This window comes from Pseudomonas brassicacearum, assembly GCF_003732225.1.
Taxonomy (GTDB): Bacteria; Pseudomonadota; Gammaproteobacteria; order Pseudomonadales; family Pseudomonadaceae; genus Aquipseudomonas; species Aquipseudomonas brassicacearum_E.
In genome coordinates this window covers 112,596-164,584 of sequence record NZ_MOBJ01000015.1, presented here as the reverse complement: position 1 = coordinate 164,584, position 51,989 = coordinate 112,596, and the positions used below count along the sequence as shown (strand labels likewise).

Below are 51,989 nucleotides of genomic sequence, written 5' to 3'. Positions count from 1 at the left end.
GATTTTCTAGGAAGCCCGGCGTGGACTCAAATGCTTAAGTGAACAGCATTACAGCCTCGGCTGGGGTTTTCTATTTCGCGGTTGCATCTATAGCAAGCTACTGTATAAACCGCCCCAACTAAACCGCGCCATCAAGCAAGAGGATCCCGGACGTGGAAGAAATCATCGAACAACTGCGTGAAGCCAACGAACCGGTACCGGTCCCCTTGGAACTGCCTGACGAAGACCTGCTCGTGGAAATCGAAGAACAACTGTTCATCGATATCCCGTTTGTCTTCAGAGAATTCCTGCTGACCGTCAGCGACGTCGTGTATGGCAGCCTGGAGCCGGTGACCGTCACCGACCCGCAATCACACACCTACCTGCCGGACGTTGCCGCCAACGCCTGGGACGCTGGCGTTGATCGCAGCATGATTCCGATCTGCCAGGACGGTGACAATTACTACCTGGTCGAAGAAGACGGCACCGTGGTGCTGTGGCTGGCCGAGGAAGAGCTGCTGGCCGAAGAAACCTGGGAGTCGGTGTGGCACTGGGCGCGGGACGTCTGGCTGGAAAGCTGATCTGCCTTTGGTCTGTAGCAGCTGGCGTAGTCTGCGTCCGGCTGCGTAGCAGTCGTAAAATCAGGCAAAGAGGTATTTCAGGTTAACCGAGTGGCAGGATTTACGGTCGCTGCGCAACCGAACGCAGGCTACGCCAGCTGCTACGGCTCGTTAACCAGCCCTCAATGCCCGGACGAATCCTTATGGTTGTCCAGGGTTTCCAGCAGGGCCACCTGCATCCGTGTGTGCACGCGGATGAACCAGCGCCAGAGCAGAGCCGCTACCGCGGCGGTTACAACGGCGATCAGCACCAGCAACTTGTTGGTCGGCAAGATACTGGCCGACAAGGCTGCCAGCAGCAGGAAAATCACCAGCAGCGAGAGGATCGGGATCACTTCGGCGATCACCCGACGCACTCGCTGCGTGTGGCGGCCGGCCATCTCCGGTTTCACGCCCATTTCCGCCAGCAACATCGAGAGCGCCTTCAGCTTGCGATAAGCGGCAATCAGGAACGGCAGCGACAGCAGCAATGCCCCACCCCAGATCAACGCCTTCTGCCAGCTCGGATCATCGATCCAGGCGTGCAGGTAGCTGGAAATCCGCTCGGCAAAAAAGCTGCCTGAGAAGAAAATCGCCACCACCAGCGCCAGATTGACCCCGACCTGCAGCAAGATCCGCCGAATCATCGACGCCAGCAGCGCACCCTCGCCCTGCGGTTGAATGCTGCGCAGCCATTCTCCATACATCCCTAGCACACGGCCCAGGCGCTGTGGGATTACAGCAGCCAGCTTCAGCGATAGCGGATCGGCGGCACGGATCAGGTACGGCGTCAGTAAGGTGGTGATGGCCGAAACAGCGACCGCCACCGGATAGAGGAAATCGCTGGTGACCTGCAAGGTCATGCCCAGCGCCGCGATGATGAAAGAAAATTCGCCAATCTGCGACAGGCCCATGCCGACTCGCAGTGAGGTGCGTCCGTCATTGCCGGCGATAAACGCCCCAAGGCCGCAGGAGAGCATTTTGCCGAGCACCACGGCGACAGTAATCACCACAATCGGCCAGGCGTACTGAAGAAGAATCTGCGGGTCGATCATCAGGCCGATTGCTACAAAAAAGATGGCGCTGAACATGTCGCGAACCGGCTCGATCAGGCGTTCAATTTTCACTAGTTGCCGGGATTCCGCCATGATCGCACCAATCAGAAACGCCCCGAGCACCATGCTGTATTCAAGCTTGACCACCAGCAGGCAAAAGCCAAAACACAGGCCAAGCACGGTGATCAGCAGCATTTCGTTACTGTCGAACTTGGCCACATAGGCCAGTAAACGCGGCACCAGCAGGATGCCGACCACCAGCGCAACGATCATGAACAGCGAGAGTTTGCCGACGGTGGAAAACACCTCGCCGGAGCTCACGGTGCCGCTGACGGCGATACTCGAAAGCAAGGCAATGATGCCGATCCCGAGGATGTCTTCGACGATCAACACGCCAAAGATCAGCTGGGCAAAGCGTTGGTTCTTCATCTTCAGATCGTTGAGGGCCTTGACGATGATGGTGGTCGAGGAAATCGCCAGGATCGCGCCGAGGAACAGCGAATCCATGGTGCTCCAGTCAAACCAGCGACCGATTTCGTAGCCGATCCAGATCATCAGCACGATTTCCAGGAACGCCGCAATGAACGCCGTGGCACCGACCTTGAAGAGTTTGCGCAGGCTGAACTCCAGGCCCAGGCAGAACATCAGGAAAATCACCCCCAGCTCGGCGAGGGTCTTGATGGTTTGTTCGTCGTGGATCAGCCCGAACGGCGGGGTGTGCGGGCCGATGATGAAACCGGCAACGATATAGCCCAGGACCACCGGCTGTTTGAGTCGATGAAAAACAATGGTCACCACACCCGCAACCAGCATGATCACTGCCAGATCCTGAATAAAACTGATGGCATGCATGGCAAGGGCTCCTCGATGGATGTGCTGACGTCGTTGGCGATTACCAGATCGGATGAAAGGGCCCTTGAAGTGGGCTTTTGAAGGGTAACACCGCGACTTCAGGCGCAAAGGCGGCGCAATATATGGAAACAGATCGATTCGGGCGTGACGGCCATCATCGGCGTGGCGTCCCGTTAACGGTGGTTTTGAAAAACCAGCCAGGCACCCACAGAGGTGCTCCCGCAATCCCAGCCTTGAACTGTGAGTAGTGTGCTATGGAACCCGGAAACGCCCAGCTGTCGATGACGGTACTGATGACCCCCGACATGGCCAACTTCTCTGGCAATGTCCACGGTGGCACCCTGCTCAAATACCTCGACGAAGTCGCCTATGCCTGCGCCAGCCGTTATGCCGGCCGCTACGTGGTGACCCTGTCGGTGGATCAGGTGATCTTTCGCGAACCGATCCATGTCGGTGAGCTGGTGACCTTTCTGGCTTCGGTCAACTACACCGGCAACACCTCGATGGAGGTGGGCATCAAGGTGGTAACCGAGAACATTCGCGAGCGCTCCGTGCGTCACACCAATAGCTGTTTCTTCACGATGGTTGCGGTCGACGATCAGCGTAAGCCGGCGGCTGTCCCACCGTTGCAACCGCAGAATAGCGAAGATAGACGCCGGTTCATCCAGGCCCAGCAGCGCCGGCAGATTCGCCAGGAGCTGGACCAGCGTTATCGCGAAATAAAGGCTGACGTTTAAAGCACAAGATCGCAGCCTATGTAGGAGCTGCCGCAGGCTGCGATCTTTTGTGCCGCGACGCCGTTACAAACTGATCGCCGTCGCCTCGAACTTCACTCGAGGATGGGTAATACGATCCTGGGCGCGCACCAGCTCCAACTCGTAGCTGGCGCAAGCCTGGGTTTCCAGCAGTACTTCATGCACCGCCGACGCCGTGAATTCAAAGGCCGCGACCAAGCTGTCCCCCAACAGCACCCGAGCCAGGAACAGACCCGACGTCAGGTCGCCCACGCCCACCGGCTGACGCGGAAACGCCAGCAATGGCCGGCGCAGGTGCCAACTGCCTTCGGCTGTCACCAGCAGCATCTCGAAGCTGTCCGGCAATTTGCCGGGGTAATCCAGATGCTTGACCAACACCGCCTTCGGGCCACGTGCCAGCAGCGCGCGGGCCATCGCCAGGCAATCGAACAGCGACAGCGGCTTGCGCCCGGAGAAGCTGTCCAGTTCCAGTTGGTTGGGGCACATGAAGTCCGCCACCGCGGCGGCTTCATCCAGCAGGAAGTCGCTGACTTCGGCCGGCACGATGCAGCCCTTCTCCGCATGCCCCATCACCGGGTCGCACAGGTACAGGGCGTTGGGGTTGATCGCCTTGATCCGCGCCACGCCGCTGAGGATCGCCCGACCTTGAGCGGCGCTGCCCAGGTAGCCTGACAGCACCGCGTCGCAGTTACCCAGTTCGCCAATGGCCGCGATGCCTTCCACCAGCTCGGGAATCTGCTGCGGCGCCAATACTTCGCCAGCCCACTGGCCGTATTGAGTGTGGTTGGAGAACTGCACGGTATTGAGCGGCCAGACATTCACCCCGACCCGCTGCATCGGGAAAACCGCGGCGCTGTTGCCGGCGTGACCGAAAACCACGTGGGACTGGATGGCGAGCAGATGGGGAGTACGTTTCATGCGGGATTTCCGTAAAACGATTGAAATTCGAGCCGCGCAGTATGCGACTAAACGGAGCCTGTACGACAGACCGGAGAGACAGTTAAGCTGACACTAATTTGTTGGAGCACTGTTCATGCTGACCCTTGGAAATATCTTCGTGCTGATGCTGCTGGCGACCGGTGCCGCCTGGCTGTGGCACAACCATGGCCTGCGTGAGCGGGCCCTGGAACGGGTCAAGCGGCATTGCGCCAAACTCGACATCGAATTGCTCGACGGCAATGTGGCGTTGAAAAAAATCGGCTTCGTGAAGGACGCCAACGGGCGGCGACGTCTGGCCCGTGTGTATAACTTTGAGTTCACCGTGACCGGCGAAACACGTCACACCGGCACCATCACCCAGTTCGGCGCCCACAGCGCGCAGATCGAATTGGCACCCTACCCGATTCCGCTTGAGGAAAAACCTGTGCTGCCCAGCGCCGAAGTGATCGAGCTGAGCCAATGGCGCCAGGACCATAACAAGTGGCGTCATTGAACCTGAGCCGCGTTAAATCAGGCTCACACGGCAGTTCACGAGTTTCCTCTGTAGTGATTCGGCATCCTGCGGCTTATCGAAAATAAGCTCGATGCGCGAATCCTGACGCCATTCACTGGGTTGCCAGTGCAGCGCGGCGTTATCCAGCGAGTTGGCCGACACCCAACCCCCGGTGCCGTGGATAACCAGCTTGGCCCGGCGCCAGTCCAACGCCGCCAGGCAAGCCTGGACCCGAGAAAGTTCGAACGACTGACTCGGGTGCCAACGCCAACCAATACTCCAGCCACCTTCCTGCTGCTGGCTCAGGCAAATCGGCTGTGTCGGATCAGTCCAGAGCGCCGGCATCTGCGCCAGACTTTTGGGTACATTGAAGTTATCCACACCCTCGACCGCTCGGCGGCTGACACCTGGCAAGTCACTCAGTGCCAGAGCGCCCTGCTGCGTCCAGTACAGCGGGCATTCCGGCAGCTGCGCGGTGATGCGCTGACGATCCTCATCGCTCAATTGCTCAGCCTTGTTCATCAACAACAGACCGGCGCTCGACAGGGCTTCCTGTTGCGCGGCAGGGAGTGGTTTTCCGGCGGCCAGTGCTTGAGCGTCGAGCACCAGAACGCTCGGTTGAACCGCCAGCACGCCTTGCCATGGCGCTTCGCTTAATTGCTTGAGCAGTTGCGCCGGGTGTCCAAGCCCGGAGGGCTCGATAAACAAGCGATCCGGCCGTGATTTACGCAGCAACCGCCCAAGGCCGATCTGAAACGGCGCACCATTGACGCAACACAAACAGCCGCCAGCCACTTCACCCAGTGCGATACCATCGGCGCCGGTGGTCAACAGCGCGGCGTCGAGACCGATCTGGCCGAACTCGTTGATCAGCACCGCCCAGCGCTCGTTCGCCGGCCGCTGCGTCAGCAGATGCTTGATCAGGCTGGTCTTGCCGGCACCTAACGGTCCGGCGATGACGTGAGTAGGAATGTTTTGCAGCATGTTTGGCAGTTTCCTGGGAGGGAAAGGATGCGACTGATCGGCTTGCCATTGCTGTTGGCCTTCGCTTCGGGCGAGGCGCTGGCCCAGGCCTGTGTGGTTCATAGCCAAGCGGAGCGGCTCGACGTCAAAGTCTGCCAGCAGAACCGCAACATCCCGGAAAAGCTGTTCCATGACGGCTTCTGTCAGCCAAACCTCGCGGGGCAGAAGGTCGACGTCGCATTTCTCGACCAATGCCCCAGCGGCGCCTTCGGAGTGTGCAGCAACGCTCAAGTCGCCAATATGCCTTACCGGCAGGATATTCACTATTACGGTGTAGCTACAGACGCGGCGTACCTGAAACCATTTTGCGAAAGCCAGAGTCAGGGCGCGTGGCTCACGCCTTGAGTCACGCGAGCCAGTCGAGGGTCAGGATCAGCCGACGCTCACCCGGTGCCGGTTGCGGCGAACGATGAATCAACCCGAAGCCCTCGTTGCCGTGCCACTTCTCGCCCTTGAGCAACGCCACTTCACCACAGAGCATTTGCTCACAGTCCTGCGGCTCGGTCTCCGCCCTGGCCAGGTTCTTACGATCCATGGCGCCTTCTCTGAGCCACTGACTGCCGATACCGGCGTAGGTGGTAATCAGCCGCACCGGCACATGATCGACGTGAAAACGCGGGCACATGGCTTTATCCAGCACTCGTAAACGCAAGCCGATACGCGTCGCCCCCAGCAAGCAGGCAAACGCGCTGACCAGCCATGAAACGTCAGCGATAAACCCTTCGTAGCCTTCCAGATCACTGAAGCTTTCGGCCAGCCCCCGCAGATCGGGTTCAACGTCGTCTGTCGCCAACTCCACAACCAACGACTCCGCTAGCGGCTCGTTCAATGACAGCAACAATCTGCCGAAATCGGCGATATGTGCCGGCAAACGGCGCTGCCAGACAGCCAGGTTGGTGCCGTCTTCAAGTATCTGCGTGAAGACTTCAGGGGTTTGGCCCTGTACCTGACGAACCACCGGGCGCACTTTCAGAATCGGCGCCAACATCAGGCCGCTTCCTCTTCGTGCCATGGACCAAACGGGTCAGCCATCAGGCACCAACCTTCGACCCCCAAGGCCATTTCGTCATCGTCGAGCAGGCAATTGTCGAGGTGCGCAGTGAGTTGGCCGAAGTCGATGTTCTGGCCGATGAACACCAGTTCCTGACGGCAATCACCCGTGGCGGATGTCCAGTTTTTCATGATCGCTGCAGTAGTTTCCTGATCCTGCGGCCACTCTGATTTCGGCACAAAGCGCCACCAGCGACCGGCGAACCCGTGACGCATCAAACCGCCGGCCTGGGACCAACTACCGGCTTCCTGGTGCTTACTGGCCAACCAGAAAAAGCCCTTGGAACGCAGCAGCTTTCCATTCACCCACGGCCGATTGATGAAACTGAAAAAACGCTGCGGATGAAACGGTCGACGTGCCCGATAAGCCATTGACGCGATGCCGTATTCGGCGGTTTCCGGCACATGCTCGCCGCGCAACTCTTGCAGCCAACCCGGCGCCTGAGAGGCTTTGTCAAAGTCGAAGCGGCCAGTGTTGAGGATTTGTTTCAGCGGTACTTCGCCCATGACCATCGGGATGATCTGCGCCTGAGCGTTGAGCCGCTTGAGGATCGCGATCAACTCTTCGCGCTCCGAGCTGCTGATCAGATCGATCTTGCTGATCAGCAGCACGTCGGCGAATTCGATCTGCTCGATCAACAAGTCAGTGATCGAGCGTTCGTCTTCCTCGCCAAGGGTTTCACCGCGTGACGCGAGGCTTTCTGCGGCCTGGTAATCGAGCAGAAAATTCATCCCATCGACCACCGTGACCATGGTGTCGAGCCGCGCGATATCGGCCAGGCTTTGGCCTTCCTCGTCGCGAAAGGTGAAGGTCTCCGCCACTGGGAGCGGTTCGGAAATACCGGTGGACTCGATCAGCAGGTAATCGAAGCGACCGTCTCTGGCCAGTTTGCTGACCTCCTCCAGCAAGTCTTCGCGCAGGGTGCAGCAGATGCAGCCGTTGCTCATTTCGACGAGTTTTTCTTCAGCGCGGTTCAAGGTAACGTCGCGCTGGACTTCACTGCCGTCGATGTTGATTTCGCTCATGTCGTTGACGATCACCGCGACCCGAAGGTTCTCGCGGTTACGCAGTACGTAGTTGAGCAGCGTGCTTTTGCCCGCGCCGAGAAAGCCGGACAGCACGGTAACGGGGAGACGATTGGGCATCAGGTATTCCTCATCAGGGGTGGCCGGTCAGGTGATTTTTCAATGTTATAGTATAACAACACAAAGACGCCAATCCCCCTCTTGCGTCCAACGACAAAGGACGCAATGCTTGATCCCGCTCACCCCACGAGAAAGCCCATGCACAAGGCCTTGAAATGCACACTGTTGAGCCTTTCGCTGTTGGTCGCAGCAAACGCTTGCGCGCAGATGCCGAGCCTGGCGAAGTGCACGCGCAGCGCCAATTTGCTGGCCTGCGTGGACCCCGACGGCAATGCTTACAGTGTCGCCACGGCGGGCAGTACGACCTACATGCGCGGGTTTGAAGTGACCGGCAAACGCTATTGGGCGCAGACCAGCAGCCGTTACGGCCAACTGACGTTCTTCACCGGTTTGGCGTCCGACGGCGAAGCCTGGGTCGGCTACAGCCGCCGCGTTGGCTGGACCACCCTCAATCGGTTTTCCAGCTCCGGCGGTTCCAGCGGCAAGTTCACCTGTAGCCGGCTGACTGGCTGCTAGACCTGCGATTTTTGCTGTAACTGCTGCCAGGCCATGTAACTGTTCACCGGCGGATTCTTCTGAAAATAGCGCTGCAAACCTTCAAAAAGACCGTCGGCTACCGCCTTTTGATGCCGCGCCGTCACCAGCCGCTGGCTGTCGCGGGCGTTGGAAATGAAGCCGGTTTCTACCAGGATTGATGGCACATCCGGTGATTTCAGCACTGCAAAACCGGCCTGTTCCACGCGCTTCTGATGCAGTGTGGTAATGCCCGCCAGGCTACCAAGCACCGTATTGCCGAGCTGCAAACTGGCGGCGATGGTGGCGTTCATCGACATGTCGAGGATCACTCCGGCGAGCATCGGATCCTTGTCCTTCAAGTTGAGCAGACTGGTCGCACCGAGCAAATCGGCACCGTTTTCCCGTTGCGCCATGAAGCGCGCCGTGGCCGAGGTCGCGCCACCTTCGGACAATGCGTAAACCGAAGCGCCAGAGGCCGTGAGCCGTGGTGCCGCGTCAGCGTGCACCGAGATGAACATGTCGGCCTTATGCGTACGGGCGATCTCCACACGTTTGCGCAGCGGCACGAAGAAGTCGTCGTTGCGCACCAATTTCACATCGAAACCTTTCTCGCGCTTCAAACGCTTGGCCAGCAATTGTGCGATGGACAGCACCACGTCTTTCTCGCGCTCGCCTTTGGCGCCAATCGCGCCGGGGTCCTTGCCGCCATGTCCAGGGTCGACCACGACGATGATGTCGCGCTTGGGATGAGCCTTGTCGATCGGCGTTTCACGCTGAACCAACGGTGCAGCCGCGGCGATCTGCACGGGTGCGGCGCTCAGTAGATCAAGTACCAGACGATGGCCCTGCCCGTCCTGTGGCGGCAGTAGAAAACTATTGAGCCGCACCGGACCAGTAAGGTCGAGGACGATCCGCGTATCGCCTTGCCCGAAGTGCCCTGAACGGATCGAACGAATCACCGTGTTGGTGAGCGCTAATTGGCTGAAGTCACCGCTGAGCTGCGCACCGCTCAAGTCGATGATCAGTCGCTCGGGCGCACTCAACGAGAAGGTTTTGTACTGCACCGGTCCGCTCAGATCGAGTACCAGGCGAAGCTTGTCATCCGAACGCCAGAGCCGTGCATTACGGATCTGCGTCGCCGACACGCCGAAAGGTAAGACCAGCGCAGCGCTGGCCAACAGCAGATTGAGCAATTGTCGCCTGTGCATAGTGAAAGACCGCTCGAGAAAAAGGCATCGTCGATTTGATTGTTATAATATAACATGGCAAAACATTTCCAACGATGGACCTGCTCATGAATGCGCTGACTCTGCCGGATATCGCCGCGCAGGCCTCACGCCAAGCCTTGCCTCTCGAATGGGTGGGCATGTGCGGTATTGCTCTTCCTGTTGTGTTCGACGGCCAGCGATTGAGCGCGAAAGCTGACGCAGGCGTCAGCCTCGATGATGGCGAGGCGCGTGGCATTCATATGTCACGGCTGTATCTGGCACTGGAGATGCTCGAGCAGGAAAGCCTCACACCCTCGTTGCTACGGCGAGTTCTGCAACGCTTTCTCGACAGCCACGAAGGTCTGTCCAGCGCGGCTTACCTGCGTATTCACGCCGATTTACTGCTCAAACGCCCAGCCTTGATCAGCCCTTTGGCCGGCTGGAAAAGCTATCCGATCAGCATCGAAGCGCGTTTGGAAAACGCAGTGTTCCACGTGGAACTTAAAATTGAAGCTTCTTACTCGTCCACCTGTCCCTGCTCAGCTGCACTTTCGAGGCAGCTTATTCAGCAGCAATTCATCGACGACTTTGCCAACACGCCATTGCAGCACGCCGACGTTCTGGCTTGGCTCGGTTCCTCTAAAGGCATCATCGCGACGCCCCACAGCCAACGCAGCAGCGCGCAATTACGGTTACGACTGGATGACTTTCTGGACGACCTGCCTCTGATCGCCGCAATCAACGACACCGAAGCCGCGCTAGGTACCGCTGTGCAAACCGCAGTAAAACGCGCTGACGAACAAGCGTTCGCCTTGGCCAACGGTCAGAACCTGATGTTCTGCGAAGACGCCGCACGGCGTTTGAATCTGGCGTTGAAACGCTCTCCCGGCATCAAGGCTTTTCAGTTACGCGTGGTTCACGCCGAAAGTCTGCACGCCCACGATGCAGTGGCCGAAAGCCGCTGGAACTGGGAGGCCGCATGATTCGTTGCCAAGGCTTGCGTTGGGGTGCACCGGGCCAACCTCTGACACCTCCCATCCATTTCGATTTGCCTCGTGGCAGCCTGACAGCGGTCATCGGCGCCAACGGCTCGGGTAAAAGCAGCTTGCTGAAAGTCATTGCCGGCCTGCAAAAACCGCTAGCGGGCAAGGTTGCCCTCGATGTTTCACCGCGGGGCGGTTTGTCCTTTTTGCCACAACAACAGCACCTCGACCGACAGTTCCCCATCAGCCTGCAAGAGCTGGTGGGCGCTGGATTCTGGGGCAGCAAACAAACGCCGGACGTTCGCCGCCAACGCCTCGACAACGTGCTGAATGACTGGTGCCTGAACGGTTTGGAGCAACGCCCATTGATGGCGTTGTCGGGCGGCGAATTGCAACGCGCCCTGCTTGCTCGTCTGAGTCTCGCCGAAGCGCCACTGTTGCTGCTCGACGAACCTCACGCCGCGCTGGACGAACTCGGCCAGGCGCTGCTGTGGAAACACATCCACACCTGGCACAACGAGGGCCGAACGCTGGTCGTGGTGTGTCATGACCTGGTTGCGGTTCGCCAACACATTCCTCAAGCATTGCTGATAAAAAACACGGGCTGCGTCCTGGCGCCGAGCAGTGAGCTGATTCATCAACCCACACACACGCAGGTGGCGTAATGCTCGTCGCTGCGCAACTTTGGCAACCGTTCCACGAGTTCGTGTTCATGCGCCGGGCACTTATCGGTGGTCTGGTATTGGCTTGCAGCACTGCACCGCTTGGGGTGTTTCTGATCCTGCGGCGCATGAGTCTGATTGGCGACGCCGTGGCTCACGGCATCTTGCCCGGTGCCGCGTTAGGGTTTTGGTTTGCTGGATTGAGCTTGCCTGCGCTGACCATCGGCGGCCTCGGTGCCGGCCTGAGTATGGCCGGATTAGCGGCATGGATCACCCGCCGCACCGGCCTTCGCGAAGATGCGAGCCTGGCAGCGATCTACCCCATCTCGTTGGCCAGCGGCGTGCTGATTCTGGGGATCGCCGGCAAACGCCTCGATTTGCTCCACCTGCTTTTCGGCTCGGCGTTGGCCGTCGACGGCCCGACATTAAACGGCATGCTCTGGGTCTCCGCCATCAGCCTCATCGCCATGGCGCTGATCTATCGGCCACTACTGTTGGACACCCTCGACCCATTGTTTCTGCAAACCGTCAGCCGTCTTGGCCCGTTGGCACATGGCGTGTTTTTGACCCTGGTAGTGCTGAATCTGGTGATCGGTTTCCAGGCCATCGGTGCGCTGATGGTGGTCGGTTTGATGATGTTGCCAGCCGCCGCTTCACGCTTCTGGAGCCGTCACTTGCCGATGCTGATGGTCATCGCCGGGCTGCTCGGCTGCCTCTCGGTGTGGATCGGTCTGTTGCTGTCGTTCTACTACTCGGTGCCCAGCGGCCCGGCCATCGTGCTGGTAGCCGGCGCGTTGTACCTGCTGTCCGTGGTGTTCGGTCCGGTGCACGGTTTGCTGCGCCGCCCGCCTTTGCTCACATCCCAATGAGGTGTTTCCCGATGCGCGCTTTACTCGTGCTGTTCAGTGTGTGGCTGTCGATGTCGTTATCAACGGTATCGGCCGCAGAAAAGCTTCCGGTGGTCACCAGTTTCAGCATCCTCGCCGACATGGTTCATCAGGTCGGCGGTGAGCATGTCCAAATCACCAACATGGTCGGCCCGGACGCTGATGCCCACACCTACGAACCCACTCCGGATGACGCCAAGGCGTTGCTCAAGGCTAAACTGATCTTCAAGAACGGCATCGGTTTCGAGCCTTGGCTGGATCGTCTGGTCGCCAGCACCGCGACCAAAACCCCTGTGATCACCGCAAGTCACGGCGTCATCCCACGTACCATGGACGAGGATGGCGAGACCATTCCCGACCCGCACGCCTGGCACAATCTGGCGAACACCGAACTCTATGTGAACAACATCACCAAGGCGTTGATCGCCGCAGACCCGGCTAACAAAGCCGACTACGAACACAACAGCCAGGTTTACCTGAAACAGATCTACCGTCTGTTGGCCGAAGCCAAAACCAAGTTCGGCTCCCTGCCACCGGGCAACCGCAAGATCGTCACCTCCCACGACGCCTTCGGCTATCTGGGTCAGGCGTACGGCATCGACTTCATGGCGCCTCAAGGTTTGTCCACCGAGCGCGAACCGTCTGCCGCCGAAGTGGCCGCATTAATCACCCAGATCCGTCAGGCCAAGGTCAAAGCGGTGTTCATGGAAAACATCAAGGACGCCCGTCTACTCAAGCAAATTGCTGACGAAAGCGGCGCGCACATTGGCGGCACCCTGTACTCGGATGCACTCGCCGCCGAAGGTCCGGCCAGCACCTTTGCCGGGCTGTTCGAATACAACCTCAACACGCTTTACGACGCCTTGAGCAAGCCATGATCCGCAAGAACCCGTCCGGCGATTTGCCGCGGATTGCCGAGTCCGCCTACGTCGATAAAACCGCGATCATCTGCGGCAAGGTAGTGATTGGCGAGAACGTTTTCGTCGGTCCCTACGCGGTGATCCGCGCCGATGAAGTCGACGATTCGGGCGAGATGGAACCGATCACCATTGGCGCCAATTCGAACATTCAGGACGGCGTGGTAATCCACTCCAAATCGGGTGCGGCGGTGACCATCGGTGAGTTCAGCTCCATCGCCCACCGCTCCATCGTCCATGGCCCGTGCACGGTCGGTAACCGGGTGTTCATCGGCTTCAACAGCGTGCTGTTCAACTGCGTGGTCGGCGACGGCTGCGTGGTGCGGCACAACTCGGTGGTCGACGGCCGAGACTTGCCGGCCGATTTTTACGTGCCGTCCACCACCCGCATCGGCCCCATAACCGACCTGTCCCAATTCCCGCCAGTCAGCATCAGCGCCTCGGAGTTTTCCGAGGATGTGGCGCGTACCAACGTCGATCTGGTGCGCGGCTACAAAGCCCTGCAGAACGAGTTTTGAATATGAGCAGCGGGATTTTGGGCGGATGAGTGTTGAAGCAGGATTAACGAGGAGGTTATCGCTGGCAAGGCCAAGGCCCTGCCAGCGATAGAGATCAGGCGCGAGGTTTGACAGTCCCGCAATCCTGCCCCAGCCACACCGCGCGAGTATCCATACTGCCCTTTTGCTGAATGCCGGTGGCGTTGAACGTGCCGTTGACCGTGGTGTTGAACTCACGGTCGCTTAGGAACGTAGCAACACCGGCGCCCTGGGCTTTCGGGCAGCTGAAGCGGAACTTCCACTGATTACCGGAGCGATCGGTGACCTGCTGCGTACAACCCGATTGTGGGTCCTGCAGCGGAATGGTGTCGGATTGGACCTGTGCCGGAGTCAGGCACACACGAATCCCTTTACCGCCCATGGTGATGCCCTGTTTCTCCAGTGCAGCCTTTTGCGCCGGCGTCATCTGGCTGCCCAACTGGTTAAGGATCAACTGCAGATCCGGCAGGTTCTGGTCATCGACCTTCATGTTGCTTGAGGTCAGTTCCCACAAACCCGGTTGCAGCATCTGTGCCTGAGCGACCACAGGAAGAGACAAGCCAACAGCCATGGCCAAACCCAGCAGACGTACGTTCATCGAGTAACTCCTAGACAATAGTGGCCGTTAGACGTCGCCAATCTACTTCGGTTGCATGTCTAATTAAATAGCGACATTCACCGTGGAACATGGTCTGTTAAGCATTGAATTGTCAGGAGCACGGTTGCCCCATGGATTTTTTTGGACCCCACCTTTTCGCTTATCTGATTGCGCTCATCCACTCTCTGGGCACGATCGCCGCCATTCATGCCGTATTGACCGTCAGGACCGCTCAAGGCTCGATTGCCTGGGCCTTATCGCTGGTGTTCGTGCCCTACCTGACGCTCATCCCTTATCTGGTCTTCGGTCGCAGCACCTTCGACGCTTATATCAAGGCTCGTCGACAGGCCAACGAAGAAATGCGCAAGGCGATTGCCGTACTGGACTGGCGCCCATGGGTCGAGGAAGCGCTGACCGCACGTGCCTCTAATGCCTACGCGTCGTTGCGGGCGATGCCGAAGCTAGGTCGCATGCCGTGCCTGGCGAACAATTCGGTGCGCCTGTTGATCAATGGTCAGGCGACCTTTGATGCGATTTTCGAAGCGATACGCACTGCCCGCGAGGCCGTGCTGATTCAGTTTTTCATCATCCATGACGACCAGCTAGGTCAGCGCCTGCAACAGCTGCTGATGGAAAAATCCGCGGAAGGTGTCGCCATTTACCTGCTCTACGATCGGATCGGCAGCCACTCCCTGCCTCACACCTACGTTCAACCCCTGCGCGATGCCGGGGTGCAGGTCGAAGCATTCGCCACACGCAGTGGCTGGCTCAATCGGTTCCAGGTGAACTTCCGTAACCACCGCAAGATTGTGGTGGTCGACGGTGTGCAGGGGTTTGTCGGCGGGCACAACGTCGGCGACGAATACATGGGCAAGAAACCACCGCTGGCACCCTGGCGCGATACGCACATTGCCGTCAGCGGCCCCGTGGTGGCGTGCATGCAGGAGTCATTCGCGGAAGACTGGTTCTGGGCCTCCCGCAAACTGCCACCGCTGATACTGCCGCAGAGCTACCCCGATGACGGCGTGCTCTGCCAACTACTGGCCAGCGGCCCGGCGGACCCTTACGAAACCTGCTCACTGTTTTTCGTTGAAGCCATCCATTCCGCGACCGAGCGCGTGTGGATCACCAGCCCGTATTTCATCCCTGATGAGGCGGTGTTCGCCGCACTGCGCCTGGCCGTGTTGCGCGGTGTCGACGTGCGGCTTCTGCTGCCATCGCGACCGGATCACCGGATCGTCTACGCCGCCTCCAGCCTGTACGCCTTCGAAGCGGTACGCGCCGGGGTCCGGGTATTCCGTTACCAGCCGGGCTTCTTGCATCAGAAAGTCGTGCTGGTCGACAGCGAAATCACGGCCATCGGCAGTGCGAATCTGGACAACCGTTCGTTCAGGCTCAACTTCGAAGTGATGCTACTGACCGTCGACAGCGAATTCGCCAATGAGGTGGAACACATGCTCAACGACGACTTCGCTCAGGCCCGCGAAATCGCCAAAGGCGAAAGCCGGAAGACCCACCGCCTGCAACAGCTTGGCATGCGGGTCGCCCGGCTTATCTCGCCGATCCTTTAGTTGTAGATATCGTCACGCGTCCACGGTAGCTCATGGCTGCCGTCGGCGTGGGCCTTGACTGCGAGGATCTGGTGCAAGTTGATCCAGCCCCGCGCGAACGCGTAGGCGCAGCCTGCCAGATACAATCGCCAGATCCGCAACGCCTGCTCCGGAACCTCTTTGGAGGCGGCCTCGAGGTTATCCTCGAGTCGCTCGCTCCAATGGTCCAACGTGCGCGCGTAATGCAGGCGCAGGCTTTCGACGTCGACGATCTCCAGCCCCGCTTCACTGATCTCGGCCGAAATCATCGCCAGGTGCGGCAATTCACCGTTAGGGAATACGTAGCGCTCGATGAAATCGCCAGCTCCGCGTCCGACCGGCCGGCCATCCGTGTGCTTGGCGGTAATGCCATGGTTCATCACCAGGCCGCCTTCGCGCACGGCACCAAACAATGTCTTGCAGTACTCCGCCAGGTTGGCGTGGCCAACGTGTTCGAACATGCCGACACTCACCACCTTATCGAAGCGCCCATCCTGGGGCAGATCGCGGTAGTCGAGCAGTTGTAGCTCAACCTGATCCTCCAGACCTTCGGCGATCACTCGTTCCCGGGCCAACGCCAACTGCTCCTTGCTCAGGGTGATGCCAAATACTTTCACCCCAAACTCCCGTGCCGCATAACGCGCCAACCCTCCCCAGCCGCAGCCAACATCCAGCAGATACTCGCCGGGTTGCAGCCGCAGTTTGCGACACAGGTGGCGAAATTTTGCTTGCTGGGCCTGCTCCAGGGTTTCGCTGCCGGTTTCGAAGTAGGCGCAGGAATACGCCATGTCGCTGTCGAGCCAGAGCTGATAGAAGGCATTCGAGAGGTCGTAGTGATAGGAAATCGCCGCCGCATCTGTGGCTTTGTCATGGACAGAGCGCACCGGTTGATTGTCGTCAGCATCATCCAGCAATGCCTGGCTCCACTCATCACACACCCGGATCACATCGCTGATCGAACCTTCAAGTTCGAGCTTGCCCTCAACGAAGGCGGCGCCCAACAGGTCGAGGCTTGGACGGGTGAATTGAGGCACCAATTGTGGGTCCTTGACCACAATCGTGACGCTGGGCGCAGGGCCCAGATTAATTTCATGACCATCCCAGAGTCGCAAGCGAAGCGGTAATTGCAGATTCTGTAAGGCCGGTGGCAGTTGCGCGAGCATGAACAGTCCCCCTTGTTTCAGACGTCTGTCTTGAGGGTAGACCATCGTGGAAAATTAGCTGGCTATCGATTTAATAGCGTTTTCCTATAAGTCACGACAGAACAACAAACTGTCGTAAACCCATTTCTTCAGCCAGGTGCCAGCCTGAAGAGGTGCGCCCTCTTCACAGTTGACTGTCAATTGTGCGCACAGTTCGGCAAAGCTCCAGCCGTTCAGTGCCTGTGCCTCATCAGGCGGCAGGCCGGCTTCAACCTTCCTCTTTCAAACCCGTAGCAGCTGGCGAAGCCTGCGTTCGGCTGCGCAGCAGTCGTAAAATCAGGGTGCGCGGTACCTCAGGTAGACCGTGTAAGTAGAACATACGGCCGCTTCGCAGCCGAACGCAGGCTTCGCCAGCTGCTACGGGTCGCGTTACGGCTTAAGCCTCAACCCTCTTCTTTCAGCTTGAGCAGCGGCTCCTGGAACCGTAGCAAACGCCCGGCATTACCCAGTACCAGCAAAGTACTGAGATTGTGCAGGACCGCAGCAATCATCGCCCCTGCCGCGCCAAGCCAGCCAAACGCGGCGAACGTAACAATCGCCAGCGTCCAACCCAGACCGATGATCACATTGACCTGCAAGGTCTGCCGGCACTGGCGACTCAGGCGTACGCAGGTGCCGAGCCGACGCAGATCGCTGCCGATCAGCACGATGTCTGCCGAGGCCAGAGCAATGTCCGCCCCGCCCGCGCCCATGGCCACACCGACCACACCGGCCTTGAGCGCCAACGAATCGTTGATGCCATCGCCAACCACCATCGGCCGGAAGCCATTGTCGATTTCGGTCAGGACGCGGTTGAGTTTGTCTTCCGGCAAGGCCTGAGCCTCGACGTCACTGATACCGACTTCATGGGCCAGGCTGTGGGCGACGCTCTGCCGATCACCGGTCAACAACAACTGCCGGCCAAGGCCCAGCTCACGCAACTCGCTCAAGGCAAAACGTGCTTCCGGCTTGACGCTGTCAGCCAGCAACAACCAGGCGAGGAAACGCCCATTCAATGCCAGACCGGCAATCGGCCCATCGTGCTCCGGTACCGTCGAGGTGGCGATGCCCAACTGCGCAAACAACTCGGGTCGGCCGAGCGCCGCTTCACCCTGTTCGGTCATCGCCACCACACCCATGCCCTGACGTTCACGGATGTCCGACAGCAAGAGGAAATGCTCCTGAGCGACCAACCCGGCCAACGCCCGACTGACCGGATGACTGCTGGCCGAACCGAGGCTGGCGGCCAGTTTCAGCAAAGTGCTGCGGTCCTCGACCGGGCTGTCGATCGACTGCAAGCGCAACGTACCGAACGTCAGAGTGCCGGTCTTGTCGACTACCAGCGATGTCAGGTCCGCCAACTCTTCGAGGAACGCCGAGCTGCGAATCAGAATGCCGTGGCGCGCCGCCACCGCGATCCCGGCAATCGCCGTGGCCGGGGCCGACAGCACCAACGCGCACGGGCACGCGGCAACCAACACCGCGAGCATCGCTTGCGCATCATTGGTGACAAACCAGGTCACAGCGGCCAACAGCAGCACCAGCACCATATAGCTGCCGGCGTAGCGCTCGAGCAAACGGGTGATTGGTGGCTTGGAACGCTCGGCGCTTTGCATCAGCGCAATGACTTTACCGAGGGTCGACTCGTTGCCGGTGCGGGTCACTTCCAGCCGCAACAAGCCATCCAGATTGATCGCCCCGCCGAACACCTGCGTGCCGACGGTGGCCTCGAGCGGCACCGACTCACCGGTAATCGGCGCGGTGTCCAGGCTCGCCTGGCCAGACAGCACCAGCCCATCGGCCGGCACTCGATCGCCTGCGCGCACTTCCACAATGTCTCCGGCTTTCAGCGCGCCGTTGTCGATTTCGATAATCGAGCCATCGGCCTGAACCTTGCGCGCATGGCTGCGCGTCAGACGGCCAAGCGCGTGGATCGCTTCCTGAGAGCCAATCACGCTGCGCTCTTCCAGAACGTGGCCGAAGATCATGATGATCGGCAACAACGCCGCGGTCAGCAGATCGCCAGTAGCCCAGGCGCCCATCATCGCCAGGGCGATCAATTGATCGGTGATCCCGTGCAGGCTCGGGTAACGCAGGCTGTACCAGGCCGAACGCATGACCGGCACGGCCACCAGCAACGACGCCAGCCCGAGCAACAACTGGCTAACACCGGTTTGCTCCGGCGATAACCAGCGCCAGACCAGCCCCAGGCCGAGCAAGCCCAAAGCGAGCATCGCCAGGGTCAATTGGCGCGCGGCACTGCGTTGTTCAGCCGTGCTCAACATGCTTGGCGCGGCGGCGGTTTGAGCTGTCATTGTTCGGCTCCCTGAATGATCAGGCGGGAATCGTCTTTAGGGTTGACCGTGGTAACCGAACCGGCCTGACCGAGAATTTTCGGCAGGCGCTCGCGGTAGATTCGCAGGAGCATTTCCGGATCGGTACCCTGCTGTTGCGCCTGCGCCAGGCTGAGCACCGTGGCGGTGTCTGCCGACGCTTTGGCCAGCCGTTCGCTGGCTTGAGCGTGAGCGACTTGCAGCGTTCGGTCAGCTTGTTGATTAGCCGTCTGGGTGAGTTTTTCAGCTTCAGTGCGAGCGTTGGCTACGGCTTTATCCGCCTGCTGACTGGCCGTCAGTACCGCGTTGAAAGCGTTTACCGCAGGTCCCGGCAAACTCGATTGCACATCGACCCGTGCGACCTCGATACCCAGGCCCTGCCCCGTCGTAGCCAGCTCGGCCAAGCGTTGATTGATGCCTTGCACCAGATCACCACGCAGCCGTTCGCGACGTTCGGCGGCCTGATTGTCGGCACCGATCAATTCCGGCCGAGCGACCAGAATGGTGTCCAGGTCTCGCGCAGCCGTCAGCGCCACCGCACTGCGGGTCACCAACCGATCAAGCGCCGGCAGCACATGTTCACCCTGGAGGACGAACGCGTAAGGTTCGGTCACTTTGTAAAACACCCGAACGTCCAACTGCACCACACCCGAATCGCCGGTGAGCAAATACCCGGAGCCGGCCAGCGCATCGCTCAGCGGCGTGGCGAAACTCGCCACGCGCTCACCTTGCAGCGCAGCATCAGAACGCAGCAGATTTTCCACCCGCCGTTCGATCACCCGATCCGCCGCCGGCAACAAAATCACCTGCTCAAATGGACGCGGCCACGCCAACAGCAAACCGGCGTTCTGAATGCGATCCAGCGCGCCAAAGTGCAACACCACGGCGCGATTCTGCGGATCAATCTGCCGCACATTGGAGAAAGCCCAAGCCAACGCTGCCAACACGGTTACTGCATAAAGCGCGAGAAATGTCAGGCGTCCCGCCTGAATCCACGGGCTGCTAAGTTCATTTGTTCCACGTGGAACCACACTCATGGCTGCGACCCAGACTTGTTATCCAGCGTCGGTGGCCCATCGACCAACACCCGGAAAGGCGCGGCATCGGTGCGCAAAATCAACTTGGTGCCCGGTGTGACCACCGTGCCCAAGGTGTCCAGCGAGCGAAGCAAGTTGTACAACTGCGGCGAACTGGCGTAGGCCTTGCCGTAGATTTGCGCGGCTTCAACCCGTGATTGGGCTTCGATGTCCGCAGCTTTCACCGTGGCATCAGCCTGGACGATGCGCGCATCGCGCTCGGCCGCGGAACGGATTTGCGCCGCTTCGCGCTTGCCGATGGCCGTGCGCTCAGTGGCGATGGTTTCACGCTCGGCGCGCATACGGTCGACGGTGGCAGTCAGAGTCACTGACGGCAACGTCAGCCGTTCGATGCCGACTTGCAACACGCGCACACCGTAGGTGGTCAGCAGTTGCTGATCGATCTGCTTGCGCAATTGCGCCTCGAAATCGGCGATATGCACTTGGTTGGCGTCGGTGTTCACCAGATTGGCCAGGTCGAAACTGCTGGCTGTGGTTTCCAGCGCTGAGCCCACGAACGTACGAATCTGCCGTGCCGCTTCGTCCGGTTGGTTCTGCACGGCACGCATGAAGCGCTGCACATTGTCCGGATCACCCTGCACCTGCCACGCCACATACGCTTGCACGATGATCCGCAAACCATCGCGCGTGCCCACGTCCTGCAACCCGCTGGAGGTGGTGCGCAGTCGCAGGTCCACCGGAATCGCCGCCTCGAACGGTGCCGGCCAGCGCCAGCCGAGGCCAGGCTCCAGCAGCACCCGCGAAGGATTGCCGAAACGGGTAATCACCGTCGCCTCGCCCGAGCGCACTTGCACCAGGCTCGCCGCCGCAATGGCAAACAGCACCAGCAGCGCCGCCCAGCCCATCCGCCGCCACGGAAACGGCCCTGCCTCTTGCGGGTCGCCATGGTGATGATGGTGGCCGTGATGATGCCCACCATGGCCATGGCCGGCGTGGTCGTGATGATCATGCGACTCGTGGGAATGCGACGGGCTCAATTGGCGGCTCCTGACTGAACGGGTTGACGTGACGGCGAAGTGTCAGTCGGTAAGGTGGCGGGTAACGTGTAGCTGCGTAAGTCGATGGTCGGTGTACTGTTACCGCCCAGACGATGATCGAGCACCAGTACTTTGGCGCCGGCCAAACCTTGGCTCAGCTGGGCGAAGTATTGCTCCAGCACGAAGGCCCGACCGGCTGCGGCATAGGCCTTGCGCTCGGCAGCGAAACGCAGGTCGGCGGCCTGGGCCGTGGCGTTGACTTCGCGGGCGGTGGCCAGCGCCTGGTCATGGGCGACACTGGCCTGCAATTGCGCCTGATTGGTCTGCTCGGAAGCCGCACCGCGCTCACGCGAGATCAAGGCCTGCGCGCCGATCTGCGCGGCTTGCACTCCGTGATAGGCGTTGGCTGCACCCGCTGGCGGATGAATCGCTTCGACCACCGTGGCGAGGATTTCCACACCGCTGTCGAGTTTCTGCAAATCGGCCTGTACCGCACGACCAATGTCTTCGGCGAGCCCTACCCGATCTGCGCCGAGCAAACCGTCGAGGGTCCGCGAGGCGAAGTCGTGCACCAGAATCCGGCTGGCGGTGCTGCGAATCAGCGTCGGTACATCGGCGCTGTTGTAGGTCGCCGCCAACGCAGCCTGATCACTCAGACCGATGCGATAGACGAAACGCACATCCATGTTGACGATCTGGAAGCTTTGTTTGTCGTTGCTGCTACTGGCAATGACCTGAGACTTGTCATTCACGTGGCTGGCGTCCCACAACCGGTTGGCAATCGCCGGCGCTGGCCCTTCGGCGGGATCAGCCATCGTCGCCGCTGGCGCATCACCGACGCTGGTCGCCAATTCGTGAACCACGCCATTTTCGACGCTCAGCACCCGGCCCAATGGCCAAGGCAGGCCGACATGCAAACCCGGGCCAAAGACCTGCACCGGTTTGCCGAAGCGCTCGTAGATCCCCCGCCCTTGCAGCGGTATTTCGTGAATCCCGGTCAACAACCAACCCACCGCCAGCACCACCGCCAACACCGGCAAGAACGCCCGACGCATATAAGTGAAGGCCCAGATCTGCCGCAGGTCGATGCCAAAACGGTTATGCAGTTCGTGCTGCAACGCCAGCAAGGGTTGCGGCGGCCAACGCAACATGTCCGCGACAAAACTGCGCGCCAACAGCGTCGGTTCGAGCAGATCGCGACGCGGACTGAACAACGACAACACCGCGCGCAGCAACAATTCTGCGGCAACCAGCCCCGGCAGCAAACCGATCAACACCACCAGGCGCACCGGCCAGACGGCAGTTACGCTGCTGAACAACAGGCAGCATGCGCTGATCACCAGACAGATGATCGCCACGCGAGTGAGCTGCGCCAACTGCCCGGCTTCGGGCCATTCGGCGGGATTTTCCTGGGCCAGTTGACGTTCGAACACCAGCAGTCCGAAGGCCAGCAGCAACGATATTGCCGCCCCAACGCTGGCCGAGAGGCCCAGCGCAGCAGCAGGTAATGTCAGGTTCCAGAACTGTTCGAGGCTGAACAACGCCAGCAATGACCAACCGGCCAGCCACAGCGTCGGTGCGCCGATCTGCGCCAGCAACCCGACCCAGCGCTGGCCGATGCGAGTCAGCAGGCGTTCATACCAGCCGAGCGCCTCGGTGGGTTCGGTCTGTTCCGCAGCCAGCACAACCACCGGTTCACCCAGCGCCCGCGCCCGCCACTGGATGATCCACCAAGCCGATTGCAGACCGGCCACCACCACGATCAACGCCGAGGACTGACTGACCAATAGTGGCGCCCAGAGCGATTGTGGTGCAAACAGCCCGACAAAAAACGCCAACAACAATCCTGCTGCTGCGAGACTCGCCAGGCCGATGCCCACCCGCTTCAACCGACGTCCGTGAAACACCGCCTGCTGAAAACGTGGCAGTCCTTCCACGTTCGTCCCCTCAGCCTCCAGATCGACTTGCATACCACCTCAGTACTTGTTGTTGCGTGAGCCAGGCCTGTGGATAAATCGCCAGGCCGTTGCATTTTTTTGCAAATCGTTACGATATAACGATGGTAGTGATTTTTTGGCTCCCCGCCCATCGCCCAACCGGCACAAATGATGAAGCAGAAAGATAAAGCGTAGCCGGGCTGTGCAAGGGCATCAGCTCGGTAAATGCCCCAGCGGTAATGGCCCTGGGGTTTTCACCGTGTGAATCGCAAAGTTGCTGCGAATATCACTCACACCCGGCAACTTGAGCAGGCTGCCAGTCAGAAAGCGCTCATAACCGCGCAAATCCGGCACCACCACTTGCAGCAGAAAATCCGATTCGCCTGACACCAGAAACGCCGAAATCACCTCGGGCAATGCCGTCACCGCCAAACGAAAGGCTTCGGCCTCTTCGTCGTTGTGGCGCTCGACCTTGACCCCGACAAACACCGTCAGCCCCAACCCCACTTCATCGCGGTCCAGGTTGGCTTGATACCCGCGAATCACTCCGGCCTCTTCCAGCATCCGCACCCGGCGCAAACACGGCGAAGCTGACAGGCCGATCTCGTCCGCCAGTTGCACGTTGCTCAGGCGACCGTCGCGTTGCAGCGCGGCGAGGATTCGGCGGTCATAGGCGTCCAGTTTCATGGTTTGGCAGCTCCTGACTGTTTTTATTCATCGATTGGCAGAAGCTGCCAAGTCTAGCTGTTTCCAAGCGCTACTACGCAAGCACCTGCCCTGCCCTTCGGCCATAGACTTTGATCACCGAATCGCTAACGAATGGGTGCAACATGGCAGAACTCTGGATGTTCTTTTTGGCCTTGGCAGTGGTTTACCTGTTGCCCGGTCCGGACATGATTCTGCTGCTGCAAACCGGCGCCCGGCAGGGCAAGGCCGCAGCACTGGCCACCGCCATCGGCCTGGCGATTGCTCGGGGTTGCCACGTTGCGCTGGCTGCGCTGGGCCTGGCAACGCTGTTCAAGGCAGCGCCCTGGACCTTTGAAGTGGTGCGCCTGGCCGGTGCCGCGTATCTGCTGTGGCTAGGGATTCAATGCCTGCGCTCGAACATGCTGCCGAACCTGAACGCCAACGGCACAACCGCTTCGAAACTGGCGTGGCGCGAGGCAATCCAGCGCGGCTTGCTGACCAACCTGCTCAATCCCAAGGCGCTGCTGTTCTGCTCGGTGCTGTTGCCACAGTTCATCGACCCGCAGGCAGGGCCAGTGCTGACGCAGTTCGCAACCCTGGGCGTGTTGCTGGTGCTCGCCGGCTTGCTGTTCGACAGTTGCTACGCGCTGATCGGCGCCTGGCTTGGCCGCTGGCTGGAACGCAGCCCTTCAGCGCAGCGCGTGCAGCAATGGCTGTTTGGCAGCCTGCTGATCGGTTTTGCGCTGCGCCTGACGTTCGTTCAGCAGGCCTGAAACCTACGACGCCTTGCGCCGACGGCGATTGATCAGCAGCAAGGCGATTGCCGTGACGACCACTACACTGCCGATCTGCATCCACCTTTTATACGGCCGCAAGGTTGAACGCACAGGCTCCAGCGCTTGGGTCACGTAACGTTTATCGGCGCTCTGAAAATCGGGATAAGGGCATTGATGCCCGAAGTTCGCCGCCCAATCCACATACGGACCTTCTTTGACATAGCGCTGATAGAAGGCGCTTTCTTCCTCAAGACTGGTTCCCCAACCCGCAGCCGTACACAGCACTGCAGCAAAAGCCTGACTGCTGTGGGGCAGCAGGTCCGCGGCCTTGCTGGCCAGCCCCGTGGCGACATACCGATAGTGGAAGCGCTCGTCCGGTTTGGCTGCGCTGGCCAGCTGGCGTTGCACCTCACCTTCGGTGATCAGCGGCCCGACCTTGAGTTCAGTCTTCTCAAGGCTGTAGTTACCGTCGAACGTGGTGTAATCCGGGGCCATTTCGTAACCGAGAAGCTCCATCCCCCACTTGCGAGCCATCGAGGCTGCGTTGAAATAATCCGCTGCGCGACGGGTTGGCCACCAGCGAGATTCGGCGTCCAGACGCAACTGTCCGTAGCCCCGAGCTTTGGCTTGCAACTCCGGATTATCGAAGTAGGCCGGCGCTTCGTCGTAGCGCTCCTCACGCAACAGTCGACGCCCGAGCAAATCACGCAGACGCGCAGCGACCGACAGCGGCACATAGCGGTCGCGTTCCTGCTGGGTCAATGGTGTTGGCGCTGGCACCTGACGGTCGACAAACTGCTTGAGCTCATCGACGGTCAGCACCCGCTCCGCCACCACGGCCGCGTCTTCCCAGTAGAGATCCTGGCTGCGATACAACTGCTCGAAAGCTTGCAGATAGTCGCCACGGTCCAGCGCCAGCAGTGCACTTTCACCGTCGACCCGGCAGCCGGGTTTGAGCGTTTCATAGTCGCCGCTGGAGGTGCTGCGCTCACCCCAGTTTTCATCCTGCGGGAAGGCTTTGGTCGCCTTGGCATAAGCGCTGGCCGCCGCCGCTTTGTCACCCTGACGCAAGGCCATTTTGGCTCGCAACCACCAGGCCAGGCCGCCGTCACCGGCGTGTTCGAGCAGGGTTTGAGTGGTGGCATAGTCGCCGATCTGATAATTCAGCGCCGCCAGGCGGTCAGCGTTATCCAGACTACCGACGGTGCTCCCCGTCAGCGCCTTGATCATTTTTTGTTCAGCGGGCGGCTGCTCACCATATGACCAGCCGACATGACTGATCAGCGCCGCCGTGACCAATTGCTGAACCGCTTTGCCCTTGAGCAACTCGCCGAGCTGCGCCTGCGGCATCGCGTCCAGCTCATTCATCAACTGCTTGAGCGAGCTGTAGCCGACCTGCGAGCCTTGCAGGCTCTGGGTTGCGTAAAGCTCGACGGCGGTGTTCCAGTCGCCCGCCAGACGTACCAGCCGTGCTTCTTCGCCAAGGCTGGCGATGCCCAACTCTTGAGGGTCGCTGAAGCCCTCGATACTCAATTGGCGGGTCTGCACAAACGCCTGTCGGGCCTGTTGCAGAGCCTCACGACGGCCAGCTTCGTCGAGGTCATTGGCCTCCTGGCTGATGGCAAACAAGGCCCGACCCAACGAATACGCAGCCCAAGTGCTGCGCAATGCACGCTGATCGGCCGGCAGCGCCAGCACTTTGCGAAAATACTCCGCCGCCACCACATGTTCGCCCGCGTTGAAAGCCACGGCGCCGGCGGTGTACAGGCTGAGTTCAGGCGGCAGGCTGGCGCCCTCGGCTTGCACTTGTTGCGCGTCCTGCAGCGTTCGCAGTTGTACCACCTGCGCACGCTGAGCGTCGCTCAAACCCATCTGTTCAGCGGTGTTTCGCGCCTGCACATAACTATCGTCGCTAGCGCCGTAAACGTAGTCGACCGTCATTGTCTCGGCAGGTTTCAGACCGGCGATAGCTTTGCCCAGGCGATTCACTTCGAACCGGAAGCTGCCTTCCGGCAATTCGCCCAGGGTCTGTGCCCGGTCACCGAGCAAGCGCATCGGAAAGTTGGGCCCACAGGCCATCGCGCAACCCAGCGGCAGGCAGAGACTTAAAGCAAGTACGTGGCGCGGCCAGTTACGGATAGACATGTGAGCTTCCTTGGTCAATTTTTGTGCAGCGCGCCCAACCCAGGGTGCGCTCGGTATCCGCCAGTAAACGGCCGCCCCGGAGGCGGGTAAAGCTGAGCTGTCCGGATGTTTGTTTCACGGCATAACCGTTGACCGCGTCAACCGTATCGCAGTCAGTGACCGCCAGCGTCACACGCTCGGGAAGACTACCGTCGAGATTGCCGCGATTGCTCACAGCGATGTCGTACAGACCGCCATGGTTCGAAAGGTTCAGGTTCAGCTGACTCGCCAGCCGATCTCCCCGCGCCACTGCACGCAATGTTGCCAGGCTCCAGGCGCGCCGCTCGCCCTTGAGCGGCAAGCGGAACCAGATCAACCCGGCCAGATGGGCCGGTGGCTCGGCACGCAACTGGTTGGCGAGCTTCGATAACTGCAACGGATCGGCCAACAGCTCGCGGCGCTGCCCAGTGCGTTCGATCGGCACTTCGCTTTCAACCATCGGCGCCCCGCCGTCCCCCGGTAGCAACGCGATACCGTAGGCCGGCAATGCCAGGTAAAAAGGTTTCGCGGTGATCCGGCTCCAGCGTCCGGCCCATTGTTTCGCCTGCGCCGGATCAAACAGGCCACGTTCGGGATTGCTCACCGCATGCACCTGCAACACGCTGCTGTCGACCACTGCCAGCAACGCCGGTAATTGCGGACTGTCGAGCCAGGCCGGCAGCGCGGTGATGCTCAGTTTCAGCGTGGCCGGCAGCACGTCGCGCAACCCGGCGAGAAACTCACGATAGGCCGGCAAGCGCGCCGTGCCGGCATCGTGGTCAATCTCGACGCCGGCCAGCGTCAAGCCCTGAGCCTGCCAATCGGCCACCAAGCGCTGGATCTGCGCCGTAGCTTCGGTTTGATCCAGGGCCTTGAGCTGGCCATCGAGTCGAATTACCGCAATCAGTGGGCGACCATCGTTTTTCAACAGCTGCGGATTGATCCGCGCACGCCGCCAGCCGGTCTGTGGATAAGTCTGCAAGGCGAGCACCCGCAACGTCGAAAAGTCCCCACGAGATTGCGCCAGGGCGTCGTCGTGGGCATCGGTCCATTGCCGCTGCCAGACGTAAAGTTGTTGATCGAGCGGCGGCGCGTCCTGCTGTTGGCAAGCGTTGAGCAGAAGGAGCGTGACGAGCATGGTAGTCAGACGAACGAACAAAAACATGACCCCCCTTAATACGGAATGACTTTCTCCAGGGCCGGTAAATTAAGCAGTGCCGAAAGATTTTTATAGCTATTGCGTTCGTCAAGATCGCAGCCTTCGGTAGCTCCTACTCCAAAGGCTTGCGGGCAATGATCACCTGACTTTTCGCCACAACCGCGTCCAGCGCCTGCTTGATCTGCGCCCCGCGTGGCGAATCCAGCACGGCCTGCCAAGTGTCGGCCCAGTGATGGAGCAGTGGATGATCAGGGTTAGCGAAGTCGACGTTGGCCTCCCAGAACAACAGCATCCACATCGACCAGTAGAAGCCGTACTGGCTGTGGCTGATCAGTTCCAGGCCGGCATCGCCGACCATTTGCTTGAACTGCTCTTCGCTGATGATACGGATGTGGTTGGGCTTCTGGAAATACTCGGGGCGCGCGATGTCTTTTTGCAGGTCTTCGGAACTGGGATGCGGGACGCTGAGCAAATACAACGCGCCGGGCTTGCCCACGCGGACCAGTTCGGCGAGAAACTGCGCCGGATCGTCGACGTGTTCGATGACTTCAGTGGACACCACCCGCGTCGCTGTTGCATCGGCGATCGGCAGCGGGTTGCAGTCCGTGATGTGGCACTCGACACCGCGCGCCGGAGTATCGCTCAGGCGCTGGCGAGTCGCTTCGACCTTGGCCGCATCGATGTCGGCAATGATGATCTTCGCCCCGCGCATGCCGCAAAAATGCACATTGCCGCCGTCACCGCAGCCGACGTCCAGCAGGGTGTCCTCGGCGGTCACCGGGAAGCCGGTGAACAACTCACCGGTTTGCTGATTGAACCAGCCGCTAAGGGCCGCATCGTACAACCCCAGCATGAACGGATCGACCTTGGCTGCGGGCACTTCTGGCTGCACGGGAGCGGGGGCAGGAGCCCTCGCCGTGAGTTTCTTCAAAAGGCTCAGCATGAGGTAACTCCAGAGGATGGGACGGCGGTTCGGGACGTGCCCAGACGTTGCACCAGCAAGCCGCCGAGATTGCGCATGGGCATTTCGATAAAGCGGTAGTTGAGCTCACTCAACAGGGCGATCAGCCCGCCAGTGATCAGTATTGTCAGGATCGGATGGCCAGCCAGACTAGGTAGCTCCGCCGCCTGCAAGCGGAAGATGAACTCGCGGACCAGCAGATAGGCCGGGATGTGGATCAGGTAAATCCCGTAGGAACGACTACCGATCCAGGTCATCAGATTCTTCAGCAGTCCAGGTGGCATCAGGTAATCCCGGTTATAGGACGCCACCCAGACCAGCACCGCGCCGAGCACGGCAATCGCGCCGATACGATAGTCAGTGAGCGTGAAGCGATCAGTGGCCAGCACACTCAGCATCACCACAATGGCCAGCAGCACCGACACACCGGCCCATGGCCGACGCAAAAACGTCGGTTCCCAGCGCACATAACCGGGGGGCGCACTCCACATGGCCAACAGCACTCCGAGGGCCAGCGCGTCGGTTCGGACCACCATCAGAAGCGGCGTGCGCAACGTCAACAGCTGCACCGCGACCAGCGCCAGCAAGGCCCACACCAGATGCTTGCGGCAGACCAGAATCAGCAGCGGAAACAGCAGGTAGAACTGCTCCTCCAACGACAGGCTCCAGTAGACGAAACTGGTGCCGTACTCATAGTGATAAAAACTGTCGGCAAAACGGAAATTGGCGTATTGCGCTATCCCCGCCAGGGTCGCCTGCAGGTTGGCGTGCAGTGTGCCGAAGGCCCCGGAGCGGTTGAGAAATACACAGGCCAGCAGCATCAGCGCCAGCCACAGCCACGCCGACGGCAACAGCCGGAAGGCTCGCCGCAGCCAGAAGTTGCGCGTCTGCTGCCAGTATTCCTGACGCGTGCTGCAGCCTTGCAACGCCGGAATCAGACTGCGAGCGATGACAAACCCCGAGATGGCGAAAAACAGATCGACGCCCCACCAGGGTTGCCCATACTCGGTAATAGTGTGCAGCAGCGGCACAACGTCCGTGAACAGACTGCCTTGCAGGTGATGAAACAGCACGCCGAGCACCGCAATGCCACGCAACAACTCGATGTCCATGATCCGTTTGCTGCTCATGCCGTCCTCCTGGACGTTGCATCGGTATCCGCCGGTTTGCGGGCAATGATCACTTGGCTCTTGGGCATGAAATGATCGAGCATCTGCTTGATCGCCAAACCATCGGGCTGTGCCAGCAGGTCTTGCCAGGTCCGTGCCCAGTTCTCCATCAGCGGCGGATACGGTGCCTGAATCCGGTCTCGCACCGCGCCGCCCAGATCCCGCCCGGCCGCACGTTCGCTGGCCCAGAAGAAGATCATGCCCATGACCCAGAAAAACCCGCTGGCCTGACGATGTTCGATCACCAGACCAGCGTCTTCTACCAGCGCGGCAAAGCGTTCCCGGGAAAATATCTGCACATGGTTGGGTGACTGAAAGTAGCCAGGTGGGGCGATGCCCTGTTGCAGATGCTCGCCCACAGGGTCCGGAACGCTGAGCAGATACAACGCCCCAGGACGTCCCATTCGCACCAGCTCGGCCATGAACGGCTCGGGCTGATCAATGTGTTCGAGCACTTCCATGCACACCACTTTGCTCGCACAGCCATCAGCCAGGGGCAGCGGCAGGCTGTTGCTCACCAGCCCCAGGTTCGGCTTGTCCGACTGTGCATCCACCTGCCGGGCGAGGTCACGGACTTTGTCGTGTTCGCTGTCGGTGAAGATCACCGACGCGCCCTGACGTACCGCAAACAACGTCGCCACACCTTCACCGCAACCGACGTCCAGCAAGGTGTCATTCGCCGTAATGGCGAAGCCCTTGAGCAACTCGCCGCTGTCACCCAGAAACCAGCCGTCGAGCATCGCGTCGTGCAAACCCACATCCCTGGGTGACACCGGGCTCGGCACAACCGGTAACGGGTCGGACTTCACCGCAGGAAGCAGGCGTTTCAACAGTGCGCGGATCATGCCTCGGGGGTTTCCACGGCAGACACTGCACGGGTTTTGAACAGTCGGGCGAAAAATTCTCCGAGGCGTTGCGCAGCGATTGCCTGGCTACAGAAGGTTTCCAGACGGGCCACCGCGTGGGCGGACATCTGCGCGTAACGCTCGGGATCTTCCTTGGCGACGTCATAGCTGGACCGATAAGCCCTGCACAACGACGCCCAGTTGGTGACATAACGCAGTGTGCGGAACGCCCGTCGTGGATCGTGGGGCCAGGCGGTCAGCTCATCGGTGGTGTCGATCAGGAATGCGTTGTCGGCGTCCAGGTAATCGATCATCGCCGTGGTGCGTGGCGCGACTGCCGGTTTGCCGCAGGACATGAACTCCATCAACGGCAGGCACTGGCCTTCGCCGTAGGACGTGTTCACCACATAACGGGTGGCCTGCACCAGACGCTCGTAGTCCGCATCCGCGAGATAGCCGTAAATCAGTACGATGCGGCAGCGGTAGGACTGATTCTTGTACAAATGATGAAGGATGTCGGTCAGCGCTTCTTCGGCATCGTGGTGGGTCAGTTTGAGCACCAGCGTCGCGTCCTCCACCTCGCGGAAGGTCACGCAGAAGGCACTGAGCATGTCTTCCCAGTTCTTGCGCCCGTCACCCGGGTTGAACACCGAGGTGTAGATCACCCCGTCGAGGACTAACTCGTGCTCGCGAGCCGGCGCCTGGAAATCGATACCCTTGCCGGCGCGCAAATGCGCAGGACCAAAGGCACGCAGGTCGAGCTGTCGACTGTCTGCCAGCAATCCCTTGATCGTCAATCGCACCTGACTGGCCAGTGGCTGGCGCTGTAACTGCGCACCGCGCGCGGCAAAACGATCCCACACCGGCGCCGGCACCGCGACGATCGGATAATCGGCGCCCATTGCCTCGCGCACGGCATTAACGGTGTAGCTGGAGTGGGTAATCGCAGCGCCTGACGCTCGCAATACGTTGCGCCAGTCGTTACGTGGTTCTCCGGCAAATGGTTCGTTGGGAATAGTGCTGAACTCCCAGGCAAACACCGCAAGGGTCGGACAGGCGAAGTGCACGGGTGTGCGATGAGGCGGCGAGAACGACAGGAACACGCAGTCTTCCCCACGGGACAGACAGTCGAGGTACAGGGCATCGACTTCGGTTTGCGGATCGCTGACCTCCACCACCCGCCCCAACCGCTCCAGCACCGGTCGGTACTCCTTGAGCACGAAGTAATAGCTGTACTCCGAGCGGCCGAGGTTCTGGGCAATGGTGCGCTGGTTGGTTTCCGAATGAATGATGATCAGCATGAGGCATTATCCGTCACGGTCGCTGCCTGCGAAGTCAGCGGTGCCAGCCCGAAAAAATCCGCCAGGCGCTGTTGCACTGGGGCGAAGGCGCAGTACTCGTGCATGCGTTCGATGGCGGCGCGGGACATACGCTGATACTCCTGCGGTTGCTCCTTGGCCATTCGATAGCTGTTTTCGTACGCAGTTTTCAACGAGCCCCAGTCTGGCCGATAACGCAGGGTACGGTAGATGATGCGACTGTCCTGAGGCCAGATGGTCAGTTCCTCACTGGACTCGATCACGAACGCCACGCGCTCGTCGATGTAGTCCTCCATGGCGGTGTGGTCCGGGGCAATCACCGGTTTGCCACTGGCCATGAACTCCATCAGCGGCAGGCACAGGCCCTCGCAGCGCGAAGCGTTGACGTAATAGCTGGCGGCTTCGTAGAGCCGGGCGTATTGCGGGTCGTCCAGATAACCGTGCATCACCACCACCCGACAGGCGAACGGCGACAGCTGCGCCAGCAAGGTCATCAATTCGCCGTAGTAGGACGACAGATCGTTGTGGGTAATCTTCAGCACCAGCGTGGCGTCCTCGGTTTCCCGGAAAGCCCAGCAGAACGCCGAGATCAGTCGATGCCAGTTCTTGCGACCGTCCTGGGGGTTGAACACGCTGACGTAGACCACGCCGTCCACCTCGGTTTCGACCTGGGCGGTGGTATCGGGGTAATCCATCGGGGCAGACTCGGGCACCACTTCCGATGGCGGGTCAGCGATGGCCGGCAGAAAGTTGGCGAGCCAAGAATGGACAGCGTCCGACAAAAGATCGCGAATCCCCTCCCGGTACCACTGACTCAGGAAATAGGTGCGGTCGACCGGCACCGGTTGCGCCTTGCCCAGATCCAGAGCCCAGAGGCGCAGGTAATGCCTGGCAATGACGAAGCGCCGTTTCAGAGTCAGCGGCGGCGGCCGTAAAGCCTCCTGCTCAGCCTCAATTGCAGCCAGTTGCTCGGCGGTCAGCGATGCGGGAATCAGCGAGTCGGCGGACAATCCGAGAACCCGGGTATCGAGGATGCAACCTTTGATGTCCAGGGACGAACCCGGATTGACCGGCATGCTGGCGTGCCGGCTACGAATGGCCGCAAAGTTTTCCCACAACGGGGTCGGCAATACCAACACCGGGAAATCTTCGCCCATGGCCCGTCGGATCGCCCGGGCGGTGTGACTGGAGAGTGTGATGACCCGCCCCTGACGAGCGAGCATTTGCGTCCAGTCCTGTCGCGGGTCGTTGTCCCACTGCTCATCGGGGATCGAGTCGAACTCCCAGGCCACCACGCAGATCGTCGGGCACTCGAGGTCGTTCGGGGTTTTCTGCGGCGGCGTGAAGGACAGGAACAGGCTGTCTTCGCCGACGGCAAGCAATTGTCGATAGAGGGGGTCGACCTCGGCGGTGGAGGACACCACATGCACCCGCCCAAGGCTTTCGAGCACCGGGCGATAGGCCTTGAGCACGAAGTAATAGCTGTATTCGGGGCGACCGAGGCTCTGGCTGATGGAGCTGTCGTTGACGTCCGAGTAAAGAATGAAATTCATGGCATCCCACGATGAAACCGCCGTCCCGGCAGCCTCACTCTTATGACGGTAGCGCCACAGGTCGGACCGTTAAACGGTGCTCGCCCATCGTCTGCATGCCCGCCTGCGTTCTTGTTTTAATGGTCAGCTTCGCCTGGTCGGATAACCGCCATGCCGATCGCTGGGCAATCGTGATGAGGGGCATTCTAAACACATCCGTTGAGGGTTCGTGAACCGCCTGGCGAGAATAAATCGGGCTACGCTGACGAGAACTGACCGGTCACGGTAGGACCTGTTGAAATTGCCGCGCAATTGGCACAGATTGACGACCAAACAATTAAAACAAAACCTTCGTACCAGATATTTCCGAGAAAACTGCGCAAGCAATCCGGATTTAACCAGCCAAGACTGGGGTTTGACGAAGTTTGCTCATTGAGGGGGCTGCTGTTTGAAAAAGCGTCTGTTCGTTACGGGTCTAAGTGGATTCGTAGGACGTCACATCCAATCCCGTCTGAACTCTTCTGACTCGGGTTGGGAATTGTCGCCCGTCCCATCCCGTTATGACCTTTGCGACCCCAAAAGCCTCGGCGGTCTGTGGCCGCACCTGCCTGATGCCGTGATTCACCTGGCAGGACAAACCTTCGTCCCCGAAGCCTTTCGTGACCCGGCGAAGACTTTTCAGGTCAACCTGCTGGGTACCCTGAACCTGCTGCAAGCCCTCAAGGCGCGTGGCTTCAACGGCACCTTCCTGTATGTCAGCTCCGGCGATGTCTACGGCCAGGTCAGCGAAAGCGCCTTGCCGATCGACGAACTCCAGCCGCCCTGCCCGCGTAATCCTTATGCCGTGAGCAAACTCTCGGCTGAGATGCTGTGTCTGCAATGGGGCATGACCGAAGGCTGGCCCGTATTGGTCGCGCGGCCCTTCAACCACATCGGCGCCGGGCAGTTGGACAGCTTCGTCATTGCCAGTGCCGCCCGGCAGATCTGCCGGATCAAGCACGGGCTGCAAGCGCCTGAACTTGAAGTGGGCGACATCGATGTGACGCGCGACTTTCTCGACGTCAGCGATGTCATCTGCGCCTATCTGGCATTGCTTGAACGCGGTGTGCCCGGGCAGGTCTACAACATCTGCTCCGGGGTCGAGCAAAGCATCCGCGCCCTGATCGAGCAGCTGGCGGATCTGGCCCAGGTCGATATGCAACTGATTCAAGACCCGGCGCGCCTGCGCCGCGCAGAACAGCGTCGCGTCTGTGGCAGCCATGCCAAGCTGCACCGGACCACAGGATGGACGCCTGAACTTACAACACAACAATCCTTGCGGGCGATCCTGTCCGACTGGGAGTCACGGGTACTACAAGAATGACAAAAAGTGCACTGATCACTGGGATCACCGGTCAAGACGGCGCCTACCTGGCCAAGTTGCTGCTCGACAAGGGCTATAAAGTCCACGGTCTGGTGGCGCGGCGCAGCAGCGATGCACGCTGGCGTCTACGCGAAATGGGCGTCGAGGGCGACATCGTCTACCTGGACGGCGACATGGCCGATGCCTGCTCAGTGCAGCGCGCAGTGATCAAGTCGGCCCCCGACGAAGTCTATAACCTGGCAGCGCAAAGCTTTGTCGCGGCGTCCTGGGATCAACCCGTGACCACCGGGATCGTCGACGGGCTGGGCGTGACCCACCTGCTCGAAGCGATCCGTCAGTTCAGCCCACACACCCGTTTCTACCAGGCCTCGACCAGCGAAATGTTTGGCCTGATCCAGGCCGAGCAACAGGACGAAAATACCCCGTTCTATCCACGCAGCCCTTACGGCGTGGCCAAGCTCTATGGCCACTGGATCACCGTGAACTACCGCGAAAGCTTCAACCTGCACGCCAGCAGCGGCATCTTGTTCAACCACGAATCACCGCTGCGCGGGATTGAATTCGTGACCCGCAAAGTGACCGACGCCGCAGCCCGCATCAAACAGGGCAAGCAACAGGAATTGCGCCTGGGCAACATCGACGCCAAGCGCGACTGGGGCTTTGCCGGCGACTACGTCGAAGCCATGTGGCTGATGCTGCAACAGGACAAGGCCGATGACTTCGTGGTTGCCACGGGGGTCACCACCACGGTGCGCGAGATGTGCCAGATCGCCTTCGAGCATGTCGGCCTCGATTACCGTGACTTCGTGAAAATCGACCCGGCGTTTTTCCGCCCGGCCGAAGTCGACGTGCTGCTGGGTAATCCGGCCAAGGCGCAACGGCTGTTGGGCTGGAAGCCAAAAACAGATTTGCAGACCCTGATCCGCATGATGATGGATGCGGACATGAAACGCGTCGCCAAGGAGTAGGCCATGCTGATTCCCGTGATTCTTTCAGGGGGTGCCGGAACCCGGCTGTGGCCGGTTTCGCGTGAAGGTCATCCCAAGCCGTTCATGACCTTGCCTGACGGCCAGACGCTGCTGGGCAAGACCTATCAACGCGCGGCCGGACTGCTCGGCACACACGGTGATATCGTCACGGTGACCAACCGTGACTACTACTTTCAAAGCAAAGATTACTATCAGGACGCCCATCTGGGTCATCACCGCGGACACTTCGTGCTGGAACCGGTGGGTCGCAACACCGCCCCGGCCATCGCCGCCGCCGCCCTGTCGCTGCAGGCGTTGCACGGCAACGAAGCGATTCTGGTGGTGATGCCGGCTGATCACCTGATCCAGAACGAAGGCGCGTTCAAGACCGCCGTCAAGCATGCCGTGAAACTGGCCGAGGCCGGGTATCTGGTGACCTTCGGTGTGATCCCGACGGCACCGGAGACCGGTTTCGGTTACATCGAACGGGGTGAGCAGCTGGATGAGCAAGGAGCGACCAAGGTCGCACGCTTCGTCGAAAAACCCGACTTGCAAACCGCCACGCATTACCTGGAAAGCGGTAATTTCCTGTGGAACTCGGGCATGTTCTGCTTCTCGATCGGCACCTTGCTGGCGGAGTTGCAGAACCATGCCCCGCAATTGCTCGAACAGGCCGACGCGTGCCTCGCGGCCAGCGCCACAGTCGAGGCCGGTGGTTGTCTGCAACAGGAGTTGTCGGCGACACATTTCGCCGAGATGACCGATATCTCCATCGACTATGCCTTGATGGAGCATTCCGACAAAGTGGTGGTGGTGCCTGCCGGTTTCGACTGGAGCGACATCGGTTCATGGGGTGCCGTCAGTGCCCTGGTTCCGGCCGACGCACAGAACAACCGCGCCAGCGGCGAAGCGCTGTTCATCGACAGCCACAACAACTTCGTCCAGAGCGATGGCCGCATGGTCGCGACTGTGGGTGTGGATAACCTGATCGTCATCGACACCGCCGACGCCGTGCTGGTGGCTCACGCCGACCGCGCGCAAGACGTGCGCAAGGTGGTCAAACAGCTCAAGGAAAAAGAGCACGAAAGCTATCGCCTGCACCGTACCGTCAGCCGGCCATGGGGCACTTACACCGTGCTGGAGGAAGGTCCGCGCTTCAAGATCAAACGCCTCGTAGTCAAACCCGGCGCCAAGCTGTCGCTGCAAATGCACCATCACCGCAACGAACACTGGGTGGTGGTCGAAGGCATGGCCAAAGTCACCAACAATGGCTCGGGGTCGCACCTTGTGGCCAAAAACGAGTCCACCTTTATTGCCGCAGGGCACAAGCATCGCCTGGAAAACCCGGGAGTGATCGATCTGGTCATCATTGAAGTGCAAAGCGGTGAGTATCTGGGAGAAGACGATATCGTCCGCTTCGAAGATCAATACGGCAGGACGGTCTGAATGTTGTTCAATTTGCATCGCTCGTTGTGGAGCTATCGGGGGTTCATCCTCGGTAGCGTCAAGCGAGAGTTCCAGTTGCGGTATCGCAACTCGCTGTTCGGTGCCTTGTGGACCGTGCTCAACCCGCTGTCGATGATCGTCGTCTACACAGTGGTCTTTTCCCAGATCATGCGCGCCCGCTTGCCGGGGGTGGATGACGGTATGGCCTACAGTGTCTACCTCTGCGCCGGATTACTGACCTGGGGACTATTTTCGGAGATCACCTTGCGCAGCCAGAACATGTTTCTGGAAAACGCCAATCTGCTGAAGAAAATCAGCTTCCCGAAAATCTGTTTGCCGGTGATCGTACTGTTCAATGCCGGCATCAACTTCGCGATCATCATCGGGCTGTTCCTGGGCTTTCTACTGATCACCGGGCGCCTGCCGGGCATGGCCTTGCTGGCGCTGCTGCCGCTGTTGGCCTTGCAGATGATCTTCTGCGCCGGGCTGGGGATGATTCTTGGCGTGTTGAACGTGTTCTTTCGCGACGTCGGGCAGTTCTTCGGCATTTGCCTGCAATTCTGGTTCTGGCTAACGCCGATCGTGTATCCGATCAGTATCCTGCCCGAGTGGGTCCAGCGCCTGCTGCAACTCAATCCCCTGACCAACCTGATCGCCAGCTACCAGAACCTGTTCCTCTACGGCCAATGGCCGGTCTGGAGCTCCCTGCTGCCGATCCTGGTGCTCGGTGCGCTGTTCTGCGTGATCGGGCTGCGACTGTTTCGCCAGCGGGTCGGCGAAATGGTGGATGAACTCTGATGGGACACATACGCGTTACGGGCCTGGGCAAGGCTTACAAGCAGTACCCCACCCGCTGGAGCCGACTGGCCGAATGGCTGATCCCGTTTTCACCGATCCGCCATCGCCAGCACTGGGTGCTGCAAGGTGTGGAATTCGAGATTGCCCCCGGAGACGCGGTGGGCATCGTCGGGGTAAACGGCGCCGGCAAAAGTACCTTGCTGAAGATGATCACCGGTACCACCCAACCGACCTGCGGACAGATTCAGCTCGAAGGCCGGGTGGCCGCGCTGCTGGAACTGGGCATGGGGTTTCATGCGGACTTTAGCGGCCGGCAGAACGCGGTCATGGCCGGGCAACTGCTGGGCATGTCGATCGAAGACATTGAAGCCCTGATGCCCGAGATCGAACGTTTCGCGGAAATCGGCGAAGCCATAGATCACCCCGTGCGCACCTATTCAAGCGGCATGCAGATGCGTCTGGCCTTCAGCGTGGCTACCGCCCGGCGCCCGGACATCCTGATCGTCGACGAAGCCCTGTCGGTGGGCGACGCCTACTTCCAGCACAAGAGCTTCGAGCGCATCCGCAGTTTTCGCAAAGCCGGTACCACGCTGCTGATCGTGTCCCACGACCGTTCGGCCATCCAGTCGATCTGCGATTCGGCGATCCTCCTGGAAAACGGTCGCATGGCCATGCATGGCAAGCCCGAAGCGGTCATGGATTACTACAACGCTCTGCTCGCCGAACGGGAAGGCCAGACCGTGCGTCAGGAAATGCTCGCCGGCGGGCAGGTGCAAACCGTTTCCGGCACCGGCGAAGCCGGTATCCTCAGTGTGCGCTTGCTGGATGAGCGCGGACGCTCCATCGACGCCGCCGAAGTCGGTCAACCCGTGGTGCTGGAGGTGCAGGTCGAAGTCCGCCAGGACATCGAGCGGTTGGTATTGGGCTTCATGATCAAGGATCGCCTGGGCCAGGCCATGTACGGGATCAACACCCATCGCCAGGATCAGGCGCTGACCGACCTCCAGGCCTCTGAACGGGTCACCTATCGCTTTGCCTTCGTCATGGGCCTGGGCAAAGGCAACTATTCCGTGGCCCTGAGCTTGTCTCGGCTGGACTCGCACCTGGACCGCAATTTCGAATGGCGCGACTACGGCCTGGTGTTCCACGTCATCAATAACCGGCATGAAGACTTCGTTGGCTGCTCGTGGCTGGGCGCGAAAACCAGCATCACCCGCACCGCCGCACAGACTGTTTCGGAGACCGCGCCATGACTCGCCTGCTGGTGGAATGCACCCATGTGTTCCAGCACCCCAAGGTCAATTCGGGCATTCAGCGGGTGGTGCGCAACGTCATCAATCAACTGCCGGAATACGTCGACGGCGCAGAATGCATTCCCGTCGTGATGCTCAAGGGCAAGCTTTACCGAGTGCTGAAACTGGGCCCTTTGAACATCCCGTTTTTCGATGGGTTAATGATCTTTGGTGGACGGCTGGGGCGGTTGGCTCATCGTTTCTGGCAACTGCATCAACGCCTCCATAAGCGCAGTCATTCGCGAATTACCAAGCGTTTGCTGCACGTGGCCTACCGCGTCACGGCGATAGCCTGTTTCAGTATTCCGTTGCGTCTGATCGAGGGCCTCAACCAGTATCAACTACCCAAGCGTTGCTCGCCGCTGCAGCATCAGCCGGGGGATCAACTGGTGCTGCTGGACTCGTCCTGGCATACCGACTTTTTCCCGTTTGCCGAACAACTCAAACGCGAAGGCGTGGGCATCGTTTCGGTGATCTACGACCTGATTCCCGTGACCCACCCACAGTTCTACGACACACGGCTGGTGCAGATTTTCAACCAGTGGTTCGACTGGATCAGCCAAACCGCAGACGGCTACGTGGCGATTTCCGCCACGGTACGCGATCAGGTGCGTGAGGAATTGCATCGCCGGGTCGGTCCGGCCAAAGCCGAGACGTTGTGGTTCGACTATTTCCACCTCGGCTCCGAGCTGGACCTGAGCGAAGCGACCGCCGCCGTGGAACCGCGTCTGGCCCGGTTGTTTACAACGTCGGATCCGGTGTTCCTGATGGTCAGCACCATCGAGCCGCGCAAGAACCACGACTATCTGCTGGACGCCTTCGAGCTTGCCTGGGCCGCGGGCTGCAAAGCTCGGCTGTGCATTGCCGGCAGAGTCGGCTGGAAGTGCGATGCCCTGCTCACCCGTGTGCGTGAACATCCGGAGCTGAACCAGCGGCTGTTCATGTTTAACGACCTGAGCGACACCAGCCTCGAACATGCGTACTCCCACGCCAGTGCACTGGTATTCCCCTCCTACGTCGAAGGTTTCGGCCTGCCGCTGGTGGAAGCGATGCAGCGCGGCTTACCGGCGATGGGCAGCGACATTCCGGTGTTCCGCGAGATTGGCGGTGAATTCATGGCCTATTTCGATCTCGCGTCCCCGCAAAGCTTGGTCGATCTGGTCGTCCACATGGAAAACACCGGGACCTTCCCGGCCGCGCGCAAGGTGAGCGAATGGCGCTGGCTCGGTTGGCGCGAGGCCAGTGAGCAATTGGTTGAGCGAGTTCTGCGCAACCTGAAGCAGTCCCCGGTGACCGTTGAGAGGCAGCATGCAGATTGCCCTTAACGCGCGAATTCTCCAGGCACCCCGGACCGGTATCGGCCATTACCTGGCCGAACTGGTCAACGCCTTGACTCATGAACCGGACCTGGAGCTGTCGCTGTTTCTCGGTTGGGGCTGGAGTTCGTCTCTACCGGTGGCAGAGATGCCCGGCTACTCACGGCTGACCCCGTTGCTGCGGCAGATTCCCGGTGCCTATCAGGCGCGTCGCTGGCTGGAACAACGGCGCTTCGACCGAGGACACTCCGCGGCCATCGACCTCTACCACGAACCGAGTCTGTGGCCTTTGGCGTTCGAGGGCCCGACCGTCATCACCCTGCATGACTTGACTCATCTGCACTACCCGTCGACCCAGCCAGCAGCACGGTTGCGGGAGATTGAGCGGCGGCTGGGCCAGGGCGTGCAACAGGCGCGCCTGATCCTGACCGACTCGCAGTTTGTCGCCGACGAGGCTCAGCGCTATTTCGGCCTCGGGCCTGAGCGCTTCGTGGTTGCCCCACTGGGGGCCGCAGCGCGTTTTCATCCACGTTCGAACGAGTCCTTGCAGCAGGCGCTGAAACCTCACAGCGTGCAGCCACAAGGGTACTTCCTGTGTGTCGGTACTCTGGAACCGCGCAAGAACCTGTCGCTGGCACTGCGTGCTCACGCCGAGCTGCCTGAAGTACTGCGTCAGCACTTTCCTTTACTGGTGGTGGGAATGGCCGGGTGGAAAGGTGAGCAGCTTGCAGATGAATTACACACGACGCTGGCAAGCGGTCATGTCCGCCTGCTGGGGTACCTGCCTGATGAACAGGTCGCAGAATTGCTGGCCGGTGCCCGAGCGCTGATTTTTCCGTCAATTTATGAAGGTTTCGGTCTTCCGGTTCTGGAGGCCATGGCCAGCGGCACCCCCGTCGTCTTGACCCGGCGCTCGGCCATGCCCGAAGTCGCGGGAACCGCGGGCAATTATATCGAGCCTGACGATGTACACGGCTTATGCGAGGCCATGACCCGTTTAGCCGACGATCAAGTGCATTGGCAGGTATGCCAAGAAGCGGGATTGCAACAAGCGAAGCTTTTTTCCTGGGGACGTTGCGCGAAACTGACAGTTCGCGCCTACCGCCAGGCTTTGGGAGGTTGAATGCGCGTTCTTCATTTCTACAAAACGTACTTGTCGGAAACCGTCGGTGGTATCGAACATGTCATGTTTGAGCTCTGCGAAAGCGGCGCACAGCATGGCATTGAAAGCAAGGTTCTGACGTTAAGCGCCGACCCGACGCCTGCGGTCATCCCCTTTGGTCAGCACGAAGTCCATCGCGCCAAACTCGATGTGCAATTCGCGTCCACCGGTTTTTCCTACAGCGTCTTCAAACAGTTTCGGGAATTGGCCGCAGAAGCCGACGTAGTCAACTATCACTTTCCCTGGCCATTCATGGACGTGGTGCATTTCCTCAGCGGTATAAACACTCCCAGCGTGGTGACGTACCACTCGGACATCATCCGACAAAAACACCTGCTCAAACTCTACCGGCCGCTGATGAACCGTTTTCTCGCCAGCGCCGACCGGATTGTCGCGGCCTCACCGAACTACCTTCACACGAGCGACGTTCTACAGAGTTTTCCGGAAAAAACCCGGGTCATTCCCTATGGCCTGAACAAGTCCGGCTATCCAAAACCTGACACCGAACGTATGGCCCGTTGGCGCGAGCGCCTGGGTGAGCGATTTTTTCTGTTTGTGGGCGTGATGCGTTATTACAAAGGCCTGCACATCCTGCTCGATGCACTCAAAGACGTCGATTATCCGGTGGTGATCGTCGGTGCCGGGCCACTGGAGAATGAGCTGCACGCCCAGGCCGCAACGCTGGGTCTGCGCAATGTGCAGTTCCTCGGGCGCCTGGACGACGAAGACAAAGTCGCGCTGCTGCAACTGAGCTACGCGATTGTGTTTCCGTCACACCTGCGCTCTGAAGCGTTTGGCATCTCCCTGCTCGAAGGGGCGATGTACGGCAAACCGATGATCTCCAGCGAAATCGGCACCGGCACCAGCTACATCAATATTCATGGTGAAACCGGGCTGGTGGTGCCTCCGAGTAATCCACAGGCGTTTCGCGAAGCCATGCGCTTGCTGTGGGAAAACCCTGTTCGGGCAGCGGAAATGGGCGTGAAGGCTGAAGCGCGTTACCGGCAGCTGTTTACCGCGGACGAAATGGGTCGCAAGTGGGCCGAGTTATACCAGGAACTGCTGGCAGAAAAATCGCTGTCCTACGCCTGAAGATCAAAGGATCGCAGCCTTCGGCAGCTCAGAGGATCCGCGTATTTCGTAGGAGCACCGCAGGCTGCGATCTTTTTATTACAGCTCAAGTACCAGCGGCTGCGAACCCTGCGCCGGAACCGCACAGCAAATCAGCACTTCACCCGCACCGGGCAGCTCCGCCGGGGGCTGTGGATAACTCACCTGACCGCTGATCAAACGGGTCTTGCAGGTGCCACAAGATCCGCCACGGCAACTGAACTCTGGCCGCAAACCCTGGCTTTCCGCCAACTCCAGCAAACTACCGCCGTCCGGCTGCCAGCGCGCATCGATGGCCGAGCGCTGGAACACCACCGCGACCGAGGTGGTGGCCACTGGAGGCTGATCGATGACTACCGCCTCTGGATCCGGCTGCCGACGTAATGTCGACGGACCGAAGGTTTCGGCGTGAATCCGCTCATCACGAATGTCCAACCCACGTAAACCGTCGTACAGCCCTTGAGTGAAACTGCTCGGGCCACACAGGACAAAATCCAGCTGATCGTAGTCTTCCACCAACAGGATGGTTTTAAGCAGCGCGAGGTCTATGCGCCCGGTCAGGTCAAAATCCTCGCCTTCCAGGGCTTCGCGTTCCGGCTGGCTGAGCAGACGTAATACCCGCACCGCGTCATCCGCACCGTCCAGCAAGCGGTCAATCTCAGCGCGAAATGGCTGATCAGCCAGGCTGCGCGAACTCTGGAACAACCAGCTCGGCCGGGTACGCCGGGTGCGCCGCCCCTGGTAAACCACTTCACGCAGCATCGACAACAACGGCGTGATGCCGACCCCGGCCGCCAACAGCACCAGTGGTCGGCGTTCATTGGCGGCCAGCATGAAATGCCCTTGCGGCGCACGGGCTTCAATCAGGTCACCGACCCGAATCTGTTCGTGCAAATGTGACGACACCAACCCTTCACGTTTCACGCTGATGCGGAAAAACTCATCGGACGGTGCACTCGACAGGCTGTATGTGCGGATGTGCACCTGGCCATCGAGGGTGAAACGCACCGGCAAGTGCTGCCCGGCCTGGAACAGCGGTAACCCGGCGCCGTCAGCTGGCTCCAGATAGATCGAGCGAATGTTCTGGCTTTCCCGCTCGATCCGGCTGACCCGCAAAGGCCGCCAGCGATCGCCCAACGCCTTAGCCTGCAACCTGGCGGCAGCCTGCTCCCAGGTGCCGGTCATCAAACTGTTGGGTGAAACCCCATCGAAGCGCCAGCGCAACGCCAACGCTGCCGGCCGTCGCACGATGTGCTGCACGTGCAGCTTCCACAGCCGTTCGGCGCCTTGAAAGGCTTCTACTTGTGGGCCATCGAGGATGATTTCGGTACGACCGCTGACCTGCAGCAGATCGCCCGTGGTGAAATCGATAAACAGCAACCCGGCGCGCGGATTGAGCAGCAGGTTGCCCAAGGTATTGAAATGCAGATTGCCGGCAAAATCAGGAATGGTCAGGCAGTCGCCCTCGACCTGAACGAAGCCCGCCTGGCCACCACGGTGGGAAACATCCACTGAGCGCGAGTTATCCACATCCACGTAACTGGCGACAAAGAAGGTGTCGGCACCCCGAATCATCGCCGTGGCCGTGTCATCCAGCGAATTCAGACGCTGTGCAGTGCGCGTCAACGGATCGGCCAACGGCACCGATTCGAACTGCCGCAATTGAATGTACTGCGGGCAATTACCGAAAGACTGCTCGACCGAGACGCTCAAGCCTTGCGCGCCAATCGTGCTGACCCGGCCGTTGATCCGGTTACGCCGCCTTGTGTGCAACTCGATCCCCAGCAAGCCAATCGCTGCCCCGGCGTGTAATTGCGCCGGGTCGTCCAGCGTGGGCAGGCTGTCCAGTTGCAAGCACGCAGGTTCGGGGGAATGGGCAAAACCCGGTTGGCCTTCGAGGATGCTCGCCCAAGGGTTACCGTCGGCGTCCACGGCACCGAACAACATGAACGGCAACTGACGATAGAACTGCCGATGCTGATCCGGCATTTCACTGCGGATCACCTTGCGCCCGTGCGCTTCCATACGCTCGGCAACCCCTGCATGAGCCTGCAATTGTTTCTCGCCGGCATGCCAAGGTGAAAGCTCCATCGCGGTCCTCCTCTGCGCATCGGCGCAGTGTGAACGGCCCGGCAATGCGGGGCCGTAATGCTTCAGGCGGTTTGCAAACCGGCCACCGTGCGTGGCATGCCGACAAAACCGGGCAAGGCCTCGATCCGCGCCAGCCAGCCCCGCACATTGGCATAGTCGGCCAGCGATACGTTGCCTTCCGGCGCATGGGCGATGTAGCTGTAGGCGGCAACATCGGCGATGGTCGGCTCATCACCAGCAAGGTAGGTGGATTTGCTCAGTTCTTGATCAATCACCTTGAGCAGGTTGTGTGAACGAACGATCACGTCTTCGGCGTTGTAAGGCGCACCAAACACCGTGATCAGCCGCGCAATGGCCGGGCCGAAGGCAATCGGCCCAGCCGCTATCGACAACCAGCGCTGAACCCTGGCTGCACCGACCGGGTCGGCGGGCAGCCAGCGGCCCTTGCCGTATTTCTGCGCCAGGTACACCAGAATCGCGTTGGAATCGGCCAGCACCACACCTTGGTCATCGATCACCGGAACCTGACCAAAGGCATTGAGTGCAAGAAAGCCTGGCTGTTTATGCGCGCCTTTCGCCAGATCGACGAAGATCAGTTCGGTTGGCAGCTCAAGCAACGACAGCATCAACTCCACACGATGGGCGTGGCCGGAACGTGGGAAGTTGTAGAGTTTGATGGCGTGCATGGTCGACTCCGCGGGTTGATTGCGCGGTTCAGGAGAGAATCGCGCTGAGTGGCGCTATCTTCCATCTGCTACCAAAACAACAGAATAACCAGAAAACACAATCGATCATTTCACCCGGTGCAATAACGCCTCAGGTGCGCAATGCCGGATGTTCACGCAATCCCTTCACCGCATAGTCCACAAAACTGCGTACCCGCGCCGGCGCCTTGCGCCCACCCTGATACACCACATGAATGGGCAATGGAGGAAGTTCGAAGTCTTGCAGGACGATTTCCAGCTCACCGGCGGCAACCTTGCTCGCCACCTGGTAGGACAGAACCCGGGTCAATCCCAGACCCAGAGAGGCAGCGGTGATTGCTGCCTGATTCGCCGTCACCACCAGACGCGGTTCAGGGCGAACGCTCAACAACTCCCCGGCCGCCATAAAGGGCCAGTTCCTCTGCTGCCCAATGGACGAGGTGGCGACAATTCGCGCTCGGCCCAGATCATTGGGATGCACAGGCCGGCCATGACGCTTCAGATAATCGGGAGAACCGCAGATAACCCGCCGCACCTCGCCCACCAGAATGGCGTGCTGGTTGCTGTCAGGCAGTTCACCGATGCGCACAGCGACATCGATCCCCTCCTCGACCATGCTCACCACCCGATCGACCAGCAACGCGTTGATGCTGATATCGGGAAACTGCTCGAGGTAGCCAACCATCAGCGGCGTAACGAACAGCTCGCCGAACAGCACGGGCGCGGTGATCGTCAATTGCCCACGCGGTTGCGCATGACTGCCAGCGGCTGAAGCCTCGGCTTCCTGAATCTCCGACAGTATGCGGCGGCAGTCTTCCAGGTAACGCTGGCCAGCCTCGCTCAGATGCACACTGCGCGTGGTTCGCGTCAGCAGTTGAGTGCCGATACGCGCCTCCAGCGCCGCCACCGCCCGCGTCACGCTGGCCGCCGACAACCCCAGACGCCGCGCCGCCGCAGAGAAACCCTGCTCCTGCGCCACGGCGACGAATACCTGCATTTCCTGGAGTCTGTCCATGAGCAAGACCTGTTGGGCGGGGACCGCTGCGAAGTGTACGAGACTTCGGGGCGGATCTGTCACATCAGGGTCAAGCCGACCGGAAAGCTCTGTTCATTTCACGATGCCTTTCGAGATTGAACTAAATGCTTCACAGATCGCCAGGCGCTGTGCGCGGCTCGAGACAACGGAGGACGGGCCAACCGTCGCAAGTCTCGCTCTACTTGCATTCTCAGGTCAGCATCGGGCGGACTCGAAGCTCCCTGACTCATTAGCGGCGCAGCAACGCCACCTGCTTGCGGCACTTGCACACCAGCCATCTGCGGCGTGGGATTCGGCTCGACATGCACTACGATAATGTCGATATCGACGCCTTTCTGGTGATCACGGACCTCTTTGCGCTCGACGCGGGTCGCACGCATACCAGCAACATCCAATATTCTCTGGGTAGACCTCCCGTTACCCTTGCTGGACAAAAAACTCACGAGCATTTCTTCCGAACCGCTCTCCAGTCCATCAGTAGCACGTAACGCATCGTTATTTACTACGTCCCACTGAACGATAATCTTGGGATAAACGCCGTAGAAGCCATTCGCCCTGGAAACCATTTCGTATCCTTTCCATGTCACGCTAGTCGCATTGGATTCGCTCCCCGGGGCGCGAAAATTCTCCTTCAATGTCCATAATCCAGGTCGAAACACGTTCTTGAAACGATACCGGCCAGGTATTTTCGGGTCCGTGTAAGTCGATTCCACCATGTACTCACCATGCCGTGTGTGAGTGAGCTCACGCGCCACAGCGGCCTGTTGACCAGGGATATTCTTTTCATACTCATCAAGTCTGCGTCCGAGTTGAGGGTCGAGCGGATATCCCCCGGCATTCGCACTCGGGGAGTTTTCAGAAAAATCATCGTCATCATCGATTGCCCTGCCGTCACCATCACGGAACGTCAACGGATTGTTCCTGACCATCTGGAACAGATTCAGTCCATCGACGTTGCCCGCCGGATCCGGCGATACCCATCGATTGAGCCAGGGTGCGTAGTACCGGAAACCATAGTAGTAGAGCCCCGTCGCATCGCGCTCCTTACCCGAATAACGGATTGTCTTGTAGTGCGCGTGCGTTTGGCTTCCGGCCGCCCACCATGCAGTACCGCCATAAGGGTAATAGCCTTCGTGGCTGATCACCTCGCCGTGCTCATCCAGCTCCAGCGCACAGCTGCCAAGGTGATCACCTACGCTGTAGCGCAGCTGCGGTGTCGGTAATGCCTTGCGCCCGTTCGCCAGCCAATGCAGCCGCCTTACGCCACTACGCCCGGCCTGTGCCGTCGTCACATACAACACCTCGCCCGTCGCGGTGTTGTGTCGGATCTCCAGTCCCGGCAAATAACGCACCTGCGCCACATGCCCGAGCGTTTTAGCCTGCTGGATTCTCACCTTACGACGTCGCTGACCTGCGCTGTCGTAAACGTACACCTCGGTATCGTCAGGCCCATCATCTCGAACCACTTGCATAACCCGTTGCAACTGGTTACGAGCATCCCAATCCATCGTCTGCGCGCCCTCCAGCACCCGCATATTGCCGTTCGCGTCAAAGCTTTTGTTCAGATCCGGCGGATCTGCGACATCGGCCATATATAGACTGCGATTACTCCCCTCAGCCACCTTCATCGTCCGCCGTGGTGACTGACCATGCTTGAGCGTGAGCAAGTTCCCGCCGGCGTCATAAGCGAAGGTCTGCGTGTAATTGCGTAACCGACTGGCGTCGCCTCCACCGGGTAACACCAGTCCCGGCAGACCCGGATGGATTCCTGCCTGTACGCTCTCTCTGCCCGTCGCTTCGATCAGCTGATACAGCGTGTCATAGCGGTAGGTGCTCAGCGGATTGATCTGTTTTGCGTTGAACCACTGTGTCGGCTGCGCCAGATCTTCGATGCTCAGGACATTACCCACCGGATCCTGTGTGTAGTTCAGATCCTGCAGGACTTTATTCGAGCAGGCCGCGTACAGCCGCTGCAGACGACCGTCCGCTGCCGAATACGTCCCCTGGGTAGTTACCCCGTTACCCGCCGTCTCTGATGTCACTTGGCCGAGCGCGTTGTAGATAATCTCGCTCAGCAAGATCTGCTCGGATTCACTTTCGGGTGTCAGGCTGGATTGGGTCAACTGACCCGCCACGTTGTATCGCATGAGCTGCGCAGTGCCTGCCGCATCGATCTGGCTCAGCACTGCACCCGACCCGTCGTGGAACCAGTGTGTCGTATAAGACACCGGCACTCCTTGACCATCCGTCTCCAGCAACGCATTGCGCTCTGCGACTGACTCCGGCCAATTCGGTGTGTCCAGATCCGTCAGGAACCGTTGCGTCTGCGTCAACACCTGCCCCAGCAAGCCATAATCCGCAAATACCCGACTGCCTGCCGGGTCGTCGTGACGGATCGGCCGGCCGCAGCCGTTAGCGATGCCTGTTGGACTGCCATACGTGAAGCGTTCTACGCAGCGCTGCGCGTTGTTAGCCATCTGTTCATGCACGTTTACCGGGCGCAGTTGACTGTCATAGTGCGTCTGCCGGTGCGTACCCCGGCCGTCCCAGCCCTCCAGCGCCTGGCCCGCGTCGCCTAACAGACCAACGCGCCAGCCCGCATCCACGCTCTCGGTGCGTAGCGCTTGCCCTGAAAGGTTATAGATCGCTGCCTGGTTTGGTACGCCGGACTCGCCGCCATCAGCCCACAGCCGTGCGTCCCACTGCACGATTGTCCGGCCCGCTGCGTCAAACGACTGCCGGTTGATCCGCGCCGTCGGCTCGTCGATCGCGTTGATGCGGTGGTACGACACCGCAGCAACCGCCAACCCCCGCGGGTCGATCGCGGCCAGCGTTGGTGTGAACTTATGCAAGTGTAAGGACACGGAAGATCCCCCATCGAATGATGGGGGCAGTGTAGTCAACACTGTGGGGGAGCAATGTTGATGAACGTTGATAATGGCGAAATCGCGACTACATCTTCACTATTTGCACCACCCTTTTCGACAACCAGCAAGCTGTCGAAAGGAGTGGCCAGTCAGCTCATTTCAGCCCCTGCGTGTCCGACCTTGAATGAGCCGGTTACAGACTGCCTTCGACATCTTCCAGACTGAAGGTCTCGGTGTTGTCGTCGTAGGAAAATATTTCGGCGTACCGGCCCCAGCTGATCACGTTCTCCAGGGTTTCTTCCACCGCTGCGTCATTGAGCGAATCTCCCAACTCCTGCTCGAAACGTACCCGCGGCGCCCAGTGACCGCGTCGCTCCTGCAACACCTGGCGAATACGGGTGGCCAATGGCACATACCGAAGCAGATGTTCGGCAAAAATGGTTTTGCGTTCCTGAGTACCGTACTCATCGAACAGCTTGCCCGCGTCGGTCAGCTTGATGTCGGCGCCCTTGAGTTCGGCAAACCCCAGATGCTCGAGCATCTCCGCCACCGGAAACAGGTCATCGACCTCCAGCAACAGACGCTCGGCGACATTGGAGAGGCTGTCCTGCCCATAATACGGCTCGGCCGCCAGCGCAGAAATCAGACCGGCCATCAGGTTGGTCGACACTTCGGGCAATGGGCTGCCCAATTGCAGTTCGGCCTTGCCCGTCTTGGCGTCGGCGCTGCGTCGGTTGGTCATCAAGGCATAGATGTCATCGACCATTTTGCGAAAGGCCGGGTCCAGACGGTTGCGTGGGTGAGCGAACGGCACGTTGATTTGCGCCACGACCCGGCCGGGGTTCGACGACAAGACCAGTACGCGGTCGCACATCAACACCGCCTCTTCGATGTTGTGGGTCACGATCAGGATGGACTTGATCGGCAACTGGCCGCCGCTCCACAGGTCCAGCAAATCGGTTCTCAGGGTTTCTGCCGTCAGCACATCCAGCGCCGAGAACGGCTCGTCCATCAGCAGCAAGGTCGGATTGACCACCAGCGCCCGGGCAAAGCCCACCCGCTGGCGCATGCCGCCCGACAATTCCCGCGGGTAAGCGTTTTCGAATCCGTCGAGGCCGATCAGGTCGATCGCTGCCAGTGCACGCTTGCGCGCGGCCTTGGGCTCGACCTGCAATGCTTGAAGACCGGCTTCGACGTTTTCCAGAACCGTCAGCCAGGGAAACAGGGCAAAGGTCTGGAAGACCATGGCCACGCCTTCGGCGGGGCCGGTCAACAACGAACCGTTATAGCGGACCTCGCCTGAGGAGGGCAGGATAAGACCGGCAATGATCCGCAGCAGCGTCGATTTGCCAGACCCGGAGCGACCCAGCATGCCGACGATTTCGCCCTCGCGCAGGGTCAGATCGACATCGCTGAGCACCTGCAACTCATCCTTGCCCTTGCCGAACCCGCGACTGACGTTCTTGAGTGCATAAATTTCGGAGTGCGCGCCTGTTTTTTCAGTATGGCTATTCATCAGATCGACACCTGTTAATTCAGACGGAGTTTGTTTTCAGCGATGGCGTACATCGGCCGCCACAACACGCGGTTGAACGCCACGACAAAGAACGACATCACTACCACGCCCAAGGTGATTTTTGGAAAGTCGCCAGCCGCGGTGGTCTGGGCGATATAGGCCCCCAAGCCGTGAGCGACCACTTTGTCCTGCCCCCAGGAAACGAATTCGGAAACGATACTGGCGTTCCAGGCACCGCCCGAGGCAGTAATCGCACCGGTCACGTAATACGGGAAAATGCCGGGCAGCATTACCTTGCGCCACCACTGCCAACCGCGAATGCGGAAATTCGCCGCGGCCTCGCGAAAATCGTTGGGAAAGGCGCTGGCGCCAGCGATCACGTTGAACAGGATGTACC

The 51,989-nt window shown here is 60.0% G+C and carries 46 protein-coding genes and 1 pseudogene (1 of these 47 only partly in view); 20 read left to right on the top strand and 27 right to left on the bottom strand.

Annotated elements, in window-relative coordinates; all coding sequences use genetic code 11:
- The first annotated feature begins 152 nt into the window (after nt 1-152).
- Nucleotides 153-560 carry an SMI1/KNR4 family protein gene (locus BK659_RS22505; RefSeq protein WP_019694340.1) on the top strand — a complete coding sequence of 136 codons (408 nt, stop codon included), beginning with the start codon at nt 153-155 and terminating at the stop codon, nt 558-560.
- A 161-nt stretch (nt 561-721) separates the two neighbouring features.
- Here the strand turns inward: BK659_RS22505 and BK659_RS22500 are convergent, their stop codons facing one another.
- Nucleotides 722-2,485: a cation:proton antiporter gene (locus BK659_RS22500; RefSeq protein WP_123427197.1), complete on the bottom strand. Its 1,764-nt coding sequence runs from the start codon at nt 2,483-2,485 to the stop codon at nt 722-724.
- Nucleotides 2,486-2,739: 254 nt separating this feature from the next.
- Here BK659_RS22500 and BK659_RS22495 point away from each other — a divergent pair, with 254 nt between their 5' ends.
- Entirely contained in the window at nt 2,740-3,222 is a 483-nt protein-coding gene (locus BK659_RS22495; protein WP_123427195.1) for an acyl-CoA thioesterase, read from the top strand.
- 63 nt (nt 3,223-3,285) lie between these two features.
- Here the strand turns inward: BK659_RS22495 and pdxY are convergent, their stop codons facing one another.
- The gene (gene pdxY / locus BK659_RS22490; RefSeq protein ID WP_123427193.1) at nt 3,286-4,158 is read right to left on the bottom strand and encodes a pyridoxal kinase PdxY; all 873 of its coding nucleotides are present in this window, start codon (nt 4,156-4,158) and stop codon (nt 3,286-3,288) included.
- A gap of 115 nt (nt 4,159-4,273) precedes the next feature.
- On the opposite strand from pdxY, the gene BK659_RS22485 reads away from it, so the two are divergent.
- Complete coding sequence (locus tag BK659_RS22485) at nt 4,274-4,672, top strand: DUF3301 domain-containing protein (protein WP_123427191.1); 399 nt, start codon at nt 4,274-4,276, stop codon at nt 4,670-4,672.
- Nucleotides 4,673-4,684: 12 nt separating this feature from the next.
- Here BK659_RS22485 and BK659_RS22480 read toward each other — a convergent pair whose 3' ends face one another.
- On the bottom strand, nt 4,685-5,656 hold the full coding sequence (locus BK659_RS22480) for a CobW family GTP-binding protein (RefSeq protein WP_123427190.1): 972 nt from the start codon (nt 5,654-5,656) through the stop codon (nt 4,685-4,687).
- Between the two features lie 27 nt (nt 5,657-5,683).
- Here BK659_RS22480 and BK659_RS22475 point away from each other — a divergent pair, with 27 nt between their 5' ends.
- On the top strand, nt 5,684-6,040 hold the full coding sequence (locus BK659_RS22475) for an NADH:ubiquinone oxidoreductase (protein ID WP_123427187.1): 357 nt from the start codon (nt 5,684-5,686) through the stop codon (nt 6,038-6,040).
- A gap of 1 nt (nt 6,041) precedes the next feature.
- Here the strand turns inward: BK659_RS22475 and BK659_RS22470 are convergent, their stop codons facing one another.
- On the bottom strand, nt 6,042-6,683 hold the full coding sequence (locus tag BK659_RS22470) for a DUF1826 domain-containing protein (protein ID WP_123427185.1): 642 nt from the start codon (nt 6,681-6,683) through the stop codon (nt 6,042-6,044).
- Nucleotides 6,683-7,891 carry a zinc metallochaperone GTPase ZigA gene (gene zigA, locus BK659_RS22465; RefSeq protein ID WP_123427183.1) on the bottom strand — a complete coding sequence of 403 codons (1,209 nt, stop codon included), beginning with the start codon at nt 7,889-7,891 and terminating at the stop codon, nt 6,683-6,685. Before zigA ends, BK659_RS22470 begins: the two co-directional genes overlap by 1 nt.
- A gap of 138 nt (nt 7,892-8,029) precedes the next feature.
- Here zigA and BK659_RS22460 point away from each other — a divergent pair, with 138 nt between their 5' ends.
- Nucleotides 8,030-8,407, top strand: coding sequence for a glutamine synthetase (locus BK659_RS22460; RefSeq protein ID WP_123427181.1), 378 nt, complete (start codon nt 8,030-8,032; stop codon nt 8,405-8,407).
- Here the strand turns inward: BK659_RS22460 and BK659_RS22455 are convergent.
- The gene (locus BK659_RS22455; RefSeq protein ID WP_123427179.1) at nt 8,404-9,615 is read right to left on the bottom strand and encodes an N-acetylmuramoyl-L-alanine amidase; all 1,212 of its coding nucleotides are present in this window, start codon (nt 9,613-9,615) and stop codon (nt 8,404-8,406) included. The two genes, BK659_RS22460 and BK659_RS22455, sit on opposite strands and share 4 nt — an antisense overlap.
- Nucleotides 9,616-9,701: 86 nt before the next feature.
- Here BK659_RS22455 and folE2 point away from each other — a divergent pair, with 86 nt between their 5' ends.
- Genes folE2 through BK659_RS22430 form a run of 5 tightly spaced genes read left to right on the top strand, consistent with a single transcriptional unit; the run spans nt 9,702 to nt 13,582 of the window.
- Complete coding sequence (gene folE2, locus BK659_RS22450) at nt 9,702-10,598, top strand: GTP cyclohydrolase FolE2 (protein WP_123427177.1); 897 nt, start codon at nt 9,702-9,704, stop codon at nt 10,596-10,598.
- Nucleotides 10,595-11,263: a metal ABC transporter ATP-binding protein gene (locus BK659_RS22445; protein WP_123427175.1), complete on the top strand. Its 669-nt coding sequence runs from the start codon at nt 10,595-10,597 to the stop codon at nt 11,261-11,263. Before folE2 ends, BK659_RS22445 begins: the two co-directional genes overlap by 4 nt.
- Nucleotides 11,263-12,129: a metal ABC transporter permease gene (locus BK659_RS22440; protein ID WP_123427173.1), complete on the top strand. Its 867-nt coding sequence runs from the start codon at nt 11,263-11,265 to the stop codon at nt 12,127-12,129. Before BK659_RS22445 ends, BK659_RS22440 begins: the two co-directional genes overlap by 1 nt.
- 11 nt (nt 12,130-12,140) lie before the next feature.
- A complete protein-coding gene (locus tag BK659_RS22435; protein ID WP_123427171.1) occupies nt 12,141-13,025 on the top strand; it encodes a metal ABC transporter substrate-binding protein in 885 nt (294 codons plus the stop codon).
- Complete coding sequence (locus BK659_RS22430) at nt 13,022-13,582, top strand: gamma carbonic anhydrase family protein (RefSeq protein ID WP_123427169.1); 561 nt, start codon at nt 13,022-13,024, stop codon at nt 13,580-13,582. Before BK659_RS22435 ends, BK659_RS22430 begins: the two co-directional genes overlap by 4 nt.
- Before the next feature lie 94 nt (nt 13,583-13,676).
- Here BK659_RS22430 and BK659_RS22425 read toward each other — a convergent pair whose 3' ends face one another.
- A complete protein-coding gene (locus BK659_RS22425) occupies nt 13,677-14,198 on the bottom strand; it encodes a DUF3617 domain-containing protein (RefSeq protein WP_123427167.1) in 522 nt (173 codons plus the stop codon).
- Between the two features lie 131 nt (nt 14,199-14,329).
- On the opposite strand from BK659_RS22425, the gene cls reads away from it, so the two are divergent.
- Complete coding sequence (cls, locus tag BK659_RS22420) at nt 14,330-15,769, top strand: cardiolipin synthase (RefSeq protein WP_123427165.1); 1,440 nt, start codon at nt 14,330-14,332, stop codon at nt 15,767-15,769.
- On the opposite strand, the gene cfaB is transcribed toward cls, so the two are convergent.
- The 7 genes and pseudogenes from cfaB to BK659_RS22390 all read right to left on the bottom strand — a co-directional run bounded on the left by cfaB (nt 15,766) and on the right by BK659_RS22390 (nt 23,999).
- Nucleotides 15,766-16,950, bottom strand: coding sequence for a C17 cyclopropane fatty acid synthase CfaB (cfaB, locus tag BK659_RS22415; RefSeq protein WP_123427163.1), 1,185 nt, complete (start codon nt 16,948-16,950; stop codon nt 15,766-15,768). The genes cls and cfaB overlap by 4 nt on opposite strands.
- 84 nt (nt 16,951-17,034) lie before the next feature.
- Nucleotides 17,035-17,190 (bottom strand): annotated as a pseudogene (locus tag BK659_RS28370) (HvfC/BufC N-terminal domain-containing protein); the annotation flags it as partial.
- A 182-nt stretch (nt 17,191-17,372) separates the two neighbouring features.
- Nucleotides 17,373-19,283, bottom strand: coding sequence for a cation-translocating P-type ATPase (locus BK659_RS22410; protein WP_123427161.1), 1,911 nt, complete (start codon nt 19,281-19,283; stop codon nt 17,373-17,375).
- Nucleotides 19,280-20,338, bottom strand: coding sequence for a protease modulator HflK (gene hflK, locus BK659_RS22405; protein ID WP_123427159.1), 1,059 nt, complete (start codon nt 20,336-20,338; stop codon nt 19,280-19,282). Before hflK (BK659_RS22405) ends, BK659_RS22410 begins: the two co-directional genes overlap by 4 nt.
- Nucleotides 20,335-21,375 carry a protease modulator HflC gene (hflC, locus tag BK659_RS22400; RefSeq protein ID WP_123427157.1) on the bottom strand — a complete coding sequence of 347 codons (1,041 nt, stop codon included), beginning with the start codon at nt 21,373-21,375 and terminating at the stop codon, nt 20,335-20,337. The genes hflK (BK659_RS22405) and hflC overlap by 4 nt, the downstream gene beginning before the upstream one ends.
- Nucleotides 21,372-23,345 carry a protease modulator HflK gene (gene hflK, locus BK659_RS22395; RefSeq protein ID WP_123427155.1) on the bottom strand — a complete coding sequence of 658 codons (1,974 nt, stop codon included), beginning with the start codon at nt 23,343-23,345 and terminating at the stop codon, nt 21,372-21,374. Before hflK (BK659_RS22395) ends, hflC begins: the two co-directional genes overlap by 4 nt.
- Before the next feature lie 180 nt (nt 23,346-23,525).
- The gene (locus tag BK659_RS22390) at nt 23,526-23,999 is read right to left on the bottom strand and encodes an Lrp/AsnC family transcriptional regulator (RefSeq protein WP_054594814.1); all 474 of its coding nucleotides are present in this window, start codon (nt 23,997-23,999) and stop codon (nt 23,526-23,528) included.
- Between the two features lie 143 nt (nt 24,000-24,142).
- Between BK659_RS22390 and BK659_RS22385 the strand changes: the two genes are divergently transcribed.
- Complete coding sequence (locus tag BK659_RS22385; RefSeq protein WP_123427153.1) at nt 24,143-24,772, top strand: LysE family translocator; 630 nt, start codon at nt 24,143-24,145, stop codon at nt 24,770-24,772.
- A 3-nt stretch (nt 24,773-24,775) separates the two neighbouring features.
- Here the strand turns inward: BK659_RS22385 and BK659_RS22380 are convergent, their stop codons facing one another.
- From BK659_RS22380 to BK659_RS22350, 7 genes are all read right to left on the bottom strand, one after another.
- Nucleotides 24,776-26,920 (bottom strand): hypothetical protein, encoded by a 2,145-nt coding sequence (locus BK659_RS22380; protein WP_123427151.1) that lies wholly within the window; start codon nt 26,918-26,920, stop codon nt 24,776-24,778.
- Nucleotides 26,907-28,103, bottom strand: a complete 1,197-nt coding sequence (locus BK659_RS22375; protein ID WP_123427150.1) for a DUF3142 domain-containing protein — start codon at nt 28,101-28,103, stop codon at nt 26,907-26,909. The genes BK659_RS22380 and BK659_RS22375 overlap by 14 nt, the downstream gene beginning before the upstream one ends.
- 106 nt (nt 28,104-28,209) lie before the next feature.
- Entirely contained in the window at nt 28,210-29,040 is an 831-nt protein-coding gene (locus BK659_RS22370) for a class I SAM-dependent methyltransferase (RefSeq protein ID WP_123427148.1), read from the bottom strand.
- The gene (locus tag BK659_RS22365) at nt 29,034-30,188 is read right to left on the bottom strand and encodes an acyltransferase family protein (RefSeq protein WP_123427146.1); all 1,155 of its coding nucleotides are present in this window, start codon (nt 30,186-30,188) and stop codon (nt 29,034-29,036) included. The genes BK659_RS22370 and BK659_RS22365 overlap by 7 nt, the downstream gene beginning before the upstream one ends.
- Nucleotides 30,185-31,072, bottom strand: a complete 888-nt coding sequence (locus BK659_RS22360; RefSeq protein WP_123427144.1) for a class I SAM-dependent methyltransferase — start codon at nt 31,070-31,072, stop codon at nt 30,185-30,187. Before BK659_RS22360 ends, BK659_RS22365 begins: the two co-directional genes overlap by 4 nt.
- The gene (locus tag BK659_RS22355) at nt 31,069-32,373 is read right to left on the bottom strand and encodes a glycosyltransferase (RefSeq protein WP_123427143.1); all 1,305 of its coding nucleotides are present in this window, start codon (nt 32,371-32,373) and stop codon (nt 31,069-31,071) included. Before BK659_RS22355 ends, BK659_RS22360 begins: the two co-directional genes overlap by 4 nt.
- The gene (locus BK659_RS22350; RefSeq protein ID WP_123427141.1) at nt 32,367-33,944 is read right to left on the bottom strand and encodes a glycosyltransferase; all 1,578 of its coding nucleotides are present in this window, start codon (nt 33,942-33,944) and stop codon (nt 32,367-32,369) included. Before BK659_RS22350 ends, BK659_RS22355 begins: the two co-directional genes overlap by 7 nt.
- Nucleotides 33,945-34,371: 427 nt before the next feature.
- On the opposite strand from BK659_RS22350, the gene BK659_RS22345 reads away from it, so the two are divergent.
- From BK659_RS22345 to BK659_RS22310, 8 genes are read left to right on the top strand one after another with little or no spacing between them, the layout of a single operon-like run.
- Nucleotides 34,372-35,286, top strand: coding sequence for a GDP-mannose 4,6-dehydratase (locus BK659_RS22345; RefSeq protein ID WP_123427139.1), 915 nt, complete (start codon nt 34,372-34,374; stop codon nt 35,284-35,286).
- The gene (gene gmd / locus BK659_RS22340) at nt 35,283-36,254 is read left to right on the top strand and encodes a GDP-mannose 4,6-dehydratase (protein WP_123427137.1); all 972 of its coding nucleotides are present in this window, start codon (nt 35,283-35,285) and stop codon (nt 36,252-36,254) included. The genes BK659_RS22345 and gmd overlap by 4 nt, the downstream gene beginning before the upstream one ends.
- A gap of 3 nt (nt 36,255-36,257) precedes the next feature.
- Nucleotides 36,258-37,700, top strand: coding sequence for a mannose-1-phosphate guanylyltransferase/mannose-6-phosphate isomerase (locus BK659_RS22335; RefSeq protein WP_123427135.1), 1,443 nt, complete (start codon nt 36,258-36,260; stop codon nt 37,698-37,700).
- Nucleotides 37,701-38,498, top strand: coding sequence for an ABC transporter permease (locus tag BK659_RS22330; protein ID WP_123427133.1), 798 nt, complete (start codon nt 37,701-37,703; stop codon nt 38,496-38,498).
- Complete coding sequence (locus BK659_RS22325) at nt 38,498-39,751, top strand: ABC transporter ATP-binding protein (RefSeq protein ID WP_123427131.1); 1,254 nt, start codon at nt 38,498-38,500, stop codon at nt 39,749-39,751. The genes BK659_RS22330 and BK659_RS22325 overlap by 1 nt, the downstream gene beginning before the upstream one ends.
- Entirely contained in the window at nt 39,748-41,115 is a 1,368-nt protein-coding gene (locus tag BK659_RS22320; RefSeq protein ID WP_123427129.1) for a glycosyltransferase family 4 protein, read from the top strand. The genes BK659_RS22325 and BK659_RS22320 overlap by 4 nt, the downstream gene beginning before the upstream one ends.
- Nucleotides 41,099-42,229, top strand: a complete 1,131-nt coding sequence (locus tag BK659_RS22315; RefSeq protein ID WP_123427127.1) for a glycosyltransferase family 4 protein — start codon at nt 41,099-41,101, stop codon at nt 42,227-42,229. The genes BK659_RS22320 and BK659_RS22315 overlap by 17 nt, the downstream gene beginning before the upstream one ends.
- Nucleotides 42,230-43,360: a glycosyltransferase family 4 protein gene (locus BK659_RS22310; protein WP_123427125.1), complete on the top strand. Its 1,131-nt coding sequence runs from the start codon at nt 42,230-42,232 to the stop codon at nt 43,358-43,360.
- 78 nt (nt 43,361-43,438) lie between these two features.
- Here the strand turns inward: BK659_RS22310 and BK659_RS22305 are convergent, their stop codons facing one another.
- The 6 genes from BK659_RS22305 to BK659_RS22280 all read right to left on the bottom strand — a co-directional run.
- A complete protein-coding gene (locus BK659_RS22305) occupies nt 43,439-45,469 on the bottom strand; it encodes a 2Fe-2S iron-sulfur cluster-binding protein (RefSeq protein ID WP_123427123.1) in 2,031 nt (676 codons plus the stop codon).
- Nucleotides 45,470-45,531: 62 nt separating this feature from the next.
- Nucleotides 45,532-46,155 (bottom strand): glutathione S-transferase family protein, encoded by a 624-nt coding sequence (locus BK659_RS22300; RefSeq protein ID WP_123427121.1) that lies wholly within the window; start codon nt 46,153-46,155, stop codon nt 45,532-45,534.
- A gap of 130 nt (nt 46,156-46,285) precedes the next feature.
- The gene (locus BK659_RS22295) at nt 46,286-47,188 is read right to left on the bottom strand and encodes a LysR family transcriptional regulator (protein WP_123427119.1); all 903 of its coding nucleotides are present in this window, start codon (nt 47,186-47,188) and stop codon (nt 46,286-46,288) included.
- A gap of 98 nt (nt 47,189-47,286) precedes the next feature.
- Complete coding sequence (locus BK659_RS22290) at nt 47,287-50,073, bottom strand: RHS repeat domain-containing protein (protein WP_123427117.1); 2,787 nt, start codon at nt 50,071-50,073, stop codon at nt 47,287-47,289.
- Between the two features lie 196 nt (nt 50,074-50,269).
- Nucleotides 50,270-51,592, bottom strand: coding sequence for an ABC transporter ATP-binding protein (locus tag BK659_RS22285; protein ID WP_123427116.1), 1,323 nt, complete (start codon nt 51,590-51,592; stop codon nt 50,270-50,272).
- Nucleotides 51,593-51,606: 14 nt separating this feature from the next.
- Nucleotides 51,607-51,989, bottom strand: partial view of an ABC transporter permease gene (locus tag BK659_RS22280; protein ID WP_123427114.1) — the end only. 1,360 nt of this gene lie beyond the right edge of the window; 383 of the gene's 1,743 nt are visible here — the last part of the coding sequence; its start codon lies off the right edge, out of view; its stop codon occupies nt 51,607-51,609.

Excerpts from the sequence above, each read along its gene's own strand:
- cfaB (WP_123427163.1), bottom strand. The coding sequence starts at position 16,950 with ATGCTCGCGCAACTGCCACCGGCCTTACAGAATCTGCAATTACCGCTT.
- cls (WP_123427165.1), top strand. The coding sequence starts at position 14,330 with ATGGATTTTTTTGGACCCCACCTTTTCGCTTATCTGATTGCGCTCATC.
- BK659_RS22455 (WP_123427179.1), bottom strand. The coding sequence starts at position 9,615 with ATGCACAGGCGACAATTGCTCAATCTGCTGTTGGCCAGCGCTGCGCTG.
- BK659_RS22495 (WP_123427195.1), top strand. The coding sequence starts at position 2,740 with ATGGAACCCGGAAACGCCCAGCTGTCGATGACGGTACTGATGACCCCC.
- folE2 (WP_123427177.1), top strand. The coding sequence starts at position 9,702 with ATGAATGCGCTGACTCTGCCGGATATCGCCGCGCAGGCCTCACGCCAA.
- BK659_RS22385 (WP_123427153.1), top strand. The coding sequence starts at position 24,143 with ATGGCAGAACTCTGGATGTTCTTTTTGGCCTTGGCAGTGGTTTACCTG.
- BK659_RS22435 (WP_123427171.1), top strand. The coding sequence starts at position 12,141 with ATGCGCGCTTTACTCGTGCTGTTCAGTGTGTGGCTGTCGATGTCGTTA.
- BK659_RS22380 (WP_123427151.1), bottom strand. The coding sequence starts at position 26,920 with ATGTCTATCCGTAACTGGCCGCGCCACGTACTTGCTTTAAGTCTCTGC.
- BK659_RS22475 (WP_123427187.1), top strand. The coding sequence starts at position 5,684 with ATGCGACTGATCGGCTTGCCATTGCTGTTGGCCTTCGCTTCGGGCGAG.
- BK659_RS22325 (WP_123427131.1), top strand. The coding sequence starts at position 38,498 with ATGGGACACATACGCGTTACGGGCCTGGGCAAGGCTTACAAGCAGTAC.
- BK659_RS22365 (WP_123427146.1), bottom strand. The coding sequence starts at position 30,188 with ATGAGCAGCAAACGGATCATGGACATCGAGTTGTTGCGTGGCATTGCG.
- BK659_RS22360 (WP_123427144.1), bottom strand. The coding sequence starts at position 31,072 with ATGATCCGCGCACTGTTGAAACGCCTGCTTCCTGCGGTGAAGTCCGAC.
- BK659_RS22320 (WP_123427129.1), top strand. The coding sequence starts at position 39,748 with ATGACTCGCCTGCTGGTGGAATGCACCCATGTGTTCCAGCACCCCAAG.
- BK659_RS22425 (WP_123427167.1), bottom strand. The coding sequence starts at position 14,198 with ATGAACGTACGTCTGCTGGGTTTGGCCATGGCTGTTGGCTTGTCTCTT.
- BK659_RS22350 (WP_123427141.1), bottom strand. The coding sequence starts at position 33,944 with ATGAATTTCATTCTTTACTCGGACGTCAACGACAGCTCCATCAGCCAG.
- BK659_RS22295 (WP_123427119.1), bottom strand. The coding sequence starts at position 47,188 with ATGGACAGACTCCAGGAAATGCAGGTATTCGTCGCCGTGGCGCAGGAG.
- BK659_RS22375 (WP_123427150.1), bottom strand. The coding sequence starts at position 28,103 with ATGTTTTTGTTCGTTCGTCTGACTACCATGCTCGTCACGCTCCTTCTG.
- BK659_RS22390 (WP_054594814.1), bottom strand. The coding sequence starts at position 23,999 with ATGAAACTGGACGCCTATGACCGCCGAATCCTCGCCGCGCTGCAACGC.
- BK659_RS22440 (WP_123427173.1), top strand. The coding sequence starts at position 11,263 with ATGCTCGTCGCTGCGCAACTTTGGCAACCGTTCCACGAGTTCGTGTTC.
- BK659_RS22310 (WP_123427125.1), top strand. The coding sequence starts at position 42,230 with ATGCGCGTTCTTCATTTCTACAAAACGTACTTGTCGGAAACCGTCGGT.
- BK659_RS22300 (WP_123427121.1), bottom strand. The coding sequence starts at position 46,155 with ATGCACGCCATCAAACTCTACAACTTCCCACGTTCCGGCCACGCCCAT.
- BK659_RS22355 (WP_123427143.1), bottom strand. The coding sequence starts at position 32,373 with ATGCTGATCATCATTCATTCGGAAACCAACCAGCGCACCATTGCCCAG.
- BK659_RS22445 (WP_123427175.1), top strand. The coding sequence starts at position 10,595 with ATGATTCGTTGCCAAGGCTTGCGTTGGGGTGCACCGGGCCAACCTCTG.
- BK659_RS22485 (WP_123427191.1), top strand. The coding sequence starts at position 4,274 with ATGCTGACCCTTGGAAATATCTTCGTGCTGATGCTGCTGGCGACCGGT.
- BK659_RS22315 (WP_123427127.1), top strand. The coding sequence starts at position 41,099 with ATGCAGATTGCCCTTAACGCGCGAATTCTCCAGGCACCCCGGACCGGT.
- BK659_RS22460 (WP_123427181.1), top strand. The coding sequence starts at position 8,030 with ATGCACAAGGCCTTGAAATGCACACTGTTGAGCCTTTCGCTGTTGGTC.
- pdxY (WP_123427193.1), bottom strand. The coding sequence starts at position 4,158 with ATGAAACGTACTCCCCATCTGCTCGCCATCCAGTCCCACGTGGTTTTC.
- zigA (WP_123427183.1), bottom strand. The coding sequence starts at position 7,891 with ATGCCCAATCGTCTCCCCGTTACCGTGCTGTCCGGCTTTCTCGGCGCG.
- BK659_RS22285 (WP_123427116.1), bottom strand. The coding sequence starts at position 51,592 with ATGAATAGCCATACTGAAAAAACAGGCGCGCACTCCGAAATTTATGCA.
- BK659_RS22305 (WP_123427123.1), bottom strand. The coding sequence starts at position 45,469 with ATGGAGCTTTCACCTTGGCATGCCGGCGAGAAACAATTGCAGGCTCAT.
- BK659_RS22470 (WP_123427185.1), bottom strand. The coding sequence starts at position 6,683 with ATGTTGGCGCCGATTCTGAAAGTGCGCCCGGTGGTTCGTCAGGTACAG.
- hflK (WP_123427159.1), bottom strand. The coding sequence starts at position 20,338 with ATGAGTGTGGTTCCACGTGGAACAAATGAACTTAGCAGCCCGTGGATT.
- BK659_RS22335 (WP_123427135.1), top strand. The coding sequence starts at position 36,258 with ATGCTGATTCCCGTGATTCTTTCAGGGGGTGCCGGAACCCGGCTGTGG.
- BK659_RS22330 (WP_123427133.1), top strand. The coding sequence starts at position 37,701 with ATGTTGTTCAATTTGCATCGCTCGTTGTGGAGCTATCGGGGGTTCATC.
- BK659_RS22430 (WP_123427169.1), top strand. The coding sequence starts at position 13,022 with ATGATCCGCAAGAACCCGTCCGGCGATTTGCCGCGGATTGCCGAGTCC.
- BK659_RS22500 (WP_123427197.1), bottom strand. The coding sequence starts at position 2,485 with ATGCATGCCATCAGTTTTATTCAGGATCTGGCAGTGATCATGCTGGTT.
- BK659_RS22370 (WP_123427148.1), bottom strand. The coding sequence starts at position 29,040 with ATGCTGAGCCTTTTGAAGAAACTCACGGCGAGGGCTCCTGCCCCCGCT.
- BK659_RS22410 (WP_123427161.1), bottom strand. The coding sequence starts at position 19,283 with ATGACAGCTCAAACCGCCGCCGCGCCAAGCATGTTGAGCACGGCTGAA.
- hflK (WP_123427155.1), bottom strand. The coding sequence starts at position 23,345 with ATGCAAGTCGATCTGGAGGCTGAGGGGACGAACGTGGAAGGACTGCCA.
- BK659_RS22480 (WP_123427190.1), bottom strand. The coding sequence starts at position 5,656 with ATGCTGCAAAACATTCCTACTCACGTCATCGCCGGACCGTTAGGTGCC.
- gmd (WP_123427137.1), top strand. The coding sequence starts at position 35,283 with ATGACAAAAAGTGCACTGATCACTGGGATCACCGGTCAAGACGGCGCC.